We start from the raw sequence: 53,563 nt of genomic DNA, 5'->3' as shown, positions 1-53,563 counted from the left end.
ACAATCTTTACGAACAATGGCAGGACGCTGAAGGGAAGAAAGACCATATAGCTGTAATACGGATTTCTGGCGAGATGGGTACCGGCTCGGAAACGGGCGATGGAACAGTGATCGCAACAGCTCTTGCCAAAGCTTACAATAATCCCCATGCCAAAGCAGTTATTATCGAGGCAGAGTCAGGTGGTGGTGGTCCCTCTGACGCCATCATTATTTACCGCCAGATAAACGCGCTTAAAAACCACCAGCCACAGATTGAACGCGTATCAGATGCCGGTGGCTCTCTTTCATCTGTAGCCGCTGACAAGAGTAACAAAACCGGGAGCACAGAACGTGGCGATGAAGCACGGTCGAAGCAAAACTCCCTCGAAGTACTCTCCAGCGGTACCGGTCGTTTTTTCTCTGATATCGCAGACTCATATAAACCAATCATCGTTAGTGTGAAAGGCATATGCGCATCCGCATGCTATTACGCGGTATCGCCCGCTGATGCAATTTATGCCGACAGTAATGCCCTGATCGGTTCTATCGGTGTGCGTATGGACCACTGGAATCTGTCAGAGATCATGAGCACAGTAGGCGTCAAGAATGAGCCCCTTACGGCCGGTGAGTTCAAAGATGCTCTTGACCCCTTCCACCCATTGTCCGATTCAACGAGGGAGTTCATGCAGAAGGAGATCCTGAACACGATGCATGAAAAATTTATAACTGATGTTGAACTTGGACGGGGTAAAAAGCTTCTCTCGCGTCATGATGCCGATGCTGTTTCTCTCTATTCAGGCCGTGTATGGCCAACACCTCAGGCAGTTAAGTACGGCCTGGTGGATGGAGATCTTACGTCAGTAGAGATCCGTACACGTCTTTCAAAAATGTACTCCACTGACACGTTCAAAAACTACAATGAGCCTCATCGTAATCTCCGTTCTGCACTCGGCATGCTGATGAGCCTGTCTTCAAATATTGAGAGCCTTACCGGTACCACTACCCGCTTAGTAGAATCTGTTAATGCCACCAGCTACCCCTCTGTGAGGTAACATGGATGCTTTCAATCTGCTGTGGAGCATTACGGGGGTAGCTTTCATTATCCTTATTTTCGTCGTGTTGCTGTGTCTGTTGGGATTTATGACCTCTGCCATAGCGGAACGGCGGACTGCAAAGGCAATTGAATCTGGGCTTCCTGAAGAAGCTCAGGGGCTACTTAGTGATCTCACCTTTCAGTTGTCGGCTCATAGCACTACGCAGGTTGATCACATTCTCGTAGCCCCACATGGTATATACGTCATAGAGCAGAAAAACTACGTAGGCAAGCTCTACGGTACTCTGGAGGAAAGCCACTGGCGGAAATGGACTCAGTCCCGAACCCTCAAGTTGCAGAACCCGTTTAAGCAAAACCAGGGGCACATCAGGGCTATTCAGTCTGCTCTTAAGGCTAGAGAACTGGAATGTATCAATGTCGTCATCATAAACGGACGTTGTAAGTTTGATGGCATCAAGCCGGAATGGTTATGTATGGGGATGGACGATTTTATCCATAAAGTCAAACAACGACGAGGGCTACGGTTGTTCACACCGGAGTCTGTTCAGCACATCTGTTCGGTGTTGAAGTCAACAAGGAAGTCGCCAGGGCTCTATACGGACCTTACTCATATTCATAACATAACGACAAAGTACAAAGCCCCGATGAAATTCGAGCAACGAGTAACATACATTCTGCTCAACTTTATCCATTATCTGTGGGCAAGTCTGTTCACTAAGCAGAAGCCTTAGCGCTCTATCATTGGTAAGGCTGTAAAATGTCTGCAAAAGGCCCCATCGGTAAATTGTTGGGGCTTTTTCTTTGCGTAGTTCTGATACGGTTTATCCTGTGGAGCATTATGGCCACCAGCCAGCTGGTGACTGGCCAACGCTTTGTATGACGTAGCCTACTCAGGGCAGGCTATTTTAGAGGGACCGATTTTTATCCGGGCTAATTTAGAAAGAGATAATTTGAACTTAGGCGGGCTGACCACCAGCAGAGAGGTAAATCACTAGCCGGTGATATTGACAGAAGTCGTCAGGGGTTTAACGCCGGAATATTTTGCCAGGCCTCCTGCAAGGTCTGCAAGACTTCTACAAGTGATAGTGACGGCCACAGGACTGTTTCCGTCATTATCACTCCAGGTGGCTCGCACTCTACTGGTACCAGAATTAAAACAACACGAGTTCCTTTTACCTGGTAGGCAAGGTTTACTGCCGGTTGGCGGTAGGAGGCCAGTACACCCTCACCATATTGAGCAGGGTTACTTGCCCAGTTCCGCACCATTGCATACACCTGAGGCATATACCGACTATCCAGATCCCCTTTGGGCCGTCTGAACGGCACGATTTCTTCTGAGCGGTAGGTGGTCGTTGTTGTATTGGTTGTCATCTTTGTCACCTCCCCTGTTCGTCCATTTAGAGTTTTAAGCTGCTTTACACATCACACTCAACTGATTATTTAAGCTGGTCATCGTCTCTGGCCAGCATAGCCCAACCATTCGCCTGGTTTTCGCGGGAGTAAGGATTCATTTCAAAATAACTATCTACCGCGTCGCTGTCCGCAACAGAACTGTTGTTAGCTCTCTTTGAACCCTGAACCACTACAGCATCAACCTCTGCGGCTTTCCCGTTGCGCTGTACCAGGATTTTAACCGTATTGGGCTTACGTCTTGCGAGCAGTTTGTTGGCGATAAAAAGCACAACAATCCAGGCCAAAAGCACGTATAAAAATGTATTCATAATGCCCTCCTTTGTATGTGATTATTATACCTGCTTCCATTGCAGGCCAAACAGGTTCGGTGCATGAAAAATAGACTTCTCTCCGGCGTATAGCAATCTACTTACTGATCTGTTTTCGTATCAAACTGTATGGCATAACCGAGGGGCGTACGTGGTGAGTCAGAAAGTTACTTTTCCGTAATAGTTAATTTCAGATCCTTCTTCCAGTTACGCTTCAGTATAAAACCGATACCCTCTAATTCAGCATCCTTCACGTTTAATACGCTTCACTTTAAGGCAGGGCTTTTCGGTTGAAATGAATTCTTTTTCCGGTTGCTGGACATGGGTTTCATCCTGATAGTTAAAGTTGCAGGCTATCAGTCACCACCACCACCTCCGTCACCTCCTCCACCGCCACCATCACAACCACCAGCTATGCTATTTTCACCATTACAATCACCTCCGAGGGGGTTCAAATGGCTGCTCCCCTGTAGATGGTGTCCTTGCCAGATCGAACCCGAACCAGCGCCTCCTGAGCGTCTTTGCTTGCCCTGAGGCAATTGTGCAGGCTCACCAGCACCGGCGGTACCAAAAATGTCCCGGGCAATTTTATAAAGAAGGTAAAAAGGTACGCCCAGCATCATAAAAAAGATTACTGAAAATATTACACGTTCCATTGATGATCTCCTGTCTTGTGAGAGACCAGTTATATCAGGGTGATTCAGTATTTCCGTTTAGAAAAGAGTACTAATTTGGCCCTGTTCGCTCTTAATTTGCCATCCGGGAAAAAGTCATAGGGATAGGCCTGCCAGAGTCAATAACTTCCAGTGATCTGGAGGAGACCCCGGCTCTCTGAGCCCTCATGGATGGTACGGCTTTACCCCTTGTAAACAGATTCACGTTCCGCAGGACAAACATCGACTACTGACGTCTCATATTTGCTGACGCTAATCCGACGTCTCATTGCCGTCTGCTTGTTTTCTTTAAAGGGTGTATTAGACGAATATCAAATCGGAATGGTAGGGGATGTGTGGGCACCATGCCCGGCCCTCTTTGAGCATCTGAGAGATTGGAGACCTAGCCGGGTAAGATAGCTACTTTCTTACGGGTTACCCTTCAAATCCAAAGACGAAACGGACGCTGCCGTTCTCCACGTGGAGACGCTTTACTTCTTCGACAAATTCCTGGATCACCTCTCCGGCGTTATCGGGTGGTATGGCTGACAAAATTTCTTCCGAAGTCAGCCATGAGTATGAATGTTCACCGAATAAATCATCATCTTCGGACGGTATATCATCAGGTAATCCGCGTAATGCGTGGATAAAAACTGCTGATGTGCTCGCCCTTTCACGATCTACATCAAATCCGAGCCAGGCAAAGTGGAGATATGATCGGTCCCCTTTATAATTGCTTGATAAATTAATCCATTTACCAGGCTTTTCTTCCCTTTGAAATCGCCAGCAGATATCAACGCCCATTAAGAAACTCCATTACTATCGTTCGTATGAGATAACTATCATTTCAGAATACTATGACTTCTTCCCGTATAGAACTAATCGCTCACGCCATTTAGCTACTTACTTTTTTTACGTACGCTTGCAGCGCAGTACCTTGAGAGAAGTAAGTAAGACTGGGCGAAGCCAACCGGTTCCGCCACCTCGCTCACCGGCTTTTAGGCGTAAGCACTGAAGTCAGCCTCCATGCTAACTGGCGAGCCTGCGAAAGTCAGACTCGTTGTTATAAAGCGGCATATCGTAAGCAGTGTCTGAAATGAACATTCGGATCTGCTCAAGCGTCATGCCACAATGAAAACGGGTTACGCTCACATTGGCCCGGGGGAAGTCAGCACAAAATGCATTCAAAACATTCTCATGGACAATACCAATGTTGATTAACGCAGCTGGCCCGTTGTCACGGAAAGATACGACACGGAATCCCCCATACCAGCCTGACTGGGAGAAAAATGAAAATGCACTCGTTGCCAGACCATTAGACAGGTCATAGCGCAATTTCCCGCTCAGAGACTGGCTGTCTCTGCTGTACACGCGATTAATGAAAATGCCGGGACCAACTTCTACCGGCTGCTTGTTGCTTGCTAAACACGGAAAGCCCACCAGCGAAACCTCCCTTTCTCCTAACCAGTTTACCTGATACCCGGCAGTGAGAAAGTCAGTCAGTTCTACGCCAGAAAGAGCATTAATGGCCGCAATATCGGTATCCAAAATATTTACGTTTTTCATATTCATCTCATCTATATTCTAAAGTGCGTTTTTTGTCTATCAGCCCGAGGATTGAAAATTTGAATATTTAATGTGACAGAAAAATACCTGTCACCTTTTCAAAAACTGCCTGCAATTGAATATCGAGAGAGTCCATTTTAAAATCCACCAGCTCAGCTTTATTATCGCAAACCGAATAAAAATAGGAGTCAAATGCGTCTGTATCTTCATCTTTAAAAATACGGAAGGAATTAATTTTATTATGCCCTTCAAATTCGGCATGAATACCATAGCGAACCGAGCCGTCATCGAACTGAACAACCCGTCGTACAGAATTAATCCGGACGTACTGTTTTAAGGCCCTCGCGAAATCGGCATTTAACGCCAACGCTCGTAAGATTGAATCAGCGGTTTCATTCTGCTTTTTACGATCATATTCAAACATCCCACAGCCGGTGTTACGAAAGACCGGCTGAAGAGCATTAACCAGGTTGAAGGAATCCACGTTTCTGTCGTTTCTGTACATGAGATATCTCCTGCCCCTCCGCTATACGAAGGGGCTTGATAGGGTTACTGCCAGGCTGCGATCACTTCTTCGCACTGGAAATGAGATAAGCACTGCTGGAGTAAAAGGGCCAGCACCGCTGTGTTAGGGACGCGATTGTTACACCACGCGTTGAATAGCAGCTGCCATGGACCGGCATAATACCCGGCCAGTTTCTTTTTTTGTTTATCTGTGCAGCAGCTGGAAATGGCCTGCTGATAAAGGCTTTCATTCTCGGCACCAGAGCGTTGTTGCAGTGCCTGATAAATATAGGAGTAGACAGAATCGGAGCAATTAGATGCATAGGCCAGATTGGTTTTCATAATACCTCCTGTGTTTTTGGGTATTATATAAAACTCCGACCTACTGGCTAATAACCCACACTGTAATTTCTTTTAAAAACACAATAAATTTTCAAAATTGGACCAGTGTGGATTTAAGCGAGCAGTTTAAATCTTTATGAACTAGCTTTCAAAGAGGTTGGTTTTTCGGGAAGTTTTTTGCCAGACCAGCATGTTGTTTTTTTTTCTGTAGTGCAGATTAGCTGGTACCTGCCCCTTCTTACCTCTTTGAGCAATGACTGTTTGAAATATGGTAAGCCCAGTTCAAAAACCCAGTAACGACCGTCTGCAAAAACGACTGAATTTTCAACGCCATCCGAAGCCACCAAGGATGCATCATTAAGTAGACGTTCTTCATAATGAAATGGTAATGAAAATGTCAGATATAACGCACAAAGTACAAAGATTCCTGTGAGACTAACTGCCAGTGAACCACAATAACCAGAATAAACATTTAAATTTCTTTTGATAAATTTCTCATGCAAGATTACAAGCAGACAGAATACACAAGCTACCAGCCCAAATCCTACATGCAGATAAAACTGTCTTATTTCATCATTCCAGACGATGTTGTCCCATTTCGTGCTTAAGATTGAACCCAACAAGGAGATAATAAAAGCGGCAATTTGAGAACTGATAAAGTAGGAGAAAGCTGACTTTGAAGTTATTTTTTTCATAGAAACAGGAACCTCTTTACCTCGTTCCTGATCAGAGAAAAGACACAAAACGCACCATGCGCAAAAAACTGCAAGTCCAGATGCAATAATCTCGCGTAAAAACATATTAAACGTTTCCGATAATGAATAAGTAATTACCATATCCTCTCCGTAAGTCTACATATAATTCAGACGTGACAAATAATTAAAGGCATTGCTATTCTATCATTATGCATTGCGTTTAAAATCATTTCTAATTCAGCAGAGTAGCGATACAGGCATTTCGCTATCCTAAAATCTGGTAGCTTTCCATTTCCTTGCTGAGATAAATCAAAATAATTCTATTTATTGCCTATTCGGATGCTGCAAAACCTTATAAATCCGGATGTATATCACTTAACAGTGAACCATTCGGTGACTTGCTCTCCGTGAGGTCCACCGGGTTTATCCAGTAGGGAACATTCTGCTTTTACCGTTTACTGCATACGCGAGCAGGAATTCTGTTGCAGTTCTGCATTTGCCTGCTTTTCCAGTGCTGTCATAACCCGGCGGAGCATCGCCAGAGCCTGAACAGGCGAGCTCCCAAACTGCACTTTCACTTCATCCGTATCATGATCCTGAATCAGGTCGAGGATGTTCACTTCGATCCCTGCCCCGTTTTCATCTTTTGCCGTGCACTGAATACTTACCCGGGTCACCGAATCCGTCAGGACTGGCAGTGGGTTAGTCTTGTCTACGTTGATAAAAGCCTTCTTCATTGCCCTGTTTCCCCTTGTCCTGAAAAAGTTACCGACCCGTCCGGATGGAGGGGTCGGTCAGAAAATCATGCCTGTCCCTTATTCATCTTCTCAGCATGCTTACGCAGGTACTCTTTCAGGTCAGCATGAGCATTGATGATATCGTTCATTTCATCATTGGTCAGAACAAGCGTGTAAGTATCAGTGCTGACAGATTCACCTTCTTTAAGCTTGGCTTCTTCAGCAATACGTTCAAAAATCGGGATCGCGGTGTCGGCAATGACGGTCACGGTCTTTTTGTTCAGAACGCTGGACATGGATGGTGCTTTACCTGCCGGGTTCTGTTTAGGAGCGCTGTCCTTTGGAGCCGGAGCTGGTTCCTGTACCGGTGGCGTAACCAGCGTCTCTGTATTGCTTTCATCATTCAGTTGATCCGGTACCGGGGTGTTAACGGTAGCATTACCTGCCGGTTGCTCATCACCGGAGTTTTCCGGAGTCTGCGGATCTGCCATGCGCTCTTCTACCTTGGCAGCTTTGACGAATTTCAGCGTGTTTTTCGTCGCTTTACCATAGATGGAGATCGCCTTGTTGATGTTATCTACCGCATCCTCACCGCTGTACATATACTCGTCCAGCGCAACGTACATGCTCACCTGATCGCTCACAAGCATGGTCTGTAGTTCAGAAGGCAGGTCCAGTACGCGAACCATCTGGCGAAGATGCTGCTCTGATTTACCACGTTTTTTTGCCAGTTCCGCAAAGGTCTTAGGCTCTTCTTTATCTTCAACAAGACGCTTAATTGAAAGCGCTTCAGCTACGACAGACAGCGCCAGGTTGGAGTTGCCGGTCAGGGTGAAGAGTTCTGCTTTTGAAGCGCTACCGCGAAACTCTTCGCAGCGAATACGAGTAATGCGTTCACGCCCTTCTGCTTCCAGCTGGCGGTTTGCAATAGCGATGGAACGGATACGGCAAGCCCCCTGACGCAGTACAGGTACGCCATTAACCATCTGAACAACGATAGGCGTCACGCTGAACGGGTCTTCCATGTAGGCATCGGCCAGGCTGTTCAGGTGTTCCACAACGTGAGGCATTGAATAGTAGAGCTCGCCCATACCGGCCGTGCGGGTGTTAAAGCCTTCCTGCTCTACAACAACCGAAGGGTCAATGATAAGGCCGTTACCTTTACGGGCACCGTTACCAGTGCGTTCCAGGTAACCACGAAGGCTGATTTCGTTGCTGTTGTTTTTTACTTCAGTTTCGATTGCGGACATTTTTGTTCTCTCTTTTGGTTGGTTGTTTAACTGCGCTACAACACAACAATACCAGGTTCGACATTTTTTCTAATAGGTTGCACAGAAGAAAAAGTAACTTTTCTTAAAAAAAATTCCTGAGACAATACTACTCGATCCGTCCGTTTTAAATCTTCACAACAGTGGGCCGTTTTTACGTTTAAGCAAAATAGCTGGTTCAGAAGGTGAGTCGGAGAGAAAAGTTACTTTTCCGGTTGTCTGGGCCAGTGATGAGAGAGTGGCAGGACAGGAATGGCTAAACCGGTGCGGGTCTCTTGTAAGTCGCAGGGGATTGAGGAGATATAGAGGTAAACCGGTACGTTCAGTTTTTGGATTGAGCCGGGCTTTTGGCCCGGGCTTAAGGAAGCGGAAATTTGAACGAACTGGCAGGTAATGATTTATGCCGCCGACAGCTGGCCGTCAGTGCTTTGCTGTTCTGGTTTGACAGTTGGGGGATAACCGGCAGTTAGCCGCTGGCATTCCGCATCACAGAAAGCCCTGAGGTTGCTGAAGACGGACTCCATGAAATCAGCATGAGCATACGAGTCTACAGGACGTGTCTTGTTATCTTTCATCTTGTTCTCCTCAATCATTATTAAAACCAGCGGATTTAGTTCCTGGCGCTCCATCTGCTGACCGGCTTTCCCAGAGAGCAGCGATGTGTCGGGTTCTGTTTCTCATTTTATCGTTTTCATCGGGCCCATCCGGCCGTATAAGAGACCGATTTGGCATGTTTAAGAAACGTACTGGCGACATTAAAAGCTGAGGTTGGCTTTGGAATAAAAGGATACTTTTCCCGTTTGTCAGGTCTTTCGCTACCGCTGCACGATGATTCTGTCAGGCATTCTGCGCCCTCCTTGGCTGTACATCTTGAAACAAGCGGTGGGATGTTCCCTTCCCCCTGCTCACCGCAGAATAATTGGCAAGTCCCGACGGTCGTTCCGTACGAGCCGGGTCCAAATAATGAATAAATACAACGCCACTTCAATTGTATTGACAATAGAAGTTAGGAGGATCATAGTGTCATTCATGGTGCGGCTTTCGCACCACCGCCCCGGCGGTACCGGGCAGAACTGGAGTACCTCATGAAACTTTCCCGTCAGACGACTTCTGATACTTCTGTTGATGGCCGTTCACGCGCATATGCCTGGGGCCGTGTCCATTATTTCATTATCGAACATGCACCAATGGCTGAGCTGGTCGCTATTGACGAGCTGCTGGAAAAAGCTGGCTGGAGCAATGACGGCTGTCCGAACTATGAGAAAGATGACGAGTTTGGTAATGCTGGTTACAGCTGTGGTTACTGGATCGATATTGACAGCGTGGGAAGCTTCAAGGCTGACTACAAACGTCTTAAGGGTGAGATTAGTGCGCATATCGCCTCAAAGGCGGCAGAGGTGGAGATCCGCGTACTGGACTCGATGTCCGACAAAGAATGTAAAGATGTTGCCTCGGTGGCATGTACTGTTCGCCGTGACTTACGTACGCAGTCCGAATCGCTTCATTCACTGCGTACTATCGTAACGGTTGATCATTACAATCCCTATGTGATCACCAGCCGCCCGCTGAGCATTTCCGCCTGGACACTTATCCACGACTGTCTGAAAACCGGCACCATCAATGACGTCTGTTCACGGTTGAGTTCATTAATCCTGCACTCTGAAGCCGCGATTGCCCGTTGTAAGGGAAGCTCCGACTACTCTTCGGAACACGCTCAGCTATCGTTTTTTGCTGGTAACGACTATGTCACCAGACGCACCCTTGTTGATGCAGCTCACGAAGAGGCTCTGCGAATGAACCGCCGCTTTGATGAACGTATTGCAATGAACGCGGATTCTGATGCCAGAAGGCTCCAGTGCGAATTCAACCTGAGCAACCATGTCGTACAGCGTCGGACCGTTGAATCTGCTCATATCCAGGCAATCAACGAAGACGTCACCCGTTCACAGGCGGAACCACGCTGCCCTGGAAAGCTTCTTCTGAAAATGACCAGTCATGAGGAAGTGCGGGACTCACTGAGCACCTGTTAGTCCAGCGACACCCCCTGCGGCTCTACTACCGGGCCGCAGTCTGCTCCGGCCAGATGGTGCCAGTGGCGTAATGAATTTGTTTAATAAGGCTGAGTATGATGAATAAAGAACAACTAATCGACAAACTGGAACGCGTGGTATGTGGTCAGTACTCCTACGAAATGCAGGAGCTTGCGTATTCGGCCCTCTGCTGCATTAAAGGCACCCCGGACGACTGCGCTAAGTTCCCTGTTACGCGTCCGCTGCCTGACACCTTAGTGGACGTATGGGACGAGATCGGGCAATACCTTGGCACAGGCAAAGCCATTGAAACTCGCAGTTGCGGCGTTTCGCTTCTGCTTCATGGACACTGCTACGATTCAAATCATGTGCTGTACTGGCGCAATGCTGGCGCACTTCCAGCAGCTTGCGATACGCCACTGGCTGGTGGGTCTCGCAAACTGTTCACCTGCTCAGCCTGTGGAGTGGACGGTCTGGATGAACCACCTGAAACCAGTTGCCACTGCTGCACAGAGGGGGCCCACTGGATTGAGAGCAGGCTCTTCACCTCCGGGCAGGCAGACCCTGAAGAATTTAGACCCGTGGCGGTCGTGAAAGAGTGTGCAGGCTCAACGCCGGATGATCGGCTCATCTGGAGCGTGATTGAACAGCTCAACGGCGAACTGGCGGAAGGCGATAAACTATTTAAGCAACGCTGACAGATCACGTCAGCATTTATATCAGACGAACTCCAGAATAATTTAAAGCAACCATGAACATGAAAAAGCCCAAAGCTGCATTACAGAATGCCATGAAAGAAGATGTGCCAGCTGTGACACAGATTCAGATGCGATCTACGGTTTCCAGAAAGGTTCGCTATGTAAAACAGGCAAATCGAGAGGGTCTGAAATTATCTGAGTGGATGTCGCGGCATCTCGACGCTGTCTGTGATACCGCAGATGAGATTCATAAAGGCAAACGCTCAACTCCGGTTGCGCCTGGGAAGATTCCCCCTGAGGTATACCAGGTGATATACGATCAGTGCGGCGGGTTCGTGGAGTGTGATGCTAATGCCCAGGTAATCTGGGAAGCCTGCCGTGATGCCATTCTTAACGGAGACAAAGGGTAAACGGCAGGTATCGCCTGTCATTTTTACCCTTGTGAGGAAAATCCTGATGAACCATGAGAGCCGAACTGTATACCTGAACACGGCCATTGAGGCCCTGTTGAAAGCTGAGGCGGCTCTGAACGAGCTGGCATTAGCCTATGTACTCAAACCAGGTGAAAAGGCAAGCGCATGCCATCCCCGAACCGGTACGCTTTCCACAGCTTCCCAGGTAAGAAAACTTCGCCGTGTTCTAGAAAAAAACAAGTTATGACGGCCCTTATACGCTGGCATAATGTACCGTGCTTCGCTCATCCCAGCAGTATGGGTTTTAAACTCTTCCATTTTTAAGAGTACGGGAAGAGCCTTATTATTGTCGCATACCCTACGGATGCATTGCAGTTCAAACCGCTGTTCGGTGCAATTATTGCTGTATCCGGCGGATTTGAAAATGACAGAAATAGTGATGTAAAGCTCCGCCATTAAAGAAATGCCCCGTAGTTTGGCGAATCAACTTTCTGAATTATCTCGATGAACACCATTTAAGGAAATCGAATGTGTGATTTTTGCAGGGCTGACGAAAATTACTTTCATATGGCAGAATGCGTGTATGACCAACTGGTTAAAGAGTATCCCGTAATGTGGCTGCGGGATTCAACCCGGATCGGGGCCTGCTACCTCTGTCGAGAACTGCTGTCGCCGGAGGGGATGGTCCTGGCGATGCAGAGCGCTTTCCCTGCGAAGGGATGGCGGCTGCGTATTTGGTACAATGAAACCATTGACGAAGAGATAGAACCGCAGCGTGGAGACTGTATTGAGCTGTCCTCCAGGGCGGACGCTCTGCTGTCCTTCATGTCGTTCCAGGAAAAGGTTTAGCGCTGCGGCCCCCCTCACAAAAAGGCGCTTTCCGCGACAAATCTGGTACGACCGGACAACGTTGAGTCAATTCTTGCTTCCCCGCAGAAGAATCCCTATGAAGTAAAGTAGAGGTAGGCATTACGCCCACCAGCAAACCTGATAACTGTTCTTTGCGTAACATCCTCAAACTTCTGGTGCCTTCGTAGACTGCGATGCGAATGCCCATGAGCTGAATTCACCGTATCATTTGACCGGATGCAGCGAGAACAGAAATGACAATGTTTGAACGATTTGCCAGACGGCCATAAAACTCTACTGGGTACAGAATAAGGACTGACCGCAATGGCTACGTTCTATGAGCTACCGACCAGTGAGAAGTCCATTGTTTCCGGTACGTGCCCGGACGAGCACCGGTGAAATTTTTCCCGACTGGATTACGCTAAGGCTTTTGAACGGTTTGCGTGAAGTGGGACTCTTTGGGTCTGGTTCTTGATTTATACAAAAGGCTATATGCCACAAGACGGGAGGAAAAAAGGGTTTCCCCGACTGGAGAAACCCTTTCAAAAGGTGCCGATGGCATACTAATCCACACCCCGAAAAGAGGGGGTTGCCCCCCTCTTTGTCAGCTACTTACCGGATTCGTAGGCCAGGATAGCAGATACCTCCCTTGTTCCGTCTTTCATCCGCAACTCGCAAAGCGAGTTTCGTGTGAGCCAGGTGAATATCAACAGCGTTAAACAAACTATTAATATGCACAAAACAATGGGTTGGTTCGGCATTTTCATGGCCTTCTTCTCCTGTCAACGCAAAGCAGAAGTGTCACCATCGGTGCGAAACAGAGATGTCATGCTTTGGTTCAGAGAATGCGTTTGACCGCCTCGCTATATACTTCCGAGCGTTCTCTTTTCCCAACAGAAATCACGAAAACGACAACTTTCTCGTCTATAACCTGGTATACAAGGCGATAGCCTGAAGACCGGAGCTTAATCTTGTAACAATCAGGCATACCACGGAGCTTGTTTGCTTCAATCCGGGGTGACTCAAGTACTTCAACCAGCTTCTTTTTCAACTGTTCACGTACCGTCGAGCCCAGCTTTCGCCATTCCTTTAGTGCCCGCTCGTCAAAATCCAGAAAATACGCCATCAGAGTTCATCCAGCGTCACACGTACTGGCTTAGGATTACGAAGTCGTTCTTTCACTATCTCCACAAGTTCAGCATCTTCATCACTCAGGAGTGTCTGTTTGAACGGCAAGCGTTCATTGTCAGCGATATACTCGAGCATGAGACGAAGCGCTTCAGAAGGAGTTACGCCCATTTTTTCAAGCGCGGCGTAAGAACGCGCTTTAAGTTCATCGTCAATACGTAGGTTAATGCTACCCATGTCTTACACCCCTTGTAATTACAAATGTCATTACAAGTATCGCACTACAACATGCTTAGGGCAAGTCACGAAGTAAGTCAGAAAGTAGTCGTAAGAACGGTGATCACTGTCCGCTTTGTGCCAGAAGCGGACTTTTTAAAAATATTGCGTGCCCAACAATTGGGCGCAGGTCACATCAAGTACCCTCAGAATTATAGAGAATACCTGAAATTTTTGTAGAGCGAGGTTTGTTACCCTGCCCGACCAGCGACATGTGGTTAGTTTAGTGATCAGAAATGTCGAGCGTTTGGTCGTTCATTGACGCGGGATCTTCCAACGGTTCCACATGAGTGGTGATATGGATAAAAGGCAGTGCGGTGCGGATATCATTCTCTATACGCTCGGCCCAGTCGTGCCCATATTGAACAGTCCATCGCCCAGGAACTAGGATGTGCATTGTCATAAACGCCCGCCCGCCAGCCTGGCGTGTACGTAGTGCATGGAAATCAAGCCCCTGTTCACGATATCCTGCCAGCAGTGACTCGATTTTTTTGAGTTCTTCCGTGGGTAGCGATACGTCCATCAGACCTGCAGCTGAACGACTCATAAGCTGATAACCAGTCCAAACGATGTTGGCTGCGACCAGCAATGCAACGATCGGATCGACCCAAAACCAGCCGGTCAGATAAACCAGTCCGACACCAAAAATGACACCGACCGACGTCCAGACATCGGTCAGCAGGTGATGAGCATCTGCCTCAAGAGTGATAGAGTTGTGCTGCCTGCCAGCCCTTAACAAAATGCGAGCCGTCACAAAATTAAGGATTGATGCGACTGTTGAAACCAGTAATCCGAGACCAATCTCCTCAAGCGGCTGTGGAGTTAACATCCGCTCAACTGCGGTATAGGCGATACTGGCTGCCGCCAATAGGATCAGAAATCCTTCGAAAGCACTCGAGAAATATTCGGCTTTGCCGTGCCCATATGCATGGTTCTCATCGGCCGGAAGCGCAGCCAAGGTCAGCATCCAGAGCGCCATTAGGGCTCCTGCGAGGTTAACTACGGATTCGATGGCATCAGATAGCAGACCGACCGAACCGGTCATTTTCCACGCCACACCTTTGAGTCCGATAGTGGCAATAGCCGTGGCAATGGAAAGCCAAGCGTAGTGCGTCAGCGGACGAGGTAACCCTTTTGTTTTAGTCATTATTAACTTCCTAAAATAGGACGACTAACTCACATTTCTATCCATGATAGATAATTAAACAATCATTTCGCCATGAATATTTTTTCGTTTTTATTAAATTTAATTAAAAAGTCTCTGCAAGTGCTGTTTCATCTTCTAGTAAACTAAATTTTATTTTTAGGGTTTTCTTCAACTTGAAGTAATATTATCTCACAACAGATTAGTCACTTAGGTTAACTGAGCGGCTTTTATATTTTTCAATTAAAATATGCAAAACTCCCATTGCACCATGTGCATAAAAATAGACCTCAATGAAAGTAGTAAAGAACTTATGCCAGTGGATTACTGTTTCAGCCAGATTTGACTGCATGGTATTCAACAAGAACCATAGGCCACCTGAAAGTGCTACAATTAGCAATGCTAGAACTCCAAATCCTTGGATTGTACTGGCAATACCTCCCGAATGTGCATCGGGCAGTCGGAAACTAGTCAACGTTTTTATATCTTGCTTAATACCACTAAAGTCAAGCCCTACCCATGAAAAATAATAAGTAAAACCTCTTTGAGTAAGCATCCAACTTAACATAATAAAACCACAAATAATCAGTCCTAACCCTGAAATAATGTGCATCCAGGTTATAACTCCTTCAAGACTATGTTCACCAATTGCTTCGGTCTCTGTCAGATTAGAGTTAATAATTTGTGATAATATTAGAAATGCCACAATGATGTGAAGAATACGAAAAAAAGGAGCGTAATCATGGGGTAATAGATTCCAGAGTCGCAATTTCATTAATGAGTCCTTAGTAAATTTATCGATGATCTTAATCATACAAAAGAATTATTAGGATAACCTTAATTCTTAAAATTGCAGCAGGCATTAGTTCACCTCTGATATGGCCACTTGCGAAATGGGAATGGTAACTGTTATTACTATGTGTTTACTTGCTGTTCTTGTTACGCAGCCCCTTAAACACATTACTTTCAAATATGATTTCCTGCTGGGTTTAAATATGTGTCTTTCTATAGTGCGGCAACCTATTTTTACACCAACTCATGAATTAAATAAGAATCATAAATTAAATGAGAGGTTTAATTCTCTTGCTTAACGCGATGATATTAAATGGAAATTTTAATTTTTGTAATTTATTAAACAGTTAGAATGAGACATGGTAAATACGATCTTCCTTTAGATAATTCTGATAGCACTTTTTCTACTGGGCAGTCTGCAATGTCCGCTTCACGCCCTGAGACATTCGACAAGCTTTTTATGGCTTCAGTAAGGGCGAGTGTCTCGCTTCGAGAGCCAGCAAATATTTCGCTTCGTCATAACAGGTTCTGGCCTTCCAGCAGCGGTAAATGATCCTTATCCATTTGAACGCCAGTGCCCGGATCGCAGACTGATGAGATTTGCCCTTTTCTCTAAGGCCCTGATAATACAGTTTGGCCCAGTATGATGAATTAACCGTCTTGGCAGCCCATTCAACAAAGGTCTGCCTGACGAACTTGGCACATTGCCATCGCCAGTGAACCCATGATTTTTGGCCGCTTCGTTCGGTCACCGGTGCTATACCTGCGTAGTTTTGAATTTCTTCAGCGCTGTTAAACCGGTCACGATTATCACCAAGTGCAGCAAGCATCCGTGGGCCCATGCACGGTCCCATGCCCGGAAGTGATTTGAACAGCCCCGCATCTGGCAATGTGTCAAACAGCGTTTCGATTCGTTCGTCATAGGTTTTGATGATTTCACTCACGACTTTAATTTGTGTCGCCAGTGCTGCTGCCATCAAAGCATTAGCCTCTATAACACTCGGGTCTGTAGTCAATGGGATCGCATTATCAATACTCGCAACACGTTGCTCGGTAAGGGCCATAGCGCGACCACCTTTGGCATTCAGAAAGTTGCGGATCGTGTCGCGTCTGGCTCGTTTCAGTTGTTGCAGACTGGGCCACCGGATAATCAGCTCACACAACAGTAAGCTACCCCGATGTGAGAACCACTCCAGTGGCTGAGGATAATACTGTTTAAGCGTGTTGATTATCCGGTTCACAAAGCGTCGTTTATCTTCAACCAACTGACGACGTTGCTCAACCAGTTGCTGAAGTAAGCGAATATCCGCATTGTCGGGTTCAATAGCTTTTATCTTCTGGGGGTAACGCAGCATTAACTCTAATGCCAGCTCGGCATCCTGCGGATCATCTTTAGCGCCGCTGGGCGAGAAGGCTTGCCGATAACGAGCCAGGGACAATGCGTGGACGGGGAAAACGGTGATAAAGGGGTATTTTTGAAGAGCATATACCACGGGGCCCTTCTTCAGTTCGAGAGCTATTGCGATTCTACCTTTTACTTTCTGGTGTAACTCAGTAAGCCAGGCATCAAGCGCTTCTGCTGTATGTTCAATCACATCGAATACGCGTTCACCGTTTTTAAACTGAACACAGACATCGTGTTTTTTATCAGCCCAGTCCAGACCAACGTGCGCAGCAAATTGATTAGTCACAGTCATCACCAACTCCTTTTTATCGGGGATTGGTATGCATTCCACGCTCTTCGAAAGAAATATAGCCAGCAGTTTATCTGCATGCCCTGAGTATTCGTTAGCGAACGTGGAGCACCTACTGGCTCGAAAGAAAAGCGGCGATCATCACATGATTCTCGCTCAATATTCGTAACCAGTAAGCGCATACCCTGAATCACTTCAAAGTGTAATTCTCAGGGTACGAATGACTATATCTCGCTCTTAGCGGACATTAGCATAGGCTATTTACCATAACGCCGCATTACGCGTACCGCTCAGACGGCCTGAGCGCGTTTCTGACGTGTCCCCGTTAAAAACAGTAACAAACCACCCGAAAATGCACGCCAGAAACGCTACGTAAGAATCTATCCTATGACTGGATATGCACTCAACTGAATAACGCCTGGTTTCAGTCCATTTTATCGGGATCAGCCTTCTTTCTGGGTAATTTAGGGGGCTTCACTTGCTGATTACTTTGCGTGCGGCGCGTGAGCCAAGGATGGTCAGCTTTAGGTTTTACGTAGAATTTTGAGCGTAAATCAAAACGGGCATTATCCACACGTTCATGGACACTTTTTTCATCATCCAGTGGTATAGGCTCCGGGCCATCAACATATTTTTCCCATCCCAACGCTTTCCCATCATACAGAACCTTAATTTCACCGTTAAAGCTTTCGCATACCGTGACAACCGAATGCCGAAGTCGATATCCCCGGCCTTCACTGCGAATCTGAAACGCACTGCTTTTGTACTGGAAAGTGAGATTTTTGGAGAGAACGCGCTTCGCCTGGAGGCTGAAGATATAACCCAGTTCCTCTTCAGAATGGTGTACATCAAGATGGGCGTTATCAGCAATACGAGGCGGCGTAGCAAACCGGTTGTTATAGGCTTCAATAAAGGTCGGCAACCATGCGTTTGCTGTTTCAATATCACTGATACCCTGAAGCCGCATTTCTTTGACCAGCCTGTCCTGCAGTGTCTGATTGGCACGCTCTACCCGCCCTTTTGCCTGCGGGCTGTTGGCATGGATTGGCTCGATGCCCAGTGTCTTTATCGCACGTGTGAACTGAGTCAACTCTCCTTCCCGCTCCGGGTTATTTACTCTGAATATACTGTGTCTGTCAGAATAGAGAGCCAGTGGTACGCCATGATCATTAAGGTAACCCCGGAGGGTTTCCATGTAAGCCCGGGTTGTTTCTGCAGGAGCGAATCGTAGCGCCATCAGAGCGCTGGTAGCATCATCGATAAAGACTATCAGTGTGCATTTGGGGCCCCGACCTTCAAACCAGTCATGAGGCGAGCCATCAATCTGGATGAGTTCACCGTAGGATGGGCGCCGCATCCGGCGCTGATAAATTCGGGCAAACTTACGACGACGTTCGCGCCATATGCCCTCCTCTACCATCCACTTCCTGAGAGTTTCAATGGATAAACACAAGCCGTGTATCTCGCGCAATTTTTCGCACGCAAGCGTAGGTCCAAAATCAGCGTAGCGGCCTTTGAGGAGTGAAATTACTGTTGCTCTGAATTCGGTAGAAAAGGAATTATTGGGACGCTTTCCACGTCGGCGGGAAACTAGACCAGAAGGCCCTTCATTTCTATACCGTTGCACCAGACGTTTAACCTGCCGAATAGAAATGCCAATGCGTGCCGCAGCTTGTTCCTGAGTAATATGGCGATTAAGTGACTCCTGAATAATGTGAAGTCGGTCGAGTTCCTTATGACTCATCGTAACAGTCTCTTTGATCATGAAAAATCCCCCAGAGAATTGTCTGGGGACATTTTAGAATGGTTCAAAGGGGACATTACAGCTTGGTGTTAACAATGGCCTTCTTCTCCTTGCATTTAAGCAGGCAAGAGGCTACTCTGAATGTGACTAGCATACAGGGGCCTCGGGTTAATTGAAAAATTACTCGGGGCTTTCTGCTTTTACCACAGTCAAACAGTGTTACCGCTGGCTGGGGCAAAAGCCTCCAGCACCAGCGTTATTATACCACCCTGCCCTGATCAGCCAAACACCCCGCCTACATAAATTACTGATTTTTCATTTATTTGACATGATTCACTTCCGGTTGTCGGCGAAAGTCATTTTATACTAAAGAAAAGGGTAACGGGCAGCTGCTGGGTCGGAACATACAGTGCAGTTCCTGCCCGTTTAATTTCCGGATGCAATGGTAGGATCAGGAGGCACTGCTTCCGTTGATTAGGGAAATCTTATGTGCCTGAATACGGCTGTATTCGAGATGGGATGCAATATTACAGATGCGCTCCAGTCGATCATGCAGCCTCGTGTAGGTCAGTCGATGAATACCGGACATTTCATCAAGTAGCCAGCGCTTGATGTAAGGGTTACAGGAAAGCCGGGCAAGATCGTCGTCATCCACTTCGTCAAAGAACCAGTACTGCTCCATCGGGACTACCTGAAATATCCACGGCCGGGGATAGTCCCCTGTGACAACCAAAAACCATGCAAGAAAGCATAGACACAGCTCAACGACCATAAGCATCGAAAATTGCGAATAACTTAGACCGGGCACATAGGGTGAACTATCCGCAACATACCCCCTGAGCAATTCCGCCACAAGGTAGCCCAATAGCGTCAAGGCCAGCATCAGGGTCAGGATTAATCCCCCATTAAACGCTACCGAAGCCTTTTGAACCCGATCAGGTGCTGTCCGGCTGCGATAGTTGGTCACTACTCTTTCTACAAGTGCCCTTATGGCAGCCTGTTCTTTACTGACATCAGCTCCGGAAAAACCGGACGGGCTTTTATTTAATTCAGTCATACCCCACTCCTGTTATGTGCTCTACTTAACAAACACGTAGATCATACAGAGCTCACGGACGCACTCCTGCCAGATAAAGGAGGGAATTTGGCTGTAAGACGGTTAGCCAACAGTTCAGGTTATGCGTGGGATCCGCCCAGTCAGAAAGGATTCCGTTAATAACAGGCAAGGTTAAAGGCAGATGGACGGTGAAATTGTGGGTGCTAAAAGGGGGTATTACTCTTTTTCCTGCATAGCGGTTTTTTCAGCCCGGGTGGCCAGACGAACATTTCCGAAAGGCTCACGGACAAGCAGTGGCTTCTCCTTCTTCCAGCCCCTGATAGCCGTTTCTCCAAACCGACGTGGTGCATTGCCGTTCCAGCGAGCAATCACATGGTTATCATGAATTTCAATAATGACAACGGGGTGGACAATGACCGTTGAAATGGTGGTATTTCCCATTTTGGTACGGGTTACAGACCAAACCTGCATCCCGGATTCCAGCTGGCTGATTTTCATATTATATCCTTAAGCCATCACGAACTGCGCCACAAACAATTAATGTGGCGCAATTTACCATAAACAATAAACATCAGATACCCGTGAAAAGATTTCCCTTTATTTTAAAATTCTTCTGGAGAAAAAATGATATTTCCAGAAGAGGTCAGCGAAATTCAGAAACGGCCATCACAATGGTGCTGCGCTGACGCTGGCGTTCTGCCTTGCGCTGCCTGCGGCGATAGATCTGTTTTGCGCTGACGTAAGGGCAGTCCTCACGGGTATACCAGCAGCAGCCGCAAGGTTCGGGCCGGGGTTTTCCGGCAAGTCCAAATGGTTTCATCAAGTCACCTTTTTAATGTTTTTAATGGAAAGATACTTACCTAACCCATTGTTTTATAGGAAATAACGTTGTTGCATAAACAGATACAGATAACCCTCAGGAGAAAACATGCAAAGGTTATCAGTGATAACCGCGTCCAGATACCGAGTGTCAGTCTGTAAACGTTTTATCACCAGAAAATGTGCTGCCGCAGCCTTAATGCCAGAACTACCGTTTACAACATTATGTATACCCGCTTTGAATAACGAACGAGCATGAATTACCTTTTCCCGGGCCGCTTCGATCTCAGCATTAATAACGCATTGCCGCGCCTGGATGACTGCCTCTCCGGTTAAATCGCGGAAATTCATTAGAGATGTGATCATGATTGACTCTCCAGATTATGTGGAATCATTATAACAACTGGCACCACGCCACAAATAACCTGAGATAAATTCTTTGAAATATTCCTATATATAAGGAATTACAGTCGGAAAAGAAACAATGAAATAGCGCCGACCGCTTAAAATCGATAAATTAAAATGGACGGCACTGGAATGAAAAACTGAAAGTAGTAAGACCGTAATTATCCTTCACGGATGTAAGCTTTAAAAGAGGAGTACTGGCAAAGCTTTGCCAAGTACTTCGGCGGTTGTGTCTACGATTTTACGGATGTCATCGATCTGCGAAGGCTTATTCAACACCACCGTAAAAAGCTCTCCTTCGTTATCAGCCTGCTCGCAGTTTCCGTATCGGCTCCCGTCGTACAGCTGCACAATACGTGACATAGAAGACTTTGTTTGTTTCATGGCTTTGCACCTGCTTTTAGGCAGTTTGGTTACTGGTTATCAGAAGCTGGTTTCATGCGCTTCCGGCTGGGACACGAACTGGTATTTGACGCCGCCAGGCACACCTACTGCTTCGGCAATAGAGTCGCAAAGCCGCGATAAATCATTTAGTGTCATCGGATATTCAATATCTACTGAATATAAAGCACCTGCATTTTCAGCATCTTCGATGTTTTTATACTGGGCACTAAATATAGCAATGGTCTGAATTTCGTGGTTATGCATGAACCGGTCCTTATTAAATTATAAAAGCCACCCGAGAGTGGCCTGAGTGGAAACTTAAATCTGTGAAGTATATTTGAGAGATTTTTTGCGATCCAGATGCCGGGCAACAATGGTTCCGATAACAAGTAGCGTGATGACCGCACTGAAGAAGGTGCTGTCAGGGACGCCCTGGAAAAAATCACTGAAACTGTAAACAATAAAAATCAATGCGCAAAAATAGAAAACGATACGAACATAAGGGGTAAAAAACATTTTCATCGGTTGCCTTCCATTCAGGGAGAATTCTCAGTAATTACATCACACCTGAAGAGAAACTATTTTCGTATAAATGAGCATTTTCGACATATCAGAGGGGGGTTTTACTCATAAATGAGGTAGTAAGGGTCACACTTGAGATGAAAGTTACTTTCCTGGCTGCGAACGAACTATCTCAAATGTTAGAGGTGTGCGTTCGCCTTAAGAGCTTCATGCCCTGAGGAGCTCAACTTGAGCCGATAGTATAAACCTGGCTCCAGATGCCTTACTGGCTGGCATAACTCCACGAGGCCCAGCCGGAACAGGACCGGAGAGCTCCTGCACGTCACATCATCAGGATTCCCCATAAACGTACGCCGTTCTCTGGCCCGTCTGAAATTGCCAGAGATATCATAGATCGTGCCGGATGCCATCCGTCTTAACACGTAAATCTGCGCCCTTGTAAGCTTCTGGGCGGAACTGCTTAAACCTGACATACCTTCCCGGCCTTATATAAAACAATCCGCCAGCAGCTCGACTGGCGGACAATGTTTGACTGGAAACAGCAAGGACATACTATTTGCTGACAAGTTTGATATTGGTTTCACTCATTCGAAGTCGAAACTCCTGAAAACCCTGCTCTACCGCTAACTCCAGCCACTCAACGGGAATGGTATAGCTACAATCAGACCCACCCAAAGCGGCATCACAAGCGTAATCCCAGTCCTCATCCAGTTTTGGATTCATCCCCTGGGCGTAAGCCACAGTATCGCGGGATGCGGGAGAGCCCTCAAGCTCAGCATTAGTGATCAGGTATACACCATGACTGTGCGCGAGAAGCACTTTTGGCACCAGATGTGTGCTGGCAATTTTTGAGGATGAGGGAAAGAAAACCCTACCAGCTTTACGCGCCTCTTCTTCAGTCTGTCCCTCAGCGTTAAGGAGGGCTCCCCCCGGATAGCATGCCGGGTCATAGATCTGATCTGGGGTGACCGAAAACGTTTTTGCGGTGCGAATTTCTTCGATCAGTTTATTGATATCTGCCATTTCAAATACGAGAGTGGTCACAGGCTTACTCTCCCTCTTCAGTGGACAACATCAGATACTTTGTTGCCAGCAGAAGCTCTCCCACATCCTTGAGGGACAATTCAGCTTTGCCTTCTACGGCAAGCTGCAAGCGCTGTCGAATTGCATGAACAGAATCTGAAGATAAAGATGCCATTTTGCGCAAAACGGCATTAGCCTTTTCTACAGCAGGATACAGAATTTCTGAGTTGGTATTATCTTCGTCATTATCAAAGATAATTTCAGAATCCATATTGATGTTATCTTCAAGCCAGCTTGAAAGCACTTCAAGTAATGACATCACCTTTTCAATTTGCATATCGCCTCCTCTGTTAACATGAAACAAATATAACAAAGTGGCTTACCCGGCTAATAACCTGAGCAGAAAGTTTTCGAACTTAGTTTGAAAACAAGTTTTCTGCTCAGGTTAATGTTAAAGTCGCTGGGTAAAAGATAAAAGGCACTGAAGATGATTTAAGCATCAAACAGACTAAATAGGATTCCGTCTTTTATAACGCTTTTAAAATAGAATGAATGAAATATAAATTTTGCGTTTAAGAATGAACGCTGTAGAGGATGATTTATCCTGTGATATGCAGTTTGTGGCCTTTAAAAAGGCTTTATTATGGACTTGAATTGCAAAGAGAGCACCGACATTTTTCTGGGGGCTCCCGCAGAGAAAAAGCTGTGAGGTTATGAAGACGTATAGGAGGTATTCGGCGAAATACTGTATGGCCACAGGAGAGCTTCAGCACCCATATCCTGCCGCCTCGCTCGCCTGTGGTGATTTCAATATGTTCTACGTCATACCACGTAGTTGTATTTCTCACTTTGTTTATGCTTCCTGACACCGCGTGAACGCAATCTTCGTCTGGATGCGTTCATAGATGGAAAACTGCCTTTCAATGGAATCGGCATTAGACAGTAATTCATGAAGCTCAGCAGAATCTGTATCAGGAACGATAGCGACAGAAACTCCATATTTACGCCCAGTTCTGATCAGGTGCGCAAGTTTTTCCTTCTCTGATTCTGTGAGCATTGCCAGATCCCTTCCGGATACCTGCTCGATAAATGGACCAAGGTTTTTCGGAAAAAAGGGTTCGGCATCAGAATTATGTACCGGGAGCGTTTGCGGCTTATCGAAGCTATTGGACATGAAAAGAACCTTTATAGTTAGAGAGGTGGAGACTGAATGCGTAGCCCATTAAAATTAGTAGTGCCACACTCGAATGCTAATCATACTTTATGATGGCTATGGTAGGAATGGCCGTCAACTTAAACCGCCAGAAGCGAGCCATTCACCGTTAAAGTAACTTTCCCGTATGATGTTCTTTTTATGGAATGAGTTGTTCACACTCCTCTTTAAGAGCCGCCCTGGAACGAGATCGACAGACTTTGCTTAATGAAGAGCGTAATTGATGTTCATCAACCCCATCAGCGACAAACTGACCAATTTTCTTTTCAAGACGCTGCATTGCCTCATAAAGCTTGGCATCAGTATTATTTTTAAGAAACCTCAGTATATAATCAGCAATAATTTGAACAGGAGTAAAGTTACACATCATGTATCCTTAATAAGTTGTGTAAAAATAAAACCATAAAAAACATAATCAGAAGTAGATTATTATACTTGAGTAAGCTTTTCAGCTAACAAGCTGGAGAAGCAGATTCCGGTAAATTACTACATATTTGATAAAAGTTACTGAATAAAAAAGCCCAGCGTACCGGGCTTTCATTCAATTTGATTCTAAGAATCTGACTCGCCGCCTGATTTTTATACCAAGAAGAGCGAACAAAACGCCAACGAATGCGACGGGACTACCTACTTTAAGACAATTAACCGACGCTTTTGAAAAGGTATGTGATTTAGACATACGTTTTTGCTCATAACGAATCGCAAGTGGTGAGACGGATTTATCTAAAGCTGTCTTTTCCAATGCATAACGAACTTTCACGGGAATATTTGACTGTAATACACCAGACATATACGCCCTAACAACATTCTGTGTTAACTTCACATCTGGCTTGCCGAGTTTTATATGTAGTTGCGCCTTTAAATAGTTTACAGATACCTCTTCGCCTGAGGGCCAATTACTATCATTTAAATATGCGACAAGTTTATCGTATTTTTCATGTTTTACATATTTCTTGATAACCTTTACAGTCGAAGCTGAAGTGGCATCAGTCTCTTCCGAACCTAAAGCAGATGTAAAAACTGACAAGCCGATAAGAAAAGCGCCAGCAATTAGAAGCATCGGGAATATCTCACCTATTTCCTCCCCCTTTAAAATTTTAAAGGCAGTTGAAGAAACTACTAATAGCCCCATAATCCCTAATAGCAACTTAGAATATGTAGTTAGGAAGCCTCCAAATGCATCGCCAAAATCCGAAACCACTAACTTATCTTCACCTTCAGATGAATTGAAGAATGACAAGGGCACATCAATATCAAAGTCCAGAACTGAAGGTGAGAGGTGTAATGACAGCAACCACAAGCAAAGACCAAAAATCATTATCAGCAGGCCCGCACCAAATATCGCGAAACCTGAATTTCTAATCTTTATAGACCGGTGAAAAAGAAATGACAGTTCACGGGAAAAATCGTCACTACTCTTAAGGTTACGCACCATGATCTACCCCTTTTTGTGTCAGTCGGGTGCGCAAATTCTCACGCATGGCAAGAACCTGTTTTTCTGTTTCCCTGAGCTTAATAGCCCCTTCTCTCTGGATTTTAACAACATCGCCAACCGTCTGGATAAGCGTATCCTGCACCTCTTTAAGGGTGCTTATATCAATAACCAGCCGTTGGTTTGCTTTCATAGTTTCTACTGCATTGCGATGCAGTAATTTTGCATTACTACGGAGTAACTCATTGTGGCACTGTTGCAAATAGTCGGTGGTGATAAACTTATCATCCCCTTTTGCTGATGGAGCTGCACATGAACCCATTCAAAGGCCGGCATTTTCAGCGTGACATCATTCTGTGGGCCGTACGCTGGTACTGCAAATACGGCATCAGTTACCGTGAGCTGCAGGAGATGCTGGCTGAACGCGGAGTGAATGTCGATCACTCCACGATTTACCGCTGGGTTCAGCGTTATGCGCCTGAAATGGAAAAACGGCTGCGCTGGTACTGGCGTAACCCTTCCGATCTTTGCCCGTGGCACATGGATGAAACCTACGTGAAGGTCAATGGCCGCTGGGCGTATCTGTACCGGGCCGTCGACAGCCGGGGCCGCACTGTCGATTTTTATCTCTCCTCCCGTCGTAACAGCAAAGCTGCATACCGGTTTCTGGGTAAAATCCTCAACAACGTGAAGAAGTGGCAGATCCCGCGATTCATCAACACGGATAAAGCGCCCGCCTATGGTCGCGCGCTTGCTCTGCTCAAACGCGAAGGCCGGTGCCCGTCTGACGTTGAACACCGACAGATTAAGTACCGGAACAACGTGATTGAATGCGATCATGGCAAACTGAAACGGATAATCGGCGCCACGCTGGGATTTAAATCCATGAAGACGGCTTACGCCACCATCAAAGGTATTGAGGTGATGCGTGCACTACGCAAAGGCCAGGCCTCAGCATTTTATTATGGTGATCCCCTGGGCGAAATGCGCCTGGTAAGCAGAGTTTTTGAAATGTAAGGCCTTTGAATAAGACAAAAGGCTGCCTCATCGCTAACTTTGCAACAGTGCCCGTTTTTCCGATGTGCCGAAATGCCCGCTTACCAGGGTGTGCAGCTCATTCAGAATATAATCATACATCTGATAATGCGCTTTCCACGGCTCCTGTGTGGCATTGACATAAAACCCGGCACCCTGGCCGAGATCGTACTCTTTATCATCCGCCACCTGACTGCCGCGCGGACTGGTATCCGGCGCGACAATCACCAGGCCGTGTTCCGCTGCGTAACGCTGTGCCCCGGCTTTGGTGATAAAATTCTGCTCGTTGCAGGTCAGCCCGGAAAGCCAGTACAGCACAGGACATTTCTCTGTTTTTGCCTGCGGCGGCAGAAACACGGAAAAAGTCATCGGCGTGCCGGTCACCGCAGAGTGGTGACGCCAGACTTCCTGGCTGCCGCCGAAACAGACGTGATGTTCAATCCGTTCCATAGTATCTCCCTGAATACGTTATCAGTAATGAATGACTGTGCGGATGGATTTGCCGTCGTGCATCAAATCAAAAGCTTCATTGATTTTATCCAGTTCCATGGTGTGCGTGACAAACGGCGCCAGCTCGATTTTGCCGCTCATGGCATCTTCCACCATTCCCGGCAACTGGGTACGCCCTTTCACGCCGCCGAACGCCGTGCCTTTCCAGACCCGGCCGGTCACCAGCTGGAACGGACGGGTTGAAATCTCTTTTCCGGCACCCGCCACCCCGATAATTACCGACTGCCCCCAGCCACGGTGCGCACTTTCCAGCGCCGACCGCATCACATTGACATTGCCGATACATTCAAAGGTATGATCCACACCCCATTTGGTCATTTCGACCAGCACCTGCTGAACAGGTTTGTCATAATCATTGGGATTAATGCAGTCTGTGGCGCCGAACTGTTTTGCCAGCTCAAACTTGGATGGATTGGTATCGATGGCAAAGATGCGCCCCGCTTTTGCCTGACGTGCGCCCTGCACCACGGCCAGCCCGATACCGCCGAGGCCGAATACCGCCACAGAATCCCCTTCCTGTACCTTCGCGGTATTGTGTACCGCGCCGATCCCGGTGGTCACGCCGCAGCCGAGCAGGCAAACCTGCTCCGCATTGGCCTGCGGATTGATTTTCGCCAGTGATACTTCCGCCACAACGGTATATTCGCTGAATGTCGAGCAGCCCATATAGTGATAGAGCGGCTGACCGTTATACGAAAAACGGCTGGTGCCGTCCGGCATCACGCCTTTGCCCTGGGTTTCGCGGACGGCAACACAGAGGTTGGTTTTACCGGAGGTACAGAAATCACACTCGCCGCACTCGGCGGTGTACAGCGGGATCACATGGTCGCCCGGTTTCACACTGGTCACGCCCTCACCGACCTCAACCACCACCCCGGCACCTTCATGGCCGAGCACCACCGGGAACAGACCTTCCGGATCATCACCGGAAAGCGTGTAGGCATCGGTATGGCATACCCCGGTGTGACTGATTTTCACCAGCACTTCACCTTTCTTCGGCGGTGCCACATCAATTTCAACAATTTCAAGGGGTAAACCCGGCCCGAAGGCGACTGCTGCGCGTGATTTCATAACGGTTCCTCTGTGTCTGAGGCTTATCATGGCAGGCGATAAGCACGAATGCCGTCCACCATACCGCACAACAGCGCTGCCTGTATAGCGCCGGTCAGCAGGTGGCCGCCACCGGTGCCGGTTTTCTGATCAGCAGACAGATTGCCAGCAGCAGACCGTACAGTGCCGTGCCAATCAGCCACACCGTACCGTCCGCACTCTGCTGTGTCTGACTGAAAATAAAAGCAAACAGCAGCGGGCCCGCCACGCCGGTCAGATTGGTCAGGCTGACCAGCACACCCTGTAGTTTTCCCTGATTTGCCGCCGATGCCCCGGCAGAGATAATGCCCTGCAATGCAGGCAGTGCAATTCCGCCGCCTGCCAGCAGGATCAGGACCGGATACACCATCCATCCGGAAGTGATAGCAGACATCAGTAAAAACGCGGTGGCATCGGCAATAAATCCGGCGAAAATAATGGTTTTCTCACTCAGCCGTTTTGCCAGCGCCCCGGCAACCACCGCCTGAAACAGTGCATGCATCGCCCCGAGTCCCGCCAGTGAAAAACCGACCGCCGCGCTGTCCCAGGCAAAGCGGCTCTCCGTAAACAATACCCAGACAGTGGCCGGGATCTGCCCGATAAGCTGCGCGGTAAAAAAGACAAACAGCAACAGCGCCAGAGGTTTAAGCAGTGTGATAAAGCTGATACCTGCGCTTTCTTGTTTCTGCTCCGCCGGTTTTTCTTCTGTCTGTACCGCCGGTTTAAAGATAAAAAAGACCATCAGAAAGGTGCAGGCATTCAGTATTGCCGCAATGACAAACGGCAGATGCGGTGAGATATCCCCCGCCAGTCCGCCGATAGCCGGCCCGGCAATCAGCCCGGCACCAAAGGCCGCACCGAGACGGCCGAACCAGGCGGTACGCTCGCTGACCGCCGTGCTGTCCGCCACTACCGAAGCCGCAACCGCGCCGGTGGCACCAGTGATCCCGGAGATAATCCGCCCGAGATACAACATCCACAGCACATTGGACAGTGCCAGCAGTGTGTAATCAAACGCGGCACCCGCCAGGGATAACAGCAGCACCGGTCTGCGCCCCAGCTTATCTGACCATCTGCCCAGCAGCGGAGCAAAACAGACCTGCATCACCGCATACAGCGCCAGCAGAATGCCGTAATGGTTTGCCACATCCGCTTCCGGGAGATATTCCCGCAGCAGTGACGGTAATACCGGCATGATCAGACCAATTCCCATCGCGTCCAGCAGTGTAATCACCAGCGCGATGACAGCGGGTTTATTCATTTTTCAGATCCTGTGTTAATTCCCTATCATTGATAGAGTTGGAATATATCTCTATCAATGATAGAGTGTCAATCTGAAAATCGGAGGAGACGGTCATGGCACGGCTGAACAGAGAATCGGTTATTGATGCGGCACTGGAACTGCTGAATGAGACAGGGATTGACGGGCTGACGACCCGCAAGCTGGCGCAGAAGCTGGGAATAGAACAGCCGACACTTTACTGGCATGTGAAAAATAAACGGGCGTTACTGGATGCGCTGGCGGTGGAGATCCTGGCGCGTCATCATGATTATTCACTGCCTGCGGCGGGGGAATCCTGGCAGTCATTTCTGCGCAATAATGCAATGAGTTTCCGCCGGGCGCTGCTGCGTTACCGTGACGGGGCAAAAGTGCACCTCGGCACCCGCCCTGATGAAAAACAGTATGATACGGTGGAAACCCAGTTACGCTTTATGACAGAAAACGGCTTTTCACTGCGCGACGGGTTATATGCGATTTCAGCGGTCAGTCATTTTACCCTTGGTGCCGTACTGGAGCAGCAGGAGCATACTGCCGCCCTGACCGACCGCCCTGCAGCACCGGACGAAAACCTGCCGCCGCTATTGCGGGAAGCGCTGCAGATTATGGACAGTGATGATGGTGAGCAGGCCTTTCTGCATGGCCTGGAGAGCCTGATCCGGGGGTTTGAGGTGCAGCTTACGGCACTGTTGCAAATAGTCGGTGGTGATAAACTTATCATCCCCTTTTGCTGATGGAGCTGCACATGAACCCATTCAAAGGCCGGCATTTTCAGCGTGACATCATTCTGTGGGCCGTACGCTGGTACTGCAAATACGGCATCAGTTACCGTGAGCTGCAGGAGATGCTGGCTGAACGCGGAGTGAATGTCGATCACTCCACGATTTACCGCTGGGTTCAGCGTTATGCGCCTGAAATGGAAAAACGGCTGCGCTGGTACTGGCGTAACCCTTCCGATCTTTGCCCGTGGCACATGGATGAAACCTACGTGAAGGTCAATGGCCGCTGGGCGTATCTGTACCGGGCCGTCGACAGCCGGGGCCGCACTGTCGATTTTTATCTCTCCTCCCGTCGTAACAGCAAAGCTGCATACCGGTTTCTGGGTAAAATCCTCAACAACGTGAAGAAGTGGCAGATCCCGCGATTCATCAACACGGATAAAGCGCCCGCCTATGGTCGCGCGCTTGCTCTGCTCAAACGCGAAGGCCGGTGCCCGTCTGACGTTGAACACCGACAGATTAAGTACCGGAACAACGTGATTGAATGCGATCATGGCAAACTGAAACGGATAATCGGCGCCACGCTGGGATTTAAATCCATGAAGACGGCTTACGCCACCATCAAAGGTATTGAGGTGATGCGTGCACTACGCAAAGGCCAGGCCTCAGCATTTTATTATGGTGATCCCCTGGGCGAAATGCGCCTGGTAAGCAGAGTTTTTGAAATGTAAGGCCTTTGAATAAGACAAAAGGCTGCCTCATCGCTAACTTTGCAACAGTGCCTTCTGAAACGAAATTACAGATTACGGTTAAAATATAAAAAAAAGCCACCAATCCTGCCGGATACGGTGGCTTAAATACAGAATTAATTAATTTATTTCAGTATGTTATCACACATCAGCTGAAGTGTATTGATAAACCTTGCTGCATGAAAACCATCACAGACTGCATGATGAACCTGTACAGAAACAGGTAATAGTACGCGGTCACCTTCCTGCTGAAACTTTGCCATTGTAAAAACCGGGGAAAAATAATCATCATTTCCGGTGATATTCAGATTAAATCCGTCAAAACTCACCCAGGGTAACGATGATATATTCAGGTGATTCTCCGGTAAATTTCCCTGCGGAAACAACCTGGTATCATGCTGATATTCTGCTGTTACCGCGTTATAACCCGCCATAAACTCACTGAGATCCGGAAAATAACGGCAGGACAGTGCGGAGAATGTTTCGGTTTCTTTATGAAAGACAGTAAAGACCGGGTCTGACTGTTCCCAGTAAATCAGTTCATTATCTTTCATTGCCATCCGGAACTCCGGAAACTGATTAACAGCCCGGGAGATCAGGTAAATCATCAGCGGATAAAACTTATAACCGGTTTTCGCCAGTGCAGTACGCAAAGCGGTAATATCGAGTTTGGTGGTCAGGCTGAATCCGCATTTAATCTGCTGACGATAAAGGGCAAAATGTTCCCTGCGATTCCAGGTATTCAGGTCAATCCGGGTAAAATTCATGGTTATTCCTTCTGATTAATAGTGAAAAATATTAATAATCAGAAGGCAGTCTGGTTGTCTCAATGGGTAACATTCCGTCCTCCGTAAGCTGTCTGGTATTCAGTAATAATACCCGATACGGGCTTAATCTGTATTAAGCCCGGTTTTATTTATTCCGGCCACTCATCCGCAAATACATAGCGGATCAGTTCTGCGGATTCACGGGGCGGTGCTCTCAGCACATCCGCCATTAAATCAATTTCCATCTGACAGGTTTGCAGCTTGTCTTCCGCCAGCACATACGGATCATCCGTCAGGAAACTATCGCCGTATTTATCCACCGACCCCTGTATTTGTGCCGAAAATAATGACTGAATTTCATCAGCGGAATAATGCGCAACCGGAGCCCCTTCACCGGCTGAATTCACCAGATCCAGCAACGCTCTGTTACCGATAATAAAGTCACGGTACCCGGCGGAAGCCTTTTTCATATCCGGCGGGCCAGACACTTCCGGATGCAGCACACGAAAGCAGAAGTCACCGGAGGTATCCTGCGCCAGTGCTTTCTGCAAAAATTCCAGCCGCATTTTCCCGTAATTAATCACCGCGTCATCCCCCGCGAGATAAAGCAGTTTTTTAATATTTTCGGTGGCCCACTGTTGCAGGCGCATATAGTACTCTAAACAGGGCACTGTTGCAAATAGTCGGTGGTGATAAACTTATCATCCCCTTTTGCTGATGGAGCTGCACATGAACCCATTCAAAGGCCGGCATTTTCAGCGTGACATCATTCTGTGGGCCGTACGCTGGTACTGCAAATACGGCATCAGTTACCGTGAGCTGCAGGAGATGCTGGCTGAACGCGGAGTGAATGTCGATCACTCCACGATTTACCGCTGGGTTCAGCGTTATGCGCCTGAAATGGAAAAACGGCTGCGCTGGTACTGGCGTAACCCTTCCGATCTTTGCCCGTGGCACATGGATGAAACCTACGTGAAGGTCAATGGCCGCTGGGCGTATCTGTACCGGGCCGTCGACAGCCGGGGCCGCACTGTCGATTTTTATCTCTCCTCCCGTCGTAACAGCAAAGCTGCATACCGGTTTCTGGGTAAAATCCTCAACAACGTGAAGAAGTGGCAGATCCCGCGATTCATCAACACGGATAAAGCGCCCGCCTATGGTCGCGCGCTTGCTCTGCTCAAACGCGAAGGCCGGTGCCCGTCTGACGTTGAACACCGACAGATTAAGTACCGGAACAACGTGATTGAATGCGATCATGGCAAACTGAAACGGATAATCGGCGCCACGCTGGGATTTAAATCCATGAAGACGGCTTACGCCACCATCAAAGGTATTGAGGTGATGCGTGCACTACGCAAAGGCCAGGCCTCAGCATTTTATTATGGTGATCCCCTGGGCGAAATGCGCCTGGTAAGCAGAGTTTTTGAAATGTAAGGCCTTTGAATAAGACAAAAGGCTGCCTCATCGCTAACTTTGCAACAGTGCCGCGCGACGAGCAGCAGCACCAGGAGCAGAAGCACGTCGAGAAAAAGCAACAGCAGATCGAGCAGCGCCCACGGCGGGCCGCTCGCATCGGATAAGTCGAAAAATCCGGCTAAAGTGGCCGAGCTGCACATCAGGCCGCGCGGTTTTCCTCCCTGATCGCCGGCGCGGTTTCTTCCTCCCTGAACCGCATGCAGACTTGCCGCCTCGGACACCCCGAGGCGGTTTTTTTTCGCCTCGCTCGAGCATCGCCGCATCCGACGATGCCGAGACGACCAGGCCGCGCACGTCGAGCTGCAGCATCGCCATTGCCGACGATGGCACCAGGTCGCCGGCGGTGGCCACCGACCTCGAGCTCGCATCGCCACATCCGACGATGCGCGCCGGCGTCGACCATCGCCAGGTCTGACGATGGCGGCCGCCCTGCCCTGGATCTCGCATCGCCATTTCTGGCGATGAGATCCACGGAGCGGCCATTTAGACCCGCCAATAACGACCCGGCCAAGATAAATCGCATGACGGCCTTTTTGGCCGGGGGTAGCATGACCGGACACTTTGCGTATGCCCAAAGGAGCCCGCAAGTATGCGCAGGACGAAGCCAGTAGCCGCGCCGATGGTGGCGCGGGTCTATCTGCGCGTCAGCACCGACGCGCAGGACTTGGAACGCCAAGAGGCGATCACTACGGCCGCGAAGGCCGCCGGCTACTACGTCGCCGGCATCTACCGTGAGAAGGCATCCGGCGCACGCGCCGACCGGCCTGAGCTGCTGCGCATGATCGGCGACCTACAGCCCGGCGAGGTGGTCATTGCCGAGAAGATCGACCGCATCAGCCGCCTACCTTTGCCCGAGGCCGAGCGCCTGGTGGCCTCGATACAGGCCAAAGGCGCAAGCCTGGCCGTCCCTGGCGTGGTCGATCTATCCGACCTGGCGGCCGAGGCCCAGGGCGTCGCCAAGATCGTGCTGGAAGCCGTGCAGATCATGCTTTTTCGCCTGGCCTTGCAGATGGCCCGCGACGACTACGAGGACAGGCGCGAACGCCAGCGCCAAGGCATTGAGTTGGCCCGCCAGGCCGGGCGGTACAAGGGCCGCCGTGCTGATCCGAAGCGCCGCGCCCAAGTTGTCGCGCTGCGCAAGTCCGGCTACAGCATCAACAAGACCGCCGAGCTGGCCGGGTACAGTGCGGCCCAGGTGAAACGGATATGGGCCGAGGTCAGCCAGGCCGAAGCGAAGCAGCACGGCGCGTTCGTGGAGGACGCATTGACGGAAGCCGATGCCCTGGCCGCTGTCGGCCAGGATGAGCGCCAGGAGGAAAGGGCATGAAGAAGCCGAACCAAGACGACGAGCCGTTTTTCATCACCGAGGAGATTGCGGCCGAAATGATCGCCGGCGGCTATGAGTTCGAGCTGCCGCCCATTCCTTGCACCATCCGCCTACGCGACGTGCTGGAGCGCATGACCGATGCTGAGCTAGCATTGCAGCCGGGCGAGATCGCCGACCAGGAGCGTGAACGCTGCCGGCGCAAGCCGTGTTCAACCTCATGATCTGGTCATGGTATTTTTCATGGCACTGAGCCTGATAGTTCTTGCAAATTGTTGTCACTAAAGGGTTTTGTGTGCTTGTTTACAATCGAGTGGGTATCGGAGACGAAGAAGGACAAGGTACATGCTGACCGATACCAAGCTGCGCAATCTCAAGCCCAGGGACAAACTCTACAAAGTGAATGACCGGGAAGGTCTCTATGTGGGGGTCGCCTCAGAAAACGGAATCTATGGTCACTCCCGTTTTTGCAACACCGATTTTGACGACAAGTTGGCTTGCTTGAATCTATCCGGCGTCTGAATGGGATTTTATTCCCGCGCCTCGATGAGTTCCGCGCCTGATGAACCTCCAGAAAATATACGGCTTCAATGAGCCTTTCCGTTTTACAGGTTCCTCAACAGGCCGGTGGGCCGTTAGTATCATCAATATCAGTATTCGCAAAACCAGATGAATGATTGTTTAAACTGGTGTATTTCTGCCTTTATGCTTCGTAAGTTTGCTGTCGCGCCGTCAGTGCCCAGGCTATTCTGGCCAGCTTGTTTGCCAGAGCACAGGTGACGACAAAGTTGCTTTTCCGACACAACAACTCCCTGACCCAGTCGGCCAACTTGCCAGACTGGTGTTCCAGTTTTTGTATGAATACCCTGGCACACTGAACCAACAAAGTTCGGATCTTTTTGTTGCCCCGCTTGCTAATCCCTAACAATGTCGTCCGACCTCCCGTGCTGTACTGTCGGGGTACCAGCCCTGTTGCCGCCGCAAAGTCACGGCTGCTGGCGTACTGCTTCCCGTCGCCAATCTCAGTTGAAATAGTACTGGCAGTCAGCGTTCCAACGCAGGGAATACTCAGCAAGCGCTGTCCAACCTCATCTTCGTCCAACTTTCGTTTCAACTGAGATTCCAGATCTTTAATCTGCTCAACAAGATAGTGATAATGCTGTTGTAATTTCAGCAGTAACTGGCTGAGATAAAGAGGCAAACTACTGTCCTCAAGAAGGGTACTCAGTCGACTAATAACGGCAGCACCTCGCGGAACGCTGATACCAAATTCCAGCAGAAAAGCATGCATCTGATTAGTTGTTTTCACCTTATCCTGAACCAGGGATTCACGGACACGATGCAGAGCTCGCATTGCCTGCTGAGATTCGGTTCTGGGCTGCACGAAACGCATAGATGGACGTGATGCTGCTTCACAGATAGCTTCAGCATCAACGAAGTCATTTTTGTTGCTTTTAACGAATGGGCGGACAAATTGCGGTGATATCAGCTTTGGAAAATGCCCTAACTCTTCCAGCTTGCGTGCCATAAAGTGAGAACCGCCACAGGCTTCCATCGCGATGGTTGTTGCCGGGCATGTCGCCAGAAATTCGATTAGCTTTGGTCGGGTGAATTTTTTACGGTAAACGGCCTTCCCACGATGATCCTGACAATGAATATGGAAAGAGTTCTTACCCAGATCGATACCAATAAGCGCAATGTTTTCCATGATGGTTCTCCGAATGAAAGCCTGTCCTCAGCATAGTACTGGGAAGGAGGGAGTGACCATCTCATTAAATAAAGCACGCTAAGCCGGTTGCAGCGGTCGTAGCGGCCTGAACTTGCCCGCGCCGATCTTGGCGCTGCTGCGCCAGAGGTAATCGCCGGTGAGGTTGATGTGCTCCCAACCGAGCGGCGACAGGTACTGCAACAGCGCGTCATCAATGGCATGGCCGTTGCCACGCAGCGCGTGCGCAGCCCGTTCCAGATAGACCGTGTTCCACAACACGACGGCAGCCGTTACCAGATTGAGGCCGCTAGCCCGGTAGCGCTGCTGCTCGAAACTGCGGTCGCGGATTTCACCCAGGCGGTTGAAAAACACTGCCCTGGCCAGCGCATTGCGCGCCTCGCCCTTGTTCAGGCCGGCATGCACGCGGCGGCGCAGTTCCACGCTTTGCAGCCAGTCCAGGATGAACAGCGTGCGCTCGATGCGGCCCAGCTCGCGGAGCGCCACGGCCAGGCCGTTCTGGCGTGGGTAGCTGCCGAGCTTTCGGAGCATCAGGGAGGCCGTCACCGTGCCCTGCTTGATCGAGGTGGCCAGCCGCAGGATTTCGTCCCAATGGGCGCGGACGTGCTTGATGTTGAGCGTGCCGCCGATCATGGGTTTCAGCGCGTCATAGGCGGCGTCGCCCTTCGGGATGTAGAGCTTGGTGTCGCCCAGGTCGCGGATGCGCGGCGCGAAGCGGAAGCCCAGGAGGTGCATCAGGGCGAAGACGTGATCGGTGAAGCCCGCCGTGTCGGTGTAATGCTCCTCGATCCGCAAGTCGGACTCGTGGTACAGCAGGCCGTCGAGCACGTAGGTCGAATCGCGCACGCCGACGTTCACGACCTTGGTGTGAAATGGCGCGTACTGGTCAGAAATGTGGGTGTAGAACGTCCGCCCTGGGCTGCTCCCGTATTTCGGGTTGATGTGGCCGGTGCTCTCGGCCTTGCTGCCGGTGCGGAAGTTCTGGCCGTCCGACGATGAGGTGGTGCCGTCGCCCCAGTGCTCGGCGAAGGGATGGCGGAACTGTGCGTTGACCAGATCGGCCAGCGCCGCCCCGTAGGTTTCGTCGCGGATGTGCCAGGCTTGCAGCCAAGCCAGCTTGGCGTAGGTCGTGCCGGGGCAAGACTCCGCCATCTTGGTCAGGCCCAGGTTGATCGCGTCGGCGAGGATCGTGGTCAGCAACAGGTTCTTGTCTTTGGCCGGGTCGCCCGATTTCAGATGCGCGAAATGCCGAGTGAAGCCCGTCCATTCGTCCACCTCCAGCAGCAGTTCGGTGATCTTGACGTGCGGCAGGATCATTGCCGTCTGGTCGATCAGCGCTTGGGCGGTGTCGGGTACCGCCGCGTCGAGCGGCGTGATCTTCAAGCCTGACTCGGTGATGATGGCGTCCGGCAGCTCGTTGGCCGTCGCCATACGGTTGACGGTGGCAAGCTGTGTTTCCAGCAGCGTCAGCCGGTCGTTCAGGTACCGGTTGCAGTCGGTGGCCACGGCCAGCGGCAATTCGCTGGCCTGCTTGAGGCTGGCGAATTTCGCGGGCGGCACCAGGTAGTCCTCGAAGTCCTTGAACTGGCGCGACCCCTGCACCCAGATGTCGCCGGAACGCAACGCGTTCTTCATCTCCGACAGCGCGCACAGTTCGTAGTAGCGCCGGTCGATGCCGGTGTCGGTCATGACCAGCTTCTGCCAGCGCGGCTTGATGAACTCGGTCGGCGCGTCGGCGGGCACCTTGCGGGCGTTGTCGCTGTTCATGCCGCGCAGCACCTCGATGGCGTCGAGCACGTCCTTCGCGGCGGGAGCGGCCCGCAGCTTGAGCACGGCAAGGAATTCCGGCGCGTAGCGGCGCAGCGTGGCGTAGCTTTCGCCGATGCGGTGCAGGAAATCGAAGTCCTCGGGCTGCGCAAGCTTCTGCGCTTCGGTGACGCTCTCGGCGAAGGCATCCCAGGACATGACGGCCTCGATGGCGGCGAACGGATCGCGGCCCGCCTGCTTGGCCTCGATCAGCGCCTGGCCGATGCGGCCGAACAGCCGCACCTTGGCGTTGATCGCCTTGCCGGACGCCTGGAATTGCTGCTGATGCTTGTTCTTGGCGGCGTTGAACAGCTTGCCCAGGATGCGGTCGTGCAGGTCGATGATTTCGTCGGTGACGGTGGCCATGCCCTCGATGGCAAGCGCCACCAGGGTGGCATAGCGTCGCTGCGCCTCGAACTTGGCCAGGTCGGCGGGCGTCATCTGGCCACCCTCACGGGCGATCTTGAGCAGGCGGTTCTGGTGCACCGACCGCTCGATGCCAGAAGGCAGGTCGAGCGCCTGCCACGCTTTGAGGCGTTCGATGTGTTCCAGCATGTGCCGCGAATTCGGTTTGACGGGCGATTGGCGCAGCCAGGCCAGCCAGGTCGTTTTGCCGTTGTCCCGACGCTTGAGCAGATCGTCGAGGCGGCGGCGATGCGCGTCCGACAGCGGTTCGGCCAAGGCATCGTAGATGCGCCGGTTGGCGCGGGTGATTGCTTCGGCGCTCGCCCGCTCGACGGCGTTGAGGGCAGGCAGAATGACCGACTGCTGCCGCAGGTGCTCGATCAAGGTGCTGGCCAGCACGATGCCCTTGTCGGTCTGCAAGGCCATCTCGGTCAGCAACTGGACGGCCTGCCGGTAGTGGCCCATGGTAAAGGGCTGGAAGCCGAACACCGTTTGCAGTTCGACCAGGTGCTCGCGCCGGGTCTGCTCCCGCTGCCCGTATTCGTCCCAGCTTTCGACGCTGACCTTGAGCTGGTCGGCGACCAGTTTCAACAAGGGCGGAAACGGCGGCTCATCGACGCCCAGGATGACACCAGGAAAGCGCAGGTAACAGAGCTGCACGGCGAAGCCCAGCCGGTTGGCCGGGCCGCGCCGCTGCCGGATGATGGAGAGGTCGGTTTCGCTGAACGTGTAGTGACGGATCAACTCATCCTTGGTGTCCGGCAACGCCAGCAGGCTTTCGCGCTCGGCGGCGGACAGGATTGAACGACGTGGCATATTTACTGATCCGTTCTCAAGTATTGATACAGGGTTTCGCGACTGATTCCGAATTCACGAGCCAGCTTGGCACTGTTGCAAAGTTAGCGATGAGGCAGCCTTTTGTCTTATTCAAAGGCCTTACATTTCAAAAACTCTGCTTACCAGGCGCATTTCGCCCAGGGGATCACCATAATAAAATGCTGAGGCCTGGCCTTTGCGTAGTGCACGCATCACCTCAATACCTTTGATGGTGGCGTAAGCCGTCTTCATGGATTTAAATCCCAGCGTGGCGCCGATTATCCGTTTCAGTTTGCCATGATCGCATTCAATCACGTTGTTCCGGTACTTAATCTGTCGGTGTTCAACGTCAGACGGGCACCGGCCTTCGCGTTTGAGCAGAGCAAGCGCGCGACCATAGGCGGGCGCTTTATCCGTGTTGATGAATCGCGGGATCTGCCACTTCTTCACGTTGTTGAGGATTTTACCCAGAAACCGGTATGCAGCTTTGCTGTTACGACGGGAGGAGAGATAAAAATCGACAGTGCGGCCCCGGCTGTCGACGGCCCGGTACAGATACGCCCAGCGGCCATTGACCTTCACGTAGGTTTCATCCATGTGCCACGGGCAAAGATCGGAAGGGTTACGCCAGTACCAGCGCAGCCGTTTTTCCATTTCAGGCGCATAACGCTGAACCCAGCGGTAAATCGTGGAGTGATCGACATTCACTCCGCGTTCAGCCAGCATCTCCTGCAGCTCACGGTAACTGATGCCGTATTTGCAGTACCAGCGTACGGCCCACAGAATGATGTCACGCTGAAAATGCCGGCCTTTGAATGGGTTCATGTGCAGCTCCATCAGCAAAAGGGGATGATAAGTTTATCACCACCGACTATTTGCAACAGTGCCCGGCAGCGCATCAAGCGGTGAGTGCACTCCGGCACCGCCAACTTTCAGCACATGCGTGTAAATCATCGTCGTAGAGACGTCGGAATGGCCGAGCAGATCCTGCACGGTTCGAATGTCGTAACCGCTGCGGAGCAAGGCCGTCGCGAACGAGTGGCGGAGGGTGTGCGGTGTGGCGGGCTTCGTGATGCCTGCTTGTTCTACGGCACGTTTGAAGGCGCGCTGAAAGGTCTGGTCATACATGTGATGGCGACGCACGACACCGCTCCGTGGATCGGTCGAATGCGTGTGCTGCGCAAAAACCCAGAACCACGGCCAGGAATGCCCGGCGCGCGGATACTTCCGCTCAAGGGCGTCGGGAAGCGCAACGCCGCTGCGGCCCTCGGCCTGGTCCTTCAGCCACCATGCCCGTGCACGCGACAGCTGCTCGCGCAGGCTGGGTGCCAAGCTCTCGGGTAACATCAAGGCCCGATCCTTGGAGCCCTTGCCCTCCCGCACGATGATCGTGCCGTGATCGAAATCCAGATCCTTGACCCGCAGTTGCAAACCCTCACTGATCCGCATGCCCGTTCCATACAGAAGCTGGGCGAACAAACGATGCTCGCCTTCCAGAAAACCGAGGATGCGAACCACTTCATCCGGGGTCAGCACCACCGGCAAGCGCCGCGACGGCCGAGGTCTTCCGATCTCCTGAAGCCAGGGCAGATCCGTGCACAGCACCTTGCCGTAGAAGAACAGCAAGGCCGCCAATGCCTGACGATGCGTGGAGACCGAAACCTTGCGCTCGTTCGCCAGCCAGGACAGAAATGCCTCGACTTCGCTGCTGCCCAAGGTTGCCGGGTGACGCACACCGTGGAAACGGATGAAGGCACGAACCCAGTTGACATAAGCCTGTTCGGTTGGTAACCTGTAATGCAAGTAGCGTATGCGCTCACGCAACTGGTCCAGAACCTTGACCGAACGCAGCGGTGGTAACGGCGCAGTGGCGGTTTTCATGGCTTGTTATGACTGTTTTTTTGTACAGTCTATGCCTCGGGCATCCAAGCAGCAAGCGCGTTACGCCGTGGGTCGATGTTTGATGTTATGGAGCAGCAACGATGTTACGCAGCAACGATGTTACGCAGCAGGGCAGTCGCCCTAAAACAAAGTTAGGCATCACAAAGTACAGCATCGTGACCAACAGCAACGATTCCGTCACACTGCGCCTCATGACTGAGCATGACCTTGCGATGCTCTATGAGTGGCTAAATCGATCTCATATCGTCGAGTGGTGGGGCGGAGAAGAAGCACGCCCGACACTTGCTGACGTACAGGAACAGTACTTGCCAAGCGTTTTAGCGCAAGAGTCCGTCACTCCATACATTGCAATGCTGAATGGAGAGCCGATTGGGTATGCCCAGTCGTACGTTGCTCTTGGAAGCGGGGACGGATGGTGGGAAGAAGAAACCGATCCAGGAGTACGCGGAATAGACCAGTTACTGGCGAATGCATCACAACTGGGCAAAGGCTTGGGAACCAAGCTGGTTCGAGCTCTGGTTGAGTTGCTGTTCAATGATCCCGAGGTCACCAAGATCCAAACGGACCCGTCGCCGAGCAACTTGCGAGCGATCCGATGCTACGAGAAAGCGGGGTTTGAGAGGCAAGGTACCGTAACCACCCCAGATGGTCCAGCCGTGTACATGGTTCAAACACGCCAGGCATTCGAGCGAACACGCAGTGATGCCTAACCCTTCCATCGAGGGGGACGTCCAAGGGCTGGCGCCCTTGGCCGCCCCTCATGTCAAACGTTAGGCGTCATGCATGAACCACACCGTCCCCGCAGAGGTATCCGCTCAGGTGCGGATAGTCGTCGACGTCATAAAGTCACATTTGGAGCCTGTGCTTCTTGCCATTTGTCAATGGCCATTAATTTTGACCCACCTTTGGCCAATAAAATTGACCCACCCTTGCACGTTTAACCCGTTGTTTTCTGTTTCAGCCGATAGCTCTCTCCTCCCAGCATAAAGATGTGTGAGTGATGGATGATTCGGTCGATGATCGGTACTGCCACGTTGTCGTCGTGGAAGAACTCGCCCCAGCAGGTGAAGTCCTTGTTGGTGGTCAGGATGATAGACCGGTATTCGTACAGACTGTTGATCAGCTGGAACAGGTTGTAGCGGGCCTGCCGGGTCATGGGCAGGTAGCCCAGCTCATCGATGATCAAGAGGTCGACCTTGCTCAGCTGGCTGATTTTCTTTTTCAGCTCGCCCTTCATTTCTGCCAGCTCCAGTTCTTCCACCAACTCCAGCGCGGTGCGAAACAATACCCGGTATCCGGCCTCGACGGCCTTGTGGCCAATCCCGATGGCCAGGTGGGTCTTGCCCACGCCTGGCGGGCCGATGAAGATCACGTTGTTGCGCTCGTCGATGAACCGGAAGTCCAGCAGGCTGTTGATCTGGCGCTTGCTGATGGTGGTCTGGTGGCGATAGTCAAAGCCCTCCAGATGCTTGTGCGCAGGAAAGCCTGCCGTCTTGTAATTGCGCTGTACCCGGTTGGCCTGACGCTGCTGGAGTTCGTATTCAGCCAGTCGCTGTGCAAAGCTCAGGAACGACATTTCACTGGCTTCGGCCTCGGCCAGTAACTGGGCGAGCTCTGCGGCGATGGAGGTCATGCGCAGGCTACGGTACTGGGCGGCAGTCTGTTCAAGCATGCCCATGGGTCACCTCCTGGCCAGTCGAGCGGCCAAGCTGTCGGTATGCACTCAAGTCCAGCTCTGACGGAGCCTCTGGCACGGGCTCAGGCAGACGCTCACGCCGGCTGGCCAGCTGGGTGGCCACCAGATACGCTTCGATCTGTCGGGCGGTCAGGCCCGGCTTCTGGCTCAGGTTCAACAGCATGTCCCGTTCAACAGGTGCGTGCTTACTCAGCAGGTTGCGTACTGCGAACAGTTGATCCTTATAGACCTTGGGCAAGGATCTCCGCAACTGATCACACAAGGCCAGGCTGAGTGCCTCGTCGCCCACCAGTACTTGAATGTCCTGCTCCAGCTGCTGCCGGCGCTGGGCATGGTCACGGTAGTGGTGGGTGTTTTTGATAATCTGACCTTTGCCGCCCGCCAACGCATGCTGGGCAATCACTTCGCCAGTTTGTAGATCAATCACATGCAGCTGGCTGTCGTCTTCCAGCACACCGACACGGCTTTGCTGCCAGGCCATGGGCACAGAGTACTTGTTGGCCTTCCAGGAGATCAGTCCGGTCTTATCCGCCTTGCGGGTCTCACGGGCTTCAGATGTGACGCAAGAGGGTGACAGGTAGGGCTTGAGCAGAGCCTGTTCGTCACGTTCAAAACGCAGCTGAGGTGCCTCACCTGTGGTGCCGTGTGCCCGCACATTGGCGACCTTGTCCAGCCAGTGATGCACATGCTCGCGCAGGTGCTGCTCATCACGGAAGGTCTCGCCGTAAAAGCAGTCCTGCTTGACGTATTTGACGCCCGCTTCAACCTTGCCCTTGCTCTCGGGGTCATAGCCTTCGCAAGCATGGATACGAAAGCCGGCTGTGGTGGCGTACTGATGAAAACGCTCGTTGAGGGTCAGCTCCCGGTATTTCTCCTCAATCACCACCAGCTTGGTCTGGTCGTACACCAGCTCTTCAGGCATGCCGCCAAAGTAGCGCAGCGCTTCGTCATGCAGCTGGATGAACTGCCGGGTATCCAGCGGCTTAAACGACAGGCCCACATACATCAGCCGCGAGTACGCCAGCACAAACACAACAAAGTGCACCACTGTTTCCACGCCACCAATCAGCACGTTACGCAGCTCGCCCGGGTCAACCTGGCACTGCACACCCGGCACCTCATCAACCACCGGCTCGTAATATCGGTGCTGACCGGTTGCAACCTCTTCCTTCAGCGCGCTGACGTAACGACGAATACTGCGCTCGGAGGTCGGCAGCTCACCCAGTTTCTCCTTGAGCTTGCGGGCAATCTTGACTGCACTGAGCCCGGGAAAGCTGGCCAGCAAGCTGATCAGGTATCCCCGGTAGGTGTCGAGCTGTTTGCTGCGGACAGGGTTATCCAGCTTGCGGGCAGTGGTTGTTTCATCCTGACGCAGATACTTGCGCACGCTGTTGCGCGAGATGCCCAGCTCCCGGCTGATGGCCCGAATGGAAAGTCCTTTGCCATCGTCATGTAATGATTTTATTTTGTGTATCACGTTCCACCTCATCATCAGAACGGTTCCCGGCCTGCCAAAAGGCTGGGAACCCTATCTGCATTTCTGGCCGGTTGGCCACCTTGGGGTGGGTCAAAATTAATGGCCAGGGCACTGTTGCAAAGTTAGCGATGAGGCAGCCTTTTGTCTTATTCAAAGGCCTTACATTTCAAAAACTCTGCTTACCAGGCGCATTTCGCCCAGGGGATCACCATAATAAAATGCTGAGGCCTGGCCTTTGCGTAGTGCACGCATCACCTCAATACCTTTGATGGTGGCGTAAGCCGTCTTCATGGATTTAAATCCCAGCGTGGCGCCGATTATCCGTTTCAGTTTGCCATGATCGCATTCAATCACGTTGTTCCGGTACTTAATCTGTCGGTGTTCAACGTCAGACGGGCACCGGCCTTCGCGTTTGAGCAGAGCAAGCGCGCGACCATAGGCGGGCGCTTTATCCGTGTTGATGAATCGCGGGATCTGCCACTTCTTCACGTTGTTGAGGATTTTACCCAGAAACCGGTATGCAGCTTTGCTGTTACGACGGGAGGAGAGATAAAAATCGACAGTGCGGCCCCGGCTGTCGACGGCCCGGTACAGATACGCCCAGCGGCCATTGACCTTCACGTAGGTTTCATCCATGTGCCACGGGCAAAGATCGGAAGGGTTACGCCAGTACCAGCGCAGCCGTTTTTCCATTTCAGGCGCATAACGCTGAACCCAGCGGTAAATCGTGGAGTGATCGACATTCACTCCGCGTTCAGCCAGCATCTCCTGCAGCTCACGGTAACTGATGCCGTATTTGCAGTACCAGCGTACGGCCCACAGAATGATGTCACGCTGAAAATGCCGGCCTTTGAATGGGTTCATGTGCAGCTCCATCAGCAAAAGGGGATGATAAGTTTATCACCACCGACTATTTGCAACAGTGCCCCCGAACGGACGTTAGATTTCGAGTTCTAGGCGTTCTGCGATGAAGGTTGGATCCCAGCCGGGATTGAAAGTGTCGACGTGGGTGAATCCGAGCCGCTCGTATAGGCCACGCAGGTTCGGGTGGCAGTCGAGCCGCAGCTTGGCGCACCCCTGCGTTCGCGCGGCATGGCGGCAAGCCTCGATCAGCGCGGAGCTGACACCCCGGCCCGCATGTGTCCGTCGCACCGCGAGCTTGTGCAGATATGCGGCCTCCCCCTTGAGGGCGTCGGGCCAGAACTCGGGATCCTCGGCCGACAAGGTGCAACAGCCGACGATGCCGTCGCTGCAACTCGCGACTAGGAGCTCGGATCTCAGGACGAAGGTCTCCGCGAATGTCCGGTCGATCCGCGCGACGTCCCAGGCGGGCGTTCCCTTGGCGGACATCCACGCCGCAGCGTCGTGCATCAGCCGCACAACCTCGTCGATATCACCCGAGCAGGCGACCCGAACGTTCGGAGGCTCCTCGCTGTCCATTCGCTCCCCTGGCGCGGTATGAACCGCCGCCTCATAGTGCAGTTTGATCCTGACGAGCCCAGCATGTCTGCGCCCACCTTCGCGGAACCTGACCAGGGTCCGCTAGCGGGCGGCCGGAAGGTGAATGCTAGGCATGATCTAACCCTCGGTCTCTGGCGTCGCGACTGCGAAATTTCGCGAGGGTTTCCGAGAAGGTGATTGCGCTTCGCAGATCTCCAGGCGCGTGGGTGCGGACGTAGTCAGCGCCATTGCCGATCGCGTGAAGTTCCGCCGCAAGGCTCGCTGGACCCAGATCCTTTACAGGAAGGCCAACGGTGGCGCCCAAGAAGGATTTCCGCGACACCGAGACCAATAGCGGAAGCCCCAACGCCGACTTCAGCTTTTGAAGGTTCGACAGCACGTGCAGCGATGTTTCCGGTGCGGGGCTCAAGAAAAATCCCATCCCCGGATCGAGGATGAGCCGGTCGGCAGCGACCCCGCTCCGTCGCAAGGCGGAAACCCGCGCCTCGAAGAACCGCACAATCTCGTCGAGCGCGTCTTCGGGTCGAAGGTGACCGGTGCGGGTGGCGATGCCATCCCGCTGCGCTGAGTGCATAACCACCAGCCTGCAGTCCGCCTCAGCAATATCGGGATAGAGCGCAGGGTCAGGAAATCCTTGGATATCGTTCAGGTAGCCCACGCCGCGCTTGAGCGCATAGCGCTGGGTTTCCGGTTGGAAGCTGTCGATTGAAACACGGTGCATCTGATCGGACAGGGCGTCTAAGAGCGGCGCAATACGTCTGATCTCATCGGCCGGCGATACAGGCCTCGCGTCCGGATGGCTGGCGGCCGGTCCGACATCCACGACGTCTGATCCGACTCGCAGCATTTCGATCGCCGCGGTGACAGCGCCGGCGGGGTCTAGCCGCCGGCTCTCATCGAAGAAGGAGTCCTCGGTGAGATTCAGAATGCCGAACACCGTCACCATGGCGTCGGCCTCCGCAGCGACTTCCACGATGGGGATCGGGCGAGCAAAAAGGCAGCAATTATGAGCCCCATACCTACAAAGCCCCACGCATCAAGCTTTTGCCCATGAAGCAACCAGGCAATGGCTGTAATTATGACGACGCCGAGTCCCGACCAGACTGCATAAGCAACACCGACAGGGATGGATTTCAGAACCAGAGAAAGAAAATAAAATGCGATGCCATAACCGATTATGACAACGGCGGAAGGGGCAAGCTTAGTAAAGCCCTCGGTGCGGCGGACATTATCCGCGAACAGGCTGAACAGCACGGCATTGCGCGGGTAACGGATGTCTGGCTGGAAGTCGGCGCACTGGCGGATGTTGAGGAGAGTGCACTGCATTTCTGTTTTGATATCGCCTGCCGTGATACCGTGGCGCAGGGCTGCACACTGCATATTGATGTTATCCCGGCACAGGCATGGTGCTGGGATTGCAGCCGTGAGGCCGAAATCATGCAGCACGCCGGATGCTGTCCGCACTGCGGCAGTGAACGGCTGCGCATCAGTGAAGGTGATGATTTGCGGGTAAAAAGCCTGGAAGGTGAGTGAGTTTTACGCCGCCGCCGTATTCAGCAGCCAGCGGGCGAATTGCTGCATGGCCGGGGTTTCCGTACGGGACTGTAACCGCGTCAGCCAGTAGCCGCCGAGGGTGATTTCTGCGGCAAACGGCTGTACCAGTGCGCCTGACTGTAACAGGCGGCTGAACATACATACCGGTGCGATCGCTACCCCGGCACCCAGTTGTGCCGCCTCGGCCATGGCCAGTGAGGTATCGAACACCATTACCGGCTGTGACGGGGAAGGCGGTGTGCCGCCCGCACAATCCAGCCAGCGGCTCCATTCATCCCGGCGGAATGAGCGCAGCAGGGTAAAGCGGTGAACATCATCCGGCTGCTGTAACTGTTCTGCAATGGCCGGTGAGCACAGCGGAGCGTGTGGTGCACTGAAAATCAGTTCCGCATCTGACTCATGCCACGCGCCGTTACCGAAACGGATCGTATAATCATGCCCTTCCGCCGCCGGGTCCACATGATTGTTATGGGTGGAGATATGCAGATCAATATGCGGATGGCTGTCATAGAATCCGGCCAGACGCGGCAGCAGCCAGCCTGCGGCAAATGTTCCCACCGCACCGACTTTCACCCGCTCACGGAACTGCCCGTGAGAAAAACACTCCAGAGTATCCGCAATCCGGTCAAACGCCTCATTGAGCACCGGCAGTAATCCCTCACCTTCATGGGTCAGCACCAGCCCGCGCGAGACGCGGGTAAACAGCACACAGCCGAGTTGTTCTTCCAGCGCCCTGACCTGCTGGCTGACGGCGGCATGGGTGACATTCAGCTCAATCGCCGCGCGGGTAAAACTGAGATGACGGGCGGCGGCCTCAAAGGCGCGCAGCGGGTTAAGGGGGAGATAACGTCTGACCATAATCCACCTGTAAGTTTTTCTTTAGGCTCTTGTTATAAATAACCGTTTGTTCTGTCCGGTGAATCTGACGATACTTGCCGCCGTTACTCACACACGGAAGGTTAATTCTGATGAAAAAATCGTTATCTGCAACACTGATTTCCGCTCTGCTGGCGTTTTCCGCCCCGGGGTTTTCTGCCGCTGATAATGTCGCGGCGGTGGTGGACAGCACCATTAAACCGCTGATGGCACAGCAGGATATTCCCGGGATGGCGGTTGCCGTCTCCGTAAAGGGTAAGCCCTATTATTTCAATTATGGTTTTGCCGATATTCAGGCAAAACAGCCGGTCACTGAAAATACACTATTTGAGCTCGGATCTGTAAGTAAAACTTTCACAGGTGTGCTGGGTGCGGTTTCTGTGGCGAAAAAAGAGATGGCGCTGAATGATCCGGCGGCAAAATACCAGCCGGAGCTGGCTCTGCCGCAGTGGAAGGGGATCACATTGCTGGATCTGGCTACCTATACCGCAGGCGGACTGCCGTTACAGGTGCCGGATGCGGTAAAAAGCCGTGCGGATCTGCTGAATTTCTATCAGCAGTGGCAGCCGTCCCGGAAACCGGGCGATATGCGTCTGTATGCAAACAGCAGTATCGGCCTGTTTGGTGCTCTGACCGCAAACGCGGCGGGGATGCCGTATGAGCAGTTGCTGACTGCACGGATCCTGGCACCGCTGGGGTTATCTCACACCTTTATTACTGTGCCGGAAAGTGCGCAAAGCCAGTATGCGTACGGTTATAAAAACAAAAAACCGGTCCGCGTGTCGCCGGGACAGCTTGATGCGGAATCTTACGGCGTGAAATCCGCCTCAAAAGATATGCTGCGCTGGGCGGAAATGAATATGGAGCCGTCACGGGCCGGTAATGCGGATCTGGAAATGGCAATGTATCTCGCCCAGACCCGCTACTATAAAACCGCCGCGATTAACCAGGGGCTGGGCTGGGAAATGTATGACTGGCCGCAGCAGAAAGATATGATCATTAACGGTGTGACCAACGAGGTCGCATTGCAGCCGCATCCGGTAACAGACAACCAGGTTCAGCCGTATAACCGTGCTTCCTGGGTGCATAAAACGGGCGCAACAACTGGTTTCGGCGCCTATGTCGCCTTTATTCCGGAAAAACAGGTGGCGATTGTGATTCTGGCGAATAAAAACTACCCGAATACCGAAAGAGTCAAAGCTGCACAGGCTATTTTGAGTGCACTGGAATAATTTTTTTCCTGAACAGGCCCCTGCGGATACGCCGGGGCCGTAATTTAAGATTATTCCTTATGCAATAATTTGCTTTATGGGCTGTTTTATGGAGGATGAGAGTATCGGGCACTGACAGCTTCCGGCTGAACCGGATTTCACTGTGTGCTGCGGCAAACTGATGTCAGTCTCAACACACAGAGGAAAATGTTGTCATGGACGTTCTGCGTTTTATCCTCCGCTTACCTTTTATTTTGCTGCGTCTGGCGGCTCGCAGTCTTGTTTATCTCTTTACTCTGCTGGGTTTTCTGCTGCGCCCGTTCACCGGACGGATCCGCTGGGCGGTGCCGGGCTGGGTGACCTTTGCCGGTAATCAGCTTGCCCGGCTGGAGCGGGGGGGCAACCGCTATCCGAAAACCATATCTGCCTTATTATTACTGACTGCTGCGGTGGCAGCGGGCAGTTATTACACCTGGCACTGGTATCAGAACAAACCGAAGCCGGTGGATGTTGCGCCGCTGGTGGTGCAGGATATTTCCGCGTCTGTGCAGCGCCCTTCGGCGGTTAATTATAACCGTGATGATAATTCAGCGCAGATTGTGGTGGTGACATTCTCCCGCTCTGCCGCACCGGTAACGCTGATCGGTAAACCGGTCACCGCCGGTATTACCCTGACCCCCGCAATGGAAGGTGAGTGGCAGTGGCGTAATGACCGTAAGCTGGTATTCACGGCGAAAAAAACCTTCCCGATGGGGAAAACCTACACCGTCGATATGGATGCCAAAACACTGCTGGCTCCGCAGGTGGCGTTAACAGAGAAACAAAAAACCTTTACCACCCCTGAGTTTTATTATCGCGGCGGCCGGGCGGAGTTCTATCAGGATCCGCAAGATCCGATGAAAAAACACGCCATTATCGGCCTGACCTTCAATGCCCCCGCTGATGTCAAAAATCTGGAATCGCGTCTGTCTATGACCCGTGACGGCAAGCCGGTGCCGTATACCGTCACTGTAATGAACTGTTGTCATTTATGCTGACGCCCGTGCCGGGAGGCATTGATGTCCCAACCCAGCAGCTCGGCGAACAAAGCTGTAATTTATTATTTAGCCTGATTGCCGGTGAGAAAGGTTTACAAAATATCACCGTGGGTACACAAATATCGTTAGCCGACTCACTGGTATAAAAACTGGGGCATAACAATGCCCCAGTGCATTTTAGAATGCGTAATTCACACCGATACCTGCATAATGGAGTCTGTCGCTTTCACCTTCATTTCTATTGGTAGCGATCCCATGACACAAGAGACTACTCTGCCGCAAATTAACTGGGGGAATGTTGACTAAATGTTGCTTGCTTTTGTTGTTTCGGATATCAGGGTTGATTACCTGAATAGCGTTTCGACAATTTTGTCGCTGCCCGGCTCAACAAAGGTTCCAATACTAACGCCAGCAACATTTTTAGCGGACGTCGGGCCACGGACTTCACCGCCCACCCTGCTACCCCAGCCGGGCCATAGCGCAGCGCAGTCAGTAGCACCAGCTTACCTGCTATTTTAATGCCCGGCTTAACCCTTTGCCCGGCACGTTGCCAGCGATTATTCATTTCTAACCTCACAATTGGCGGAAGCGGCTGCGTAATGTAAAAGTATCAGACGTTACATAACGCTCCATCTCACGCAAACGCTTTTCACTTGCAGCCAGTTCACGATCGACAGCATCCAATAGCTCACCGCTTGATGGCTGCTGTTCTCCGGAAACCACGTTGTCTGGCATCGGATCCAACACAAACGTCAGTACGATGTAGGCGACAAAGGTGAAAAAGGCCAGACCAAAAAAGATGGACAGCACCACCAGGATCCGCACCAGTTTCACAGGAACATCGAGATAATGCGCAATACCCGCGCAAACCCCTTTCACCATGCCCTGCTGCGGTATACGCCACAGTTTTTTATTCAGATTAACGCCCCCCATTAGCGGTCCCTCCAGTTTGGATGTTCAGCATCAAGGATGTCTTCCAGCGCTTGAATGCGCTCACGCATCCGCTGTGCGTCCTGGTTAAGTTCTACCAGACGCTGTTGTTCACTTTGCGCCAGCTCGCCGCGACTGGAACGATTGCTGTAATGCAGCCAGAGCCAAATCGGTAAGACGAACAGCACAAAGATGGTTAACGGGATGGCCAGAAATAGCGCGCTCATGAGTACTCCTTACAGGTGATGAGCGGCGGCGCGTTCGGGCACCGCCAGATATTATTATTGCTTGTCTTGCTGCATTTTGGCTTTCAATTGCGCCAACTGCTCGCTGATTTCATCATCTGCTTTCAGGTCAGCAAATTGCTGATCCAAAGACTTCTGCTTACCGAAGTTATGGCTTTCAGCTTCAGCTTCCATTTGATCGATACGACGCTCAAAAGATTCAAAGCGAGCCATCGCTTCATCCAGTTTGCCGCTGTCCAGTTGACGACGAACATCACGGGAAGAACTCGCCGCCTGATGGCGCAACATCAATGCCTGCTGACGAGCACGGGTTTCACTGAGTTTGTTTTCCAGTTCACCGATCTCTTTTTTCATACGCGCCAGCGTATCGTCAACCAGCGTCACCTCATGCTCCAGGGAGGCAATCAGGTCAGTCAGTTTCTGCTTTTCGATTAACGCAGAACGCGCCAAATCTTCTTTTTCTTTACGCAGCGCCAGCTCTGCTTTTTCCTGCCACTCTGCCTGTTGGGCGCTGGCCTGTTCAATACGACGCGATAACTGTTTCTTTTCTGCCAGCGCGCGTGCGGAGTTGGAGCGCACCTCAACCAGCGTGTCTTCCATTTCCTGGATCATCAACCGCACCAGCTTCTGCGGATCTTCAGCCTTTTCCAGCAACGCATTAATGTTGGCGTTCACGATGTCGGCAAAACGAGAAAAAATACCCATAATGTAATCCTCACTTACTGTTCTGATATCGGGCAATGCCCTGCTGCTGTTCTAATGCACTTCGCATGCCAACTTTTTAATTCATTGAAATATTTGAAAATAACTAATTTTACCTGTCGGGATAAATAGGGTAAATTGGTGAATAACACTAACAAATGGTGAATTTCATCATGGCAGGATACAAAGATAATCTGCTGGGCGAAGCGAACAGCTTTATTGAAGTGCTGGAGCAGGTTTCTCGTCTCGCGCCGCTGGATAAACCTGTGCTGGTCATTGGGGAACGAGGAACAGGGAAAGAGCTTATCGCCAACCGCCTGCACTACCTCTCAACCCGTTGGCAAGGCCCGTTTATTTCACTTAACTGCGCCGCGCTCAACGAAAATTTACTTGATTCCGAACTCTTTGGGCACGAAGCGGGCGCCTTTACCGGCGCGCAGAAACGTCACCCAGGTCGGTTCGAGCGCGCCGATGGCGGCACACTGTTTCTTGATGAACTGGCAACCGCCCCGATGCTGGTACAGGAAAAACTGCTGCGCGTTATTGAGTACGGAGAGCTGGAACGCGTAGGCGGTAGCCAACCTCTGCAGGTCAATGTAAGACTGGTTTGCGCAACCAACGCCGACCTG

At 51.1% G+C, this 53,563-nt stretch carries 69 protein-coding genes and 5 pseudogenes (2 of these 74 running past the window's edge); 22 read left to right on the top strand and 52 right to left on the bottom strand.

Annotated features, from left to right (window positions below; all coding sequences use genetic code 11):
- Positions 1-1,031, top strand: partial view of a S49 family peptidase gene (locus tag L3069_RS24375; RefSeq protein WP_000952985.1) — the 3' portion only. It extends 151 nt beyond the left edge of the window; the window shows 1,031 of its 1,182 coding nt (coding positions 152-1,182); its start codon lies beyond the left edge, outside the window; the stop codon is at positions 1,029-1,031.
- Position 1,032: 1 nt separating this feature from the next.
- The gene (locus L3069_RS24370) at positions 1,033-1,764 is read left to right on the top strand and encodes a nuclease-related domain-containing protein (RefSeq protein ID WP_000338612.1); all 732 of its coding nucleotides are present in this window, start codon (positions 1,033-1,035) and stop codon (positions 1,762-1,764) included.
- Between the two features lie 286 nt (positions 1,765-2,050).
- Here the strand turns inward: L3069_RS24370 and L3069_RS24365 are convergent, their stop codons facing one another.
- The 11 genes from L3069_RS24365 to L3069_RS24315 all read right to left on the bottom strand — a co-directional run bounded on the left by L3069_RS24365 (position 2,051) and on the right by L3069_RS24315 (position 9,094).
- Entirely contained in the window at positions 2,051-2,404 is a 354-nt protein-coding gene (locus L3069_RS24365; protein ID WP_000210769.1) for a hypothetical protein, read from the bottom strand.
- A 65-nt stretch (positions 2,405-2,469) separates the two neighbouring features.
- Positions 2,470-2,754 (bottom strand): hypothetical protein, encoded by a 285-nt coding sequence (locus L3069_RS24360; RefSeq protein WP_001091367.1) that lies wholly within the window; start codon positions 2,752-2,754, stop codon positions 2,470-2,472.
- A gap of 356 nt (positions 2,755-3,110) precedes the next feature.
- On the bottom strand, positions 3,111-3,410 hold the full coding sequence (locus L3069_RS24355) for a hypothetical protein (RefSeq protein WP_000442693.1): 300 nt from the start codon (positions 3,408-3,410) through the stop codon (positions 3,111-3,113).
- A gap of 432 nt (positions 3,411-3,842) precedes the next feature.
- Complete coding sequence (locus tag L3069_RS24350; RefSeq protein WP_000537761.1) at positions 3,843-4,211, bottom strand: hypothetical protein; 369 nt, start codon at positions 4,209-4,211, stop codon at positions 3,843-3,845.
- Positions 4,212-4,436: 225 nt separating this feature from the next.
- Positions 4,437-4,973 (bottom strand): hypothetical protein, encoded by a 537-nt coding sequence (locus L3069_RS24345; protein ID WP_000800251.1) that lies wholly within the window; start codon positions 4,971-4,973, stop codon positions 4,437-4,439.
- A 67-nt stretch (positions 4,974-5,040) separates the two neighbouring features.
- The gene (locus L3069_RS24340) at positions 5,041-5,478 is read right to left on the bottom strand and encodes a hypothetical protein (RefSeq protein ID WP_000286108.1); all 438 of its coding nucleotides are present in this window, start codon (positions 5,476-5,478) and stop codon (positions 5,041-5,043) included.
- Positions 5,479-5,522: 44 nt separating this feature from the next.
- Entirely contained in the window at positions 5,523-5,819 is a 297-nt protein-coding gene (locus L3069_RS24335) for a hypothetical protein (RefSeq protein WP_000856246.1), read from the bottom strand.
- 134 nt (positions 5,820-5,953) lie between these two features.
- Complete coding sequence (locus L3069_RS24330) at positions 5,954-6,655, bottom strand: hypothetical protein (RefSeq protein ID WP_004248818.1); 702 nt, start codon at positions 6,653-6,655, stop codon at positions 5,954-5,956.
- A 314-nt stretch (positions 6,656-6,969) separates the two neighbouring features.
- Positions 6,970-7,251: a hypothetical protein gene (locus L3069_RS24325; protein ID WP_000708863.1), complete on the bottom strand. Its 282-nt coding sequence runs from the start codon at positions 7,249-7,251 to the stop codon at positions 6,970-6,972.
- 65 nt (positions 7,252-7,316) lie between these two features.
- On the bottom strand, positions 7,317-8,501 hold the full coding sequence (locus L3069_RS24320; protein WP_001272971.1) for a hypothetical protein: 1,185 nt from the start codon (positions 8,499-8,501) through the stop codon (positions 7,317-7,319).
- Between the two features lie 416 nt (positions 8,502-8,917).
- A complete protein-coding gene (locus L3069_RS24315) occupies positions 8,918-9,094 on the bottom strand; it encodes a hypothetical protein (protein ID WP_001371930.1) in 177 nt (58 codons plus the stop codon).
- A gap of 510 nt (positions 9,095-9,604) precedes the next feature.
- Here L3069_RS24315 and L3069_RS24310 point away from each other — a divergent pair.
- From L3069_RS24310 to L3069_RS24290, 5 genes are all read left to right on the top strand, one after another.
- Positions 9,605-10,549, top strand: coding sequence for a DUF5417 domain-containing protein (locus tag L3069_RS24310; RefSeq protein WP_000778029.1), 945 nt, complete (start codon positions 9,605-9,607; stop codon positions 10,547-10,549).
- Between the two features lie 95 nt (positions 10,550-10,644).
- Complete coding sequence (locus L3069_RS24305) at positions 10,645-11,247, top strand: hypothetical protein (RefSeq protein ID WP_012695474.1); 603 nt, start codon at positions 10,645-10,647, stop codon at positions 11,245-11,247.
- 59 nt (positions 11,248-11,306) lie between these two features.
- The gene (locus tag L3069_RS24300) at positions 11,307-11,657 is read left to right on the top strand and encodes a hypothetical protein (protein ID WP_000743059.1); all 351 of its coding nucleotides are present in this window, start codon (positions 11,307-11,309) and stop codon (positions 11,655-11,657) included.
- Positions 11,658-11,703: 46 nt separating this feature from the next.
- The gene (locus L3069_RS24295) at positions 11,704-11,907 is read left to right on the top strand and encodes a hypothetical protein (protein WP_001015183.1); all 204 of its coding nucleotides are present in this window, start codon (positions 11,704-11,706) and stop codon (positions 11,905-11,907) included.
- A 281-nt stretch (positions 11,908-12,188) separates the two neighbouring features.
- A complete protein-coding gene (locus L3069_RS24290) occupies positions 12,189-12,509 on the top strand; it encodes a hypothetical protein (protein WP_000332796.1) in 321 nt (106 codons plus the stop codon).
- A gap of 608 nt (positions 12,510-13,117) precedes the next feature.
- On the opposite strand, the gene L3069_RS24285 is transcribed toward L3069_RS24290, so the two are convergent.
- From L3069_RS24285 to relB, 3 genes are all read right to left on the bottom strand, one after another.
- On the bottom strand, positions 13,118-13,276 hold the full coding sequence (locus L3069_RS24285) for a type I toxin-antitoxin system Hok family toxin (RefSeq protein WP_001447866.1): 159 nt from the start codon (positions 13,274-13,276) through the stop codon (positions 13,118-13,120).
- A 71-nt stretch (positions 13,277-13,347) separates the two neighbouring features.
- Complete coding sequence (gene relE / locus L3069_RS24280) at positions 13,348-13,635, bottom strand: type II toxin-antitoxin system mRNA interferase RelE (RefSeq protein ID WP_000323025.1); 288 nt, start codon at positions 13,633-13,635, stop codon at positions 13,348-13,350.
- Positions 13,635-13,874, bottom strand: coding sequence for a type II toxin-antitoxin system antitoxin RelB (gene relB, locus L3069_RS24275; RefSeq protein WP_000534858.1), 240 nt, complete (start codon positions 13,872-13,874; stop codon positions 13,635-13,637). Before relB ends, relE begins: the two co-directional genes overlap by 1 nt.
- Positions 13,875-13,898: 24 nt before the next feature.
- Here relB and L3069_RS24270 point away from each other — a divergent pair.
- Positions 13,899-14,015 (top strand): annotated as a pseudogene (locus L3069_RS24270) (hypothetical protein); the annotation flags it as partial.
- 121 nt (positions 14,016-14,136) lie between these two features.
- Here L3069_RS24270 and L3069_RS24265 read toward each other — a convergent pair.
- The 17 genes from L3069_RS24265 to L3069_RS24185 form a co-directional block, all read right to left on the bottom strand.
- Positions 14,137-15,060, bottom strand: a complete 924-nt coding sequence (locus tag L3069_RS24265; RefSeq protein ID WP_000167917.1) for a cation diffusion facilitator family transporter — start codon at positions 15,058-15,060, stop codon at positions 14,137-14,139.
- A gap of 199 nt (positions 15,061-15,259) precedes the next feature.
- Positions 15,260-15,832 (bottom strand): cytochrome b/b6 domain-containing protein, encoded by a 573-nt coding sequence (locus tag L3069_RS24260; RefSeq protein WP_001515348.1) that lies wholly within the window; start codon positions 15,830-15,832, stop codon positions 15,260-15,262.
- A gap of 475 nt (positions 15,833-16,307) precedes the next feature.
- Positions 16,308-17,546, bottom strand: coding sequence for an IS110-like element ISEsa2 family transposase (locus L3069_RS24255; protein WP_000219087.1), 1,239 nt, complete (start codon positions 17,544-17,546; stop codon positions 16,308-16,310).
- Positions 17,547-17,967: 421 nt separating this feature from the next.
- Positions 17,968-19,308, bottom strand: coding sequence for an ISNCY family transposase (locus L3069_RS24250; RefSeq protein WP_000589001.1), 1,341 nt, complete (start codon positions 19,306-19,308; stop codon positions 17,968-17,970).
- A 430-nt stretch (positions 19,309-19,738) separates the two neighbouring features.
- A complete protein-coding gene (locus L3069_RS24245; protein WP_000137794.1) occupies positions 19,739-20,344 on the bottom strand; it encodes a hypothetical protein in 606 nt (201 codons plus the stop codon).
- 216 nt (positions 20,345-20,560) lie between these two features.
- Entirely contained in the window at positions 20,561-20,842 is a 282-nt protein-coding gene (locus L3069_RS24240; RefSeq protein ID WP_000703842.1) for a hypothetical protein, read from the bottom strand.
- 145 nt (positions 20,843-20,987) lie between these two features.
- A complete protein-coding gene (locus L3069_RS24235) occupies positions 20,988-21,164 on the bottom strand; it encodes a hypothetical protein (RefSeq protein ID WP_000802040.1) in 177 nt (58 codons plus the stop codon).
- Positions 21,165-21,217: 53 nt separating this feature from the next.
- Positions 21,218-21,529, bottom strand: a complete 312-nt coding sequence (locus tag L3069_RS24230; RefSeq protein ID WP_000633161.1) for a hypothetical protein — start codon at positions 21,527-21,529, stop codon at positions 21,218-21,220.
- A 222-nt stretch (positions 21,530-21,751) separates the two neighbouring features.
- A complete protein-coding gene (locus L3069_RS24225; RefSeq protein WP_000814953.1) occupies positions 21,752-21,952 on the bottom strand; it encodes a hypothetical protein in 201 nt (66 codons plus the stop codon).
- Between the two features lie 39 nt (positions 21,953-21,991).
- The gene (locus L3069_RS24220; RefSeq protein ID WP_000551490.1) at positions 21,992-22,216 is read right to left on the bottom strand and encodes a hypothetical protein; all 225 of its coding nucleotides are present in this window, start codon (positions 22,214-22,216) and stop codon (positions 21,992-21,994) included.
- 54 nt (positions 22,217-22,270) lie between these two features.
- The gene (locus L3069_RS24215) at positions 22,271-22,474 is read right to left on the bottom strand and encodes a hypothetical protein (RefSeq protein WP_000781547.1); all 204 of its coding nucleotides are present in this window, start codon (positions 22,472-22,474) and stop codon (positions 22,271-22,273) included.
- A 552-nt stretch (positions 22,475-23,026) separates the two neighbouring features.
- Positions 23,027-23,518: a DUF3085 domain-containing protein gene (locus L3069_RS24210; RefSeq protein WP_001371932.1), complete on the bottom strand. Its 492-nt coding sequence runs from the start codon at positions 23,516-23,518 to the stop codon at positions 23,027-23,029.
- A 4-nt stretch (positions 23,519-23,522) separates the two neighbouring features.
- Positions 23,523-23,834: a DUF957 domain-containing protein gene (locus L3069_RS24205; RefSeq protein ID WP_001165367.1), complete on the bottom strand. Its 312-nt coding sequence runs from the start codon at positions 23,832-23,834 to the stop codon at positions 23,523-23,525.
- A gap of 516 nt (positions 23,835-24,350) precedes the next feature.
- On the bottom strand, positions 24,351-24,671 hold the full coding sequence (locus L3069_RS24200) for a hypothetical protein (RefSeq protein ID WP_000071366.1): 321 nt from the start codon (positions 24,669-24,671) through the stop codon (positions 24,351-24,353).
- Positions 24,672-24,849: 178 nt separating this feature from the next.
- A complete protein-coding gene (locus tag L3069_RS24195; RefSeq protein ID WP_000336109.1) occupies positions 24,850-25,077 on the bottom strand; it encodes a hypothetical protein in 228 nt (75 codons plus the stop codon).
- Positions 25,078-25,251: 174 nt separating this feature from the next.
- Positions 25,252-26,145 (bottom strand): hypothetical protein, encoded by an 894-nt coding sequence (locus tag L3069_RS24190; protein WP_000252081.1) that lies wholly within the window; start codon positions 26,143-26,145, stop codon positions 25,252-25,254.
- Positions 26,135-26,464 carry a toxic anion resistance protein gene (locus L3069_RS24185; RefSeq protein ID WP_004248813.1) on the bottom strand — a complete coding sequence of 110 codons (330 nt, stop codon included), beginning with the start codon at positions 26,462-26,464 and terminating at the stop codon, positions 26,135-26,137. Before L3069_RS24185 ends, L3069_RS24190 begins: the two co-directional genes overlap by 11 nt.
- Between L3069_RS24185 and L3069_RS24180 the strand changes: the two genes are divergently transcribed.
- Entirely contained in the window at positions 26,455-27,159 is a 705-nt protein-coding gene (locus L3069_RS24180) for an IS6-like element IS26 family transposase (protein ID WP_001067855.1), read from the top strand. The two genes, L3069_RS24185 and L3069_RS24180, sit on opposite strands and share 10 nt — an antisense overlap.
- Before the next feature lie 45 nt (positions 27,160-27,204).
- On the opposite strand, the pseudogene L3069_RS24175 reads toward L3069_RS24180, so the two are convergent.
- The 3 genes and pseudogenes from L3069_RS24175 to tet(D) form a co-directional block, all read right to left on the bottom strand.
- Positions 27,205-27,627: pseudogene (locus L3069_RS24175) on the bottom strand (alpha/beta hydrolase-fold protein); the annotation flags it as partial.
- Positions 27,628-27,648: 21 nt separating this feature from the next.
- On the bottom strand, positions 27,649-28,758 hold the full coding sequence (locus tag L3069_RS24170) for an S-(hydroxymethyl)glutathione dehydrogenase/class III alcohol dehydrogenase (protein WP_000842134.1): 1,110 nt from the start codon (positions 28,756-28,758) through the stop codon (positions 27,649-27,651).
- A 94-nt stretch (positions 28,759-28,852) separates the two neighbouring features.
- Positions 28,853-30,037 (bottom strand): tetracycline efflux MFS transporter Tet(D), encoded by a 1,185-nt coding sequence (gene tet(D) / locus L3069_RS24165; RefSeq protein WP_001039466.1) that lies wholly within the window; start codon positions 30,035-30,037, stop codon positions 28,853-28,855.
- A 95-nt stretch (positions 30,038-30,132) separates the two neighbouring features.
- On the opposite strand from tet(D), the gene tetR(D) reads away from it, so the two are divergent.
- Positions 30,133-30,789, top strand: coding sequence for a tetracycline resistance transcriptional repressor TetR(D) (gene tetR(D), locus L3069_RS24160; RefSeq protein ID WP_000113282.1), 657 nt, complete (start codon positions 30,133-30,135; stop codon positions 30,787-30,789).
- Between the two features lie 11 nt (positions 30,790-30,800).
- Entirely contained in the window at positions 30,801-31,505 is a 705-nt protein-coding gene (locus tag L3069_RS24155; protein ID WP_001067855.1) for an IS6-like element IS26 family transposase, read from the top strand.
- A gap of 143 nt (positions 31,506-31,648) precedes the next feature.
- On the opposite strand, the gene L3069_RS24150 is transcribed toward L3069_RS24155, so the two are convergent.
- Complete coding sequence (locus L3069_RS24150; RefSeq protein WP_001011939.1) at positions 31,649-32,290, bottom strand: type A-2 chloramphenicol O-acetyltransferase CatII; 642 nt, start codon at positions 32,288-32,290, stop codon at positions 31,649-31,651.
- 149 nt (positions 32,291-32,439) lie between these two features.
- Positions 32,440-32,940 (bottom strand): hypothetical protein, encoded by a 501-nt coding sequence (locus L3069_RS24145; protein WP_001239317.1) that lies wholly within the window; start codon positions 32,938-32,940, stop codon positions 32,440-32,442.
- Between the two features lie 79 nt (positions 32,941-33,019).
- Here L3069_RS24145 and L3069_RS24140 point away from each other — a divergent pair, with 79 nt between their 5' ends.
- From L3069_RS24140 to L3069_RS24120, 5 genes and pseudogenes are all read left to right on the top strand, one after another.
- Positions 33,020-33,724, top strand: coding sequence for an IS6-like element IS26 family transposase (locus L3069_RS24140; RefSeq protein WP_001067855.1), 705 nt, complete (start codon positions 33,020-33,022; stop codon positions 33,722-33,724).
- Between the two features lie 5 nt (positions 33,725-33,729).
- Positions 33,730-33,870 (top strand): hypothetical protein, encoded by a 141-nt coding sequence (locus tag L3069_RS24135; RefSeq protein ID WP_001044210.1) that lies wholly within the window; start codon positions 33,730-33,732, stop codon positions 33,868-33,870.
- A gap of 485 nt (positions 33,871-34,355) precedes the next feature.
- Positions 34,356-35,093: a recombinase family protein gene (locus tag L3069_RS24130; RefSeq protein WP_001446887.1), complete on the top strand. Its 738-nt coding sequence runs from the start codon at positions 34,356-34,358 to the stop codon at positions 35,091-35,093.
- A complete protein-coding gene (locus tag L3069_RS24125) occupies positions 35,090-35,314 on the top strand; it encodes a hypothetical protein (protein ID WP_000743213.1) in 225 nt (74 codons plus the stop codon). Before L3069_RS24130 ends, L3069_RS24125 begins: the two co-directional genes overlap by 4 nt.
- Positions 35,315-35,435: 121 nt before the next feature.
- Positions 35,436-35,540 (top strand): annotated as a pseudogene (locus tag L3069_RS24120) (Arm DNA-binding domain-containing protein); the annotation flags it as partial.
- Positions 35,541-35,793: 253 nt separating this feature from the next.
- Here L3069_RS24120 and L3069_RS24115 read toward each other — a convergent pair.
- The 5 genes and pseudogenes from L3069_RS24115 to intI1 form a co-directional block, all read right to left on the bottom strand.
- A complete protein-coding gene (locus L3069_RS24115) occupies positions 35,794-36,798 on the bottom strand; it encodes an IS110-like element IS5075 family transposase (protein WP_000427619.1) in 1,005 nt (334 codons plus the stop codon).
- A 78-nt stretch (positions 36,799-36,876) separates the two neighbouring features.
- Complete coding sequence (locus L3069_RS24110; protein WP_042863651.1) at positions 36,877-39,843, bottom strand: Tn3 family transposase; 2,967 nt, start codon at positions 39,841-39,843, stop codon at positions 36,877-36,879.
- 2 nt (positions 39,844-39,845) lie between these two features.
- A pseudogene (locus L3069_RS24105) lies at positions 39,846-39,911 on the bottom strand (helix-turn-helix domain-containing protein); the annotation flags it as partial.
- Between the two features lie 52 nt (positions 39,912-39,963).
- Positions 39,964-40,668, bottom strand: a complete 705-nt coding sequence (locus tag L3069_RS24100; RefSeq protein WP_001067855.1) for an IS6-like element IS26 family transposase — start codon at positions 40,666-40,668, stop codon at positions 39,964-39,966.
- 36 nt (positions 40,669-40,704) lie between these two features.
- Positions 40,705-41,724, bottom strand: coding sequence for a class 1 integron integrase IntI1 (gene intI1 / locus L3069_RS24095; protein ID WP_236901919.1), 1,020 nt, complete (start codon positions 41,722-41,724; stop codon positions 40,705-40,707).
- Between the two features lie 176 nt (positions 41,725-41,900).
- Between intI1 and L3069_RS24090 the strand changes: the two genes are divergently transcribed.
- Positions 41,901-42,455 carry an aminoglycoside N-acetyltransferase AAC(6')-Ib3 gene (locus tag L3069_RS24090; RefSeq protein ID WP_032488579.1) on the top strand — a complete coding sequence of 185 codons (555 nt, stop codon included), beginning with the start codon at positions 41,901-41,903 and terminating at the stop codon, positions 42,453-42,455.
- A 227-nt stretch (positions 42,456-42,682) separates the two neighbouring features.
- On the opposite strand, the gene istB is transcribed toward L3069_RS24090, so the two are convergent.
- From istB to L3069_RS24060, 6 genes are all read right to left on the bottom strand, one after another.
- Complete coding sequence (istB, locus tag L3069_RS24085) at positions 42,683-43,423, bottom strand: IS21-like element helper ATPase IstB (protein WP_012695455.1); 741 nt, start codon at positions 43,421-43,423, stop codon at positions 42,683-42,685.
- Positions 43,410-44,918 carry an IS21-like element ISCfr8 family transposase gene (gene istA / locus L3069_RS24080; RefSeq protein ID WP_077249983.1) on the bottom strand — a complete coding sequence of 503 codons (1,509 nt, stop codon included), beginning with the start codon at positions 44,916-44,918 and terminating at the stop codon, positions 43,410-43,412. The genes istB and istA overlap by 14 nt, the downstream gene beginning before the upstream one ends.
- 159 nt (positions 44,919-45,077) lie before the next feature.
- On the bottom strand, positions 45,078-45,782 hold the full coding sequence (locus L3069_RS24075) for an IS6-like element IS26 family transposase (RefSeq protein ID WP_001067855.1): 705 nt from the start codon (positions 45,780-45,782) through the stop codon (positions 45,078-45,080).
- 75 nt (positions 45,783-45,857) lie between these two features.
- On the bottom strand, positions 45,858-46,358 hold the full coding sequence (locus tag L3069_RS24070; RefSeq protein WP_000376623.1) for a GNAT family N-acetyltransferase: 501 nt from the start codon (positions 46,356-46,358) through the stop codon (positions 45,858-45,860).
- A 127-nt stretch (positions 46,359-46,485) separates the two neighbouring features.
- A complete protein-coding gene (sul1, locus tag L3069_RS24065) occupies positions 46,486-47,325 on the bottom strand; it encodes a sulfonamide-resistant dihydropteroate synthase Sul1 (protein ID WP_000259031.1) in 840 nt (279 codons plus the stop codon).
- The gene (locus tag L3069_RS24060; protein WP_052238321.1) at positions 47,319-47,654 is read right to left on the bottom strand and encodes a multidrug efflux SMR transporter; all 336 of its coding nucleotides are present in this window, start codon (positions 47,652-47,654) and stop codon (positions 47,319-47,321) included. The genes sul1 and L3069_RS24060 overlap by 7 nt, the downstream gene beginning before the upstream one ends.
- Between L3069_RS24060 and hypA the strand changes: the two genes are divergently transcribed.
- Positions 47,547-47,912 (top strand): hydrogenase maturation nickel metallochaperone HypA, encoded by a 366-nt coding sequence (hypA, locus tag L3069_RS24055; RefSeq protein ID WP_025999322.1) that lies wholly within the window; start codon positions 47,547-47,549, stop codon positions 47,910-47,912. The genes L3069_RS24060 and hypA overlap by 108 nt on opposite strands.
- Before the next feature lie 3 nt (positions 47,913-47,915).
- On the opposite strand, the gene ampR is transcribed toward hypA, so the two are convergent.
- Positions 47,916-48,791, bottom strand: coding sequence for a LysR family transcriptional regulator AmpR (gene ampR, locus L3069_RS24050; RefSeq protein ID WP_004193231.1), 876 nt, complete (start codon positions 48,789-48,791; stop codon positions 47,916-47,918).
- 110 nt (positions 48,792-48,901) lie between these two features.
- On the opposite strand from ampR, the gene L3069_RS24045 reads away from it, so the two are divergent.
- The 3 genes and pseudogenes from L3069_RS24045 to L3069_RS24035 form a co-directional block, all read left to right on the top strand.
- Positions 48,902-50,041: an extended-spectrum class C beta-lactamase DHA-1 gene (locus L3069_RS24045; RefSeq protein WP_004236386.1), complete on the top strand. Its 1,140-nt coding sequence runs from the start codon at positions 48,902-48,904 to the stop codon at positions 50,039-50,041.
- Between the two features lie 194 nt (positions 50,042-50,235).
- A complete protein-coding gene (locus tag L3069_RS24040) occupies positions 50,236-51,057 on the top strand; it encodes a hypothetical protein (RefSeq protein ID WP_013214003.1) in 822 nt (273 codons plus the stop codon).
- Positions 51,015-51,203: pseudogene (locus L3069_RS24035) on the top strand (LacI family transcriptional regulator); the annotation flags it as partial. The gene L3069_RS24040 and the pseudogene L3069_RS24035, both read left to right, overlap by 43 nt.
- Positions 51,204-51,391: 188 nt before the next feature.
- On the opposite strand, the gene pspD reads toward L3069_RS24035, so the two are convergent.
- The 4 genes from pspD to pspA are packed head-to-tail and all read right to left on the bottom strand — an operon-like array spanning position 51,392 to position 52,937.
- Entirely contained in the window at positions 51,392-51,622 is a 231-nt protein-coding gene (gene pspD, locus L3069_RS24030; RefSeq protein WP_004193241.1) for a phage shock protein PspD, read from the bottom strand.
- Positions 51,623-51,630: 8 nt separating this feature from the next.
- A complete protein-coding gene (gene pspC / locus L3069_RS24025; RefSeq protein WP_004193243.1) occupies positions 51,631-51,990 on the bottom strand; it encodes an envelope stress response membrane protein PspC in 360 nt (119 codons plus the stop codon).
- Positions 51,990-52,214 carry an envelope stress response membrane protein PspB gene (gene pspB / locus L3069_RS24020; RefSeq protein ID WP_004193245.1) on the bottom strand — a complete coding sequence of 75 codons (225 nt, stop codon included), beginning with the start codon at positions 52,212-52,214 and terminating at the stop codon, positions 51,990-51,992. The genes pspC and pspB overlap by 1 nt, the downstream gene beginning before the upstream one ends.
- A 54-nt stretch (positions 52,215-52,268) precedes the next feature.
- Entirely contained in the window at positions 52,269-52,937 is a 669-nt protein-coding gene (gene pspA, locus L3069_RS24015) for a phage shock protein PspA (protein WP_003020532.1), read from the bottom strand.
- A 155-nt stretch (positions 52,938-53,092) separates the two neighbouring features.
- Here pspA and pspF point away from each other — a divergent pair, with 155 nt between their 5' ends.
- On the top strand, positions 53,093-53,563 hold the 5' portion of the coding sequence (pspF, locus tag L3069_RS24010) for a phage shock protein operon transcriptional activator (protein ID WP_017900991.1). 519 nt of this gene lie beyond the right edge of the window; only the first 471 of its 990 coding nucleotides appear in the window; the start codon lies at positions 53,093-53,095; its stop codon lies off the right edge, out of view.

It is taken from the genome of Enterobacter cloacae complex sp. ECL411 (genome assembly GCF_021869665.1).
Lineage (GTDB): Bacteria > Pseudomonadota > Gammaproteobacteria > Enterobacterales > Enterobacteriaceae > Enterobacter > Enterobacter intestinihominis.
This window is presented reverse-complemented; position numbering and strand designations above follow the sequence as displayed.

Excerpts from the sequence above, each read along its gene's own strand:
- L3069_RS24370 (WP_000338612.1), top strand. The coding sequence starts at position 1,033 with ATGGATGCTTTCAATCTGCTGTGGAGCATTACGGGGGTAGCTTTCATT.
- L3069_RS24365 (WP_000210769.1), bottom strand. The coding sequence starts at position 2,404 with ATGACAACCAATACAACAACGACCACCTACCGCTCAGAAGAAATCGTG.
- L3069_RS24360 (WP_001091367.1), bottom strand. The coding sequence starts at position 2,754 with ATGAATACATTTTTATACGTGCTTTTGGCCTGGATTGTTGTGCTTTTT.
- L3069_RS24355 (WP_000442693.1), bottom strand. The coding sequence starts at position 3,410 with ATGGAACGTGTAATATTTTCAGTAATCTTTTTTATGATGCTGGGCGTA.
- L3069_RS24350 (WP_000537761.1), bottom strand. The coding sequence starts at position 4,211 with ATGGGCGTTGATATCTGCTGGCGATTTCAAAGGGAAGAAAAGCCTGGT.
- L3069_RS24345 (WP_000800251.1), bottom strand. The coding sequence starts at position 4,973 with ATGAAAAACGTAAATATTTTGGATACCGATATTGCGGCCATTAATGCT.
- L3069_RS24340 (WP_000286108.1), bottom strand. The coding sequence starts at position 5,478 with ATGTACAGAAACGACAGAAACGTGGATTCCTTCAACCTGGTTAATGCT.
- L3069_RS24335 (WP_000856246.1), bottom strand. The coding sequence starts at position 5,819 with ATGAAAACCAATCTGGCCTATGCATCTAATTGCTCCGATTCTGTCTAC.
- L3069_RS24330 (WP_004248818.1), bottom strand. The coding sequence starts at position 6,655 with ATGGTAATTACTTATTCATTATCGGAAACGTTTAATATGTTTTTACGC.
- L3069_RS24325 (WP_000708863.1), bottom strand. The coding sequence starts at position 7,251 with ATGAAGAAGGCTTTTATCAACGTAGACAAGACTAACCCACTGCCAGTC.
- L3069_RS24320 (WP_001272971.1), bottom strand. The coding sequence starts at position 8,501 with ATGTCCGCAATCGAAACTGAAGTAAAAAACAACAGCAACGAAATCAGC.
- L3069_RS24315 (WP_001371930.1), bottom strand. The coding sequence starts at position 9,094 with ATGAAAGATAACAAGACACGTCCTGTAGACTCGTATGCTCATGCTGAT.
- L3069_RS24310 (WP_000778029.1), top strand. The coding sequence starts at position 9,605 with ATGAAACTTTCCCGTCAGACGACTTCTGATACTTCTGTTGATGGCCGT.
- L3069_RS24305 (WP_012695474.1), top strand. The coding sequence starts at position 10,645 with ATGATGAATAAAGAACAACTAATCGACAAACTGGAACGCGTGGTATGT.
- L3069_RS24300 (WP_000743059.1), top strand. The coding sequence starts at position 11,307 with ATGAAAAAGCCCAAAGCTGCATTACAGAATGCCATGAAAGAAGATGTG.
- L3069_RS24295 (WP_001015183.1), top strand. The coding sequence starts at position 11,704 with ATGAACCATGAGAGCCGAACTGTATACCTGAACACGGCCATTGAGGCC.
- L3069_RS24290 (WP_000332796.1), top strand. The coding sequence starts at position 12,189 with ATGTGTGATTTTTGCAGGGCTGACGAAAATTACTTTCATATGGCAGAA.
- L3069_RS24285 (WP_001447866.1), bottom strand. The coding sequence starts at position 13,276 with ATGAAAATGCCGAACCAACCCATTGTTTTGTGCATATTAATAGTTTGT.
- relE (WP_000323025.1), bottom strand. The coding sequence starts at position 13,635 with ATGGCGTATTTTCTGGATTTTGACGAGCGGGCACTAAAGGAATGGCGA.
- relB (WP_000534858.1), bottom strand. The coding sequence starts at position 13,874 with ATGGGTAGCATTAACCTACGTATTGACGATGAACTTAAAGCGCGTTCT.
- L3069_RS24265 (WP_000167917.1), bottom strand. The coding sequence starts at position 15,060 with ATGACTAAAACAAAAGGGTTACCTCGTCCGCTGACGCACTACGCTTGG.
- L3069_RS24260 (WP_001515348.1), bottom strand. The coding sequence starts at position 15,832 with ATGAAATTGCGACTCTGGAATCTATTACCCCATGATTACGCTCCTTTT.
- L3069_RS24255 (WP_000219087.1), bottom strand. The coding sequence starts at position 17,546 with ATGACTGTGACTAATCAATTTGCTGCGCACGTTGGTCTGGACTGGGCT.
- L3069_RS24250 (WP_000589001.1), bottom strand. The coding sequence starts at position 19,308 with ATGATCAAAGAGACTGTTACGATGAGTCATAAGGAACTCGACCGACTT.
- L3069_RS24245 (WP_000137794.1), bottom strand. The coding sequence starts at position 20,344 with ATGACTGAATTAAATAAAAGCCCGTCCGGTTTTTCCGGAGCTGATGTC.
- L3069_RS24240 (WP_000703842.1), bottom strand. The coding sequence starts at position 20,842 with ATGAAAATCAGCCAGCTGGAATCCGGGATGCAGGTTTGGTCTGTAACC.
- L3069_RS24235 (WP_000802040.1), bottom strand. The coding sequence starts at position 21,164 with ATGAAACCATTTGGACTTGCCGGAAAACCCCGGCCCGAACCTTGCGGC.
- L3069_RS24230 (WP_000633161.1), bottom strand. The coding sequence starts at position 21,529 with ATGATCACATCTCTAATGAATTTCCGCGATTTAACCGGAGAGGCAGTC.
- L3069_RS24225 (WP_000814953.1), bottom strand. The coding sequence starts at position 21,952 with ATGAAACAAACAAAGTCTTCTATGTCACGTATTGTGCAGCTGTACGAC.
- L3069_RS24220 (WP_000551490.1), bottom strand. The coding sequence starts at position 22,216 with ATGCATAACCACGAAATTCAGACCATTGCTATATTTAGTGCCCAGTAT.
- L3069_RS24215 (WP_000781547.1), bottom strand. The coding sequence starts at position 22,474 with ATGAAAATGTTTTTTACCCCTTATGTTCGTATCGTTTTCTATTTTTGC.
- L3069_RS24205 (WP_001165367.1), bottom strand. The coding sequence starts at position 23,834 with ATGCAAATTGAAAAGGTGATGTCATTACTTGAAGTGCTTTCAAGCTGG.
- L3069_RS24200 (WP_000071366.1), bottom strand. The coding sequence starts at position 24,671 with ATGTCCAATAGCTTCGATAAGCCGCAAACGCTCCCGGTACATAATTCT.
- L3069_RS24195 (WP_000336109.1), bottom strand. The coding sequence starts at position 25,077 with ATGTGTAACTTTACTCCTGTTCAAATTATTGCTGATTATATACTGAGG.
- L3069_RS24190 (WP_000252081.1), bottom strand. The coding sequence starts at position 26,145 with ATGGTGCGTAACCTTAAGAGTAGTGACGATTTTTCCCGTGAACTGTCA.
- L3069_RS24180 (WP_001067855.1), top strand. The coding sequence starts at position 26,455 with ATGAACCCATTCAAAGGCCGGCATTTTCAGCGTGACATCATTCTGTGG.
- L3069_RS24185 (WP_004248813.1), bottom strand. The coding sequence starts at position 26,464 with ATGGGTTCATGTGCAGCTCCATCAGCAAAAGGGGATGATAAGTTTATC.
- L3069_RS24170 (WP_000842134.1), bottom strand. The coding sequence starts at position 28,758 with ATGAAATCACGCGCAGCAGTCGCCTTCGGGCCGGGTTTACCCCTTGAA.
- L3069_RS24155 (WP_001067855.1), top strand. The coding sequence starts at position 30,801 with ATGAACCCATTCAAAGGCCGGCATTTTCAGCGTGACATCATTCTGTGG.
- L3069_RS24150 (WP_001011939.1), bottom strand. The coding sequence starts at position 32,290 with ATGAATTTTACCCGGATTGACCTGAATACCTGGAATCGCAGGGAACAT.
- L3069_RS24145 (WP_001239317.1), bottom strand. The coding sequence starts at position 32,940 with ATGCGCCTGCAACAGTGGGCCACCGAAAATATTAAAAAACTGCTTTAT.
- L3069_RS24140 (WP_001067855.1), top strand. The coding sequence starts at position 33,020 with ATGAACCCATTCAAAGGCCGGCATTTTCAGCGTGACATCATTCTGTGG.
- L3069_RS24130 (WP_001446887.1), top strand. The coding sequence starts at position 34,356 with ATGCGCAGGACGAAGCCAGTAGCCGCGCCGATGGTGGCGCGGGTCTAT.
- L3069_RS24125 (WP_000743213.1), top strand. The coding sequence starts at position 35,090 with ATGAAGAAGCCGAACCAAGACGACGAGCCGTTTTTCATCACCGAGGAG.
- L3069_RS24115 (WP_000427619.1), bottom strand. The coding sequence starts at position 36,798 with ATGGAAAACATTGCGCTTATTGGTATCGATCTGGGTAAGAACTCTTTC.
- L3069_RS24110 (WP_042863651.1), bottom strand. The coding sequence starts at position 39,843 with ATGCCACGTCGTTCAATCCTGTCCGCCGCCGAGCGCGAAAGCCTGCTG.
- L3069_RS24100 (WP_001067855.1), bottom strand. The coding sequence starts at position 40,668 with ATGAACCCATTCAAAGGCCGGCATTTTCAGCGTGACATCATTCTGTGG.
- intI1 (WP_236901919.1), bottom strand. The coding sequence starts at position 41,724 with ATGAAAACCGCCACTGCGCCGTTACCACCGCTGCGTTCGGTCAAGGTT.
- istB (WP_012695455.1), bottom strand. The coding sequence starts at position 43,423 with ATGGGCATGCTTGAACAGACTGCCGCCCAGTACCGTAGCCTGCGCATG.
- L3069_RS24075 (WP_001067855.1), bottom strand. The coding sequence starts at position 45,782 with ATGAACCCATTCAAAGGCCGGCATTTTCAGCGTGACATCATTCTGTGG.
- L3069_RS24070 (WP_000376623.1), bottom strand. The coding sequence starts at position 46,358 with ATGGACAGCGAGGAGCCTCCGAACGTTCGGGTCGCCTGCTCGGGTGAT.
- sul1 (WP_000259031.1), bottom strand. The coding sequence starts at position 47,325 with ATGGTGACGGTGTTCGGCATTCTGAATCTCACCGAGGACTCCTTCTTC.
- ampR (WP_004193231.1), bottom strand. The coding sequence starts at position 48,791 with ATGGTCAGACGTTATCTCCCCCTTAACCCGCTGCGCGCCTTTGAGGCC.
- L3069_RS24045 (WP_004236386.1), top strand. The coding sequence starts at position 48,902 with ATGAAAAAATCGTTATCTGCAACACTGATTTCCGCTCTGCTGGCGTTT.
- L3069_RS24040 (WP_013214003.1), top strand. The coding sequence starts at position 50,236 with ATGGACGTTCTGCGTTTTATCCTCCGCTTACCTTTTATTTTGCTGCGT.
- pspD (WP_004193241.1), bottom strand. The coding sequence starts at position 51,622 with ATGAATAATCGCTGGCAACGTGCCGGGCAAAGGGTTAAGCCGGGCATT.
- pspC (WP_004193243.1), bottom strand. The coding sequence starts at position 51,990 with ATGGGGGGCGTTAATCTGAATAAAAAACTGTGGCGTATACCGCAGCAG.
- pspB (WP_004193245.1), bottom strand. The coding sequence starts at position 52,214 with ATGAGCGCGCTATTTCTGGCCATCCCGTTAACCATCTTTGTGCTGTTC.
- pspA (WP_003020532.1), bottom strand. The coding sequence starts at position 52,937 with ATGGGTATTTTTTCTCGTTTTGCCGACATCGTGAACGCCAACATTAAT.